General features: G+C 65.5%; 59 protein-coding genes (1 of these 59 cut by a window edge). 27 read left to right on the forward strand and 32 right to left on the reverse strand.

The genetic code is table 11. The features are described from left to right. Positions 1 to 67: 67 nt before the first annotated feature. From ACFVVI_RS26145 to ACFVVI_RS26155, 3 genes are all read right to left on the reverse strand, one after another. Entirely contained in the window at positions 68 to 334 is a 267-nt protein-coding gene (locus ACFVVI_RS26145; protein ID WP_378989817.1) for a hypothetical protein, read from the reverse strand. Between the two features lie 67 nt (positions 335 to 401). Further along, entirely contained in the window at positions 402 to 680 is a 279-nt protein-coding gene (locus ACFVVI_RS26150; RefSeq protein WP_387447287.1) for a hypothetical protein, read from the reverse strand. A 66-nt stretch (positions 681 to 746) separates the two neighbouring features. Further along, complete coding sequence (locus ACFVVI_RS26155) at positions 747 to 1988, reverse strand: oxygenase MpaB family protein (protein WP_378989820.1); 1242 nt, start codon at positions 1986 to 1988, stop codon at positions 747 to 749. An 805-nt stretch (positions 1989 to 2793) separates the two neighbouring features. On the opposite strand from ACFVVI_RS26155, the gene ACFVVI_RS26160 reads away from it, so the two are divergent. Further along, positions 2794 to 3537, forward strand: coding sequence for an SDR family NAD(P)-dependent oxidoreductase (locus tag ACFVVI_RS26160; protein WP_387447289.1), 744 nt, complete (start codon positions 2794 to 2796; stop codon positions 3535 to 3537). Between the two features lie 46 nt (positions 3538 to 3583). Beyond that, positions 3584 to 4216, forward strand: a complete 633-nt coding sequence (locus tag ACFVVI_RS26165) for a TetR/AcrR family transcriptional regulator (protein ID WP_387447291.1) — start codon at positions 3584 to 3586, stop codon at positions 4214 to 4216. Positions 4217 to 4302: 86 nt separating this feature from the next. On the opposite strand, the gene ACFVVI_RS26170 is transcribed toward ACFVVI_RS26165, so the two are convergent. Beyond that, entirely contained in the window at positions 4303 to 5160 is an 858-nt protein-coding gene (locus ACFVVI_RS26170) for an oxygenase MpaB family protein (protein ID WP_378989824.1), read from the reverse strand. Positions 5161 to 5347: 187 nt separating this feature from the next. Here ACFVVI_RS26170 and ACFVVI_RS26175 point away from each other — a divergent pair, with 187 nt between their 5' ends. Then, positions 5348 to 6994 (forward strand): acyl-CoA synthetase, encoded by a 1647-nt coding sequence (locus tag ACFVVI_RS26175; RefSeq protein WP_387447459.1) that lies wholly within the window; start codon positions 5348 to 5350, stop codon positions 6992 to 6994. A gap of 37 nt (positions 6995 to 7031) precedes the next feature. Here ACFVVI_RS26175 and ACFVVI_RS26180 read toward each other — a convergent pair whose 3' ends face one another. Next, a complete protein-coding gene (locus ACFVVI_RS26180; RefSeq protein WP_387447293.1) occupies positions 7032 to 7472 on the reverse strand; it encodes a group 1 truncated hemoglobin in 441 nt (146 codons plus the stop codon). Positions 7473 to 7856: 384 nt separating this feature from the next. Here ACFVVI_RS26180 and ACFVVI_RS26185 point away from each other — a divergent pair, with 384 nt between their 5' ends. Then, positions 7857 to 9062, forward strand: a complete 1206-nt coding sequence (locus ACFVVI_RS26185; RefSeq protein ID WP_378989827.1) for a PucR family transcriptional regulator — start codon at positions 7857 to 7859, stop codon at positions 9060 to 9062. Positions 9063 to 9436: 374 nt separating this feature from the next. Next, complete coding sequence (gene tatA / locus ACFVVI_RS26190; protein WP_387447460.1) at positions 9437 to 9700, forward strand: Sec-independent protein translocase subunit TatA; 264 nt, start codon at positions 9437 to 9439, stop codon at positions 9698 to 9700. A gap of 123 nt (positions 9701 to 9823) precedes the next feature. Here tatA and ACFVVI_RS26195 read toward each other — a convergent pair whose 3' ends face one another. Then, complete coding sequence (locus ACFVVI_RS26195) at positions 9824 to 10630, reverse strand: PucR family transcriptional regulator (RefSeq protein WP_387447295.1); 807 nt, start codon at positions 10628 to 10630, stop codon at positions 9824 to 9826. Here ACFVVI_RS26195 and ACFVVI_RS26200 point away from each other — a divergent pair. Further along, positions 10613 to 11110, forward strand: a complete 498-nt coding sequence (locus tag ACFVVI_RS26200) for a hypothetical protein (protein ID WP_387447296.1) — start codon at positions 10613 to 10615, stop codon at positions 11108 to 11110. The genes ACFVVI_RS26195 and ACFVVI_RS26200 overlap by 18 nt on opposite strands. A gap of 344 nt (positions 11111 to 11454) precedes the next feature. Here ACFVVI_RS26200 and fadD5 read toward each other — a convergent pair whose 3' ends face one another. The 3 genes from fadD5 to ACFVVI_RS26215 are packed head-to-tail and all read right to left on the reverse strand — an operon-like array spanning position 11455 to position 14850. Next, on the reverse strand, positions 11455 to 13032 hold the full coding sequence (gene fadD5 / locus ACFVVI_RS26205; RefSeq protein ID WP_378989829.1) for a fatty-acid--CoA ligase FadD5: 1578 nt from the start codon (positions 13030 to 13032) through the stop codon (positions 11455 to 11457). Positions 13033 to 13060: 28 nt separating this feature from the next. Next, entirely contained in the window at positions 13061 to 13867 is an 807-nt protein-coding gene (locus ACFVVI_RS26210; protein WP_378989830.1) for an enoyl-CoA hydratase-related protein, read from the reverse strand. Beyond that, positions 13864 to 14850, reverse strand: coding sequence for an NAD(P)H-dependent flavin oxidoreductase (locus tag ACFVVI_RS26215; protein WP_379316900.1), 987 nt, complete (start codon positions 14848 to 14850; stop codon positions 13864 to 13866). The genes ACFVVI_RS26210 and ACFVVI_RS26215 overlap by 4 nt, the downstream gene beginning before the upstream one ends. A gap of 232 nt (positions 14851 to 15082) precedes the next feature. On the opposite strand from ACFVVI_RS26215, the gene ACFVVI_RS26220 reads away from it, so the two are divergent. Both ACFVVI_RS26220 and ACFVVI_RS26225 read left to right on the forward strand, forming a co-directional pair. Then, complete coding sequence (locus ACFVVI_RS26220) at positions 15083 to 15337, forward strand: hypothetical protein (protein WP_387447297.1); 255 nt, start codon at positions 15083 to 15085, stop codon at positions 15335 to 15337. Between the two features lie 74 nt (positions 15338 to 15411). Next, positions 15412 to 16557: an acyl-CoA dehydrogenase family protein gene (locus ACFVVI_RS26225; protein WP_378989833.1), complete on the forward strand. Its 1146-nt coding sequence runs from the start codon at positions 15412 to 15414 to the stop codon at positions 16555 to 16557. Between the two features lie 74 nt (positions 16558 to 16631). Here ACFVVI_RS26225 and ACFVVI_RS26230 read toward each other — a convergent pair whose 3' ends face one another. The 12 genes from ACFVVI_RS26230 to ACFVVI_RS26285 are packed head-to-tail and all read right to left on the reverse strand — an operon-like array spanning position 16632 to position 27620. Beyond that, the gene (locus tag ACFVVI_RS26230) at positions 16632 to 17921 is read right to left on the reverse strand and encodes a TetR/AcrR family transcriptional regulator (RefSeq protein ID WP_378989834.1); all 1290 of its coding nucleotides are present in this window, start codon (positions 17919 to 17921) and stop codon (positions 16632 to 16634) included. A gap of 40 nt (positions 17922 to 17961) precedes the next feature. Continuing rightward, positions 17962 to 18561 carry a hypothetical protein gene (locus ACFVVI_RS26235; RefSeq protein ID WP_387447298.1) on the reverse strand — a complete coding sequence of 200 codons (600 nt, stop codon included), beginning with the start codon at positions 18559 to 18561 and terminating at the stop codon, positions 17962 to 17964. A gap of 15 nt (positions 18562 to 18576) precedes the next feature. Further along, the gene (locus tag ACFVVI_RS26240) at positions 18577 to 19761 is read right to left on the reverse strand and encodes an MCE family protein (protein WP_387447299.1); all 1185 of its coding nucleotides are present in this window, start codon (positions 19759 to 19761) and stop codon (positions 18577 to 18579) included. Further along, on the reverse strand, positions 19758 to 20870 hold the full coding sequence (locus tag ACFVVI_RS26245; protein WP_378989837.1) for an MCE family protein: 1113 nt from the start codon (positions 20868 to 20870) through the stop codon (positions 19758 to 19760). The genes ACFVVI_RS26240 and ACFVVI_RS26245 overlap by 4 nt, the downstream gene beginning before the upstream one ends. Continuing rightward, positions 20867 to 21967, reverse strand: a complete 1101-nt coding sequence (locus ACFVVI_RS26250) for an MCE family protein (RefSeq protein ID WP_387447300.1) — start codon at positions 21965 to 21967, stop codon at positions 20867 to 20869. Before ACFVVI_RS26250 ends, ACFVVI_RS26245 begins: the two co-directional genes overlap by 4 nt. Next, a complete protein-coding gene (locus ACFVVI_RS26255) occupies positions 21967 to 22980 on the reverse strand; it encodes an MlaD family protein (protein WP_387447301.1) in 1014 nt (337 codons plus the stop codon). Before ACFVVI_RS26255 ends, ACFVVI_RS26250 begins: the two co-directional genes overlap by 1 nt. Further along, complete coding sequence (locus tag ACFVVI_RS26260; RefSeq protein ID WP_387447302.1) at positions 22977 to 23999, reverse strand: MCE family protein; 1023 nt, start codon at positions 23997 to 23999, stop codon at positions 22977 to 22979. Before ACFVVI_RS26260 ends, ACFVVI_RS26255 begins: the two co-directional genes overlap by 4 nt. Beyond that, entirely contained in the window at positions 23996 to 25438 is a 1443-nt protein-coding gene (locus ACFVVI_RS26265) for an MCE family protein (RefSeq protein WP_387447303.1), read from the reverse strand. The genes ACFVVI_RS26260 and ACFVVI_RS26265 overlap by 4 nt, the downstream gene beginning before the upstream one ends. A gap of 9 nt (positions 25439 to 25447) precedes the next feature. After that, the gene (locus ACFVVI_RS26270; RefSeq protein ID WP_378989842.1) at positions 25448 to 26311 is read right to left on the reverse strand and encodes an ABC transporter permease; all 864 of its coding nucleotides are present in this window, start codon (positions 26309 to 26311) and stop codon (positions 25448 to 25450) included. Between the two features lies 1 nt (position 26312). Beyond that, positions 26313 to 27164 (reverse strand): MlaE family ABC transporter permease, encoded by an 852-nt coding sequence (locus tag ACFVVI_RS26275; RefSeq protein ID WP_378989843.1) that lies wholly within the window; start codon positions 27162 to 27164, stop codon positions 26313 to 26315. A 46-nt stretch (positions 27165 to 27210) separates the two neighbouring features. After that, complete coding sequence (locus ACFVVI_RS26280) at positions 27211 to 27396, reverse strand: hypothetical protein (protein WP_378630924.1); 186 nt, start codon at positions 27394 to 27396, stop codon at positions 27211 to 27213. Next, on the reverse strand, positions 27396 to 27620 hold the full coding sequence (locus ACFVVI_RS26285; protein WP_378989844.1) for a hypothetical protein: 225 nt from the start codon (positions 27618 to 27620) through the stop codon (positions 27396 to 27398). Before ACFVVI_RS26285 ends, ACFVVI_RS26280 begins: the two co-directional genes overlap by 1 nt. Positions 27621 to 28202: 582 nt before the next feature. Between ACFVVI_RS26285 and ACFVVI_RS26290 the strand changes: the two genes are divergently transcribed. Then, positions 28203 to 29366, forward strand: coding sequence for a thiolase family protein (locus tag ACFVVI_RS26290; protein WP_378989845.1), 1164 nt, complete (start codon positions 28203 to 28205; stop codon positions 29364 to 29366). A 508-nt stretch (positions 29367 to 29874) separates the two neighbouring features. Next, a complete protein-coding gene (locus tag ACFVVI_RS26295; protein ID WP_387447304.1) occupies positions 29875 to 30873 on the forward strand; it encodes an oxygenase MpaB family protein in 999 nt (332 codons plus the stop codon). A 27-nt stretch (positions 30874 to 30900) separates the two neighbouring features. Here the strand turns inward: ACFVVI_RS26295 and ACFVVI_RS26300 are convergent, their stop codons facing one another. Then, positions 30901 to 32184, reverse strand: a complete 1284-nt coding sequence (locus tag ACFVVI_RS26300; protein ID WP_387447305.1) for an MFS transporter — start codon at positions 32182 to 32184, stop codon at positions 30901 to 30903. 68 nt (positions 32185 to 32252) lie between these two features. Between ACFVVI_RS26300 and ACFVVI_RS26305 the strand changes: the two genes are divergently transcribed. The 4 genes from ACFVVI_RS26305 (at position 32253) to ACFVVI_RS26320 (ending at position 34384) form a co-directional block, all read left to right on the forward strand. Next, positions 32253 to 32660 (forward strand): winged helix-turn-helix transcriptional regulator, encoded by a 408-nt coding sequence (locus tag ACFVVI_RS26305; protein ID WP_387447306.1) that lies wholly within the window; start codon positions 32253 to 32255, stop codon positions 32658 to 32660. A gap of 172 nt (positions 32661 to 32832) precedes the next feature. Then, the gene (locus ACFVVI_RS26310) at positions 32833 to 33099 is read left to right on the forward strand and encodes a hypothetical protein (RefSeq protein WP_378989849.1); all 267 of its coding nucleotides are present in this window, start codon (positions 32833 to 32835) and stop codon (positions 33097 to 33099) included. A 233-nt stretch (positions 33100 to 33332) separates the two neighbouring features. Then, entirely contained in the window at positions 33333 to 33839 is a 507-nt protein-coding gene (locus ACFVVI_RS26315) for a hypothetical protein (RefSeq protein ID WP_378989850.1), read from the forward strand. Between the two features lie 56 nt (positions 33840 to 33895). Further along, on the forward strand, positions 33896 to 34384 hold the full coding sequence (locus ACFVVI_RS26320; RefSeq protein ID WP_387447307.1) for a hypothetical protein: 489 nt from the start codon (positions 33896 to 33898) through the stop codon (positions 34382 to 34384). Positions 34385 to 34414: 30 nt separating this feature from the next. On the opposite strand, the gene rox is transcribed toward ACFVVI_RS26320, so the two are convergent. Beyond that, complete coding sequence (rox, locus tag ACFVVI_RS26325; protein ID WP_387447308.1) at positions 34415 to 35854, reverse strand: rifampin monooxygenase; 1440 nt, start codon at positions 35852 to 35854, stop codon at positions 34415 to 34417. A 205-nt stretch (positions 35855 to 36059) separates the two neighbouring features. Further along, positions 36060 to 36452 (reverse strand): winged helix-turn-helix transcriptional regulator, encoded by a 393-nt coding sequence (locus tag ACFVVI_RS26330; RefSeq protein WP_378989854.1) that lies wholly within the window; start codon positions 36450 to 36452, stop codon positions 36060 to 36062. Positions 36453 to 36570: 118 nt separating this feature from the next. Here ACFVVI_RS26330 and ACFVVI_RS26335 point away from each other — a divergent pair, with 118 nt between their 5' ends. The 4 genes from ACFVVI_RS26335 to ACFVVI_RS26350 all read left to right on the forward strand — a co-directional run bounded on the left by ACFVVI_RS26335 (position 36571) and on the right by ACFVVI_RS26350 (position 40390). Continuing rightward, a complete protein-coding gene (locus ACFVVI_RS26335) occupies positions 36571 to 37443 on the forward strand; it encodes an alpha/beta fold hydrolase (protein WP_387447309.1) in 873 nt (290 codons plus the stop codon). A gap of 114 nt (positions 37444 to 37557) precedes the next feature. Beyond that, entirely contained in the window at positions 37558 to 38331 is a 774-nt protein-coding gene (locus ACFVVI_RS26340) for a MerR family transcriptional regulator (protein WP_387447310.1), read from the forward strand. 350 nt (positions 38332 to 38681) lie between these two features. Continuing rightward, positions 38682 to 39908 (forward strand): lipase family protein, encoded by a 1227-nt coding sequence (locus tag ACFVVI_RS26345; protein ID WP_387447311.1) that lies wholly within the window; start codon positions 38682 to 38684, stop codon positions 39906 to 39908. Between the two features lie 131 nt (positions 39909 to 40039). Beyond that, on the forward strand, positions 40040 to 40390 hold the full coding sequence (locus ACFVVI_RS26350) for an HNH endonuclease (RefSeq protein ID WP_387447312.1): 351 nt from the start codon (positions 40040 to 40042) through the stop codon (positions 40388 to 40390). A 33-nt stretch (positions 40391 to 40423) separates the two neighbouring features. Here the strand turns inward: ACFVVI_RS26350 and ACFVVI_RS26355 are convergent, their stop codons facing one another. Continuing rightward, a complete protein-coding gene (locus tag ACFVVI_RS26355; protein WP_387447313.1) occupies positions 40424 to 41404 on the reverse strand; it encodes a zinc-binding dehydrogenase in 981 nt (326 codons plus the stop codon). Between the two features lie 83 nt (positions 41405 to 41487). Here ACFVVI_RS26355 and ACFVVI_RS26360 point away from each other — a divergent pair, with 83 nt between their 5' ends. Continuing rightward, positions 41488 to 42147 carry a TetR/AcrR family transcriptional regulator gene (locus ACFVVI_RS26360; protein WP_387447314.1) on the forward strand — a complete coding sequence of 220 codons (660 nt, stop codon included), beginning with the start codon at positions 41488 to 41490 and terminating at the stop codon, positions 42145 to 42147. 96 nt (positions 42148 to 42243) lie between these two features. On the opposite strand, the gene ACFVVI_RS26365 is transcribed toward ACFVVI_RS26360, so the two are convergent. Both ACFVVI_RS26365 and ACFVVI_RS26370 read right to left on the reverse strand, forming a co-directional pair. After that, positions 42244 to 43296 (reverse strand): hypothetical protein, encoded by a 1053-nt coding sequence (locus ACFVVI_RS26365; RefSeq protein ID WP_387447315.1) that lies wholly within the window; start codon positions 43294 to 43296, stop codon positions 42244 to 42246. A gap of 116 nt (positions 43297 to 43412) precedes the next feature. Then, a complete protein-coding gene (locus ACFVVI_RS26370) occupies positions 43413 to 44351 on the reverse strand; it encodes an SDR family NAD(P)-dependent oxidoreductase (protein ID WP_387447316.1) in 939 nt (312 codons plus the stop codon). A 187-nt stretch (positions 44352 to 44538) separates the two neighbouring features. Here ACFVVI_RS26370 and arfB point away from each other — a divergent pair, with 187 nt between their 5' ends. The 3 genes from arfB (at position 44539) to ACFVVI_RS26385 (ending at position 46516) form a co-directional block, all read left to right on the forward strand. Continuing rightward, positions 44539 to 44967: an alternative ribosome rescue aminoacyl-tRNA hydrolase ArfB gene (gene arfB / locus ACFVVI_RS26375; RefSeq protein ID WP_378662109.1), complete on the forward strand. Its 429-nt coding sequence runs from the start codon at positions 44539 to 44541 to the stop codon at positions 44965 to 44967. A 173-nt stretch (positions 44968 to 45140) separates the two neighbouring features. Next, positions 45141 to 45839, forward strand: a complete 699-nt coding sequence (gene ribB, locus ACFVVI_RS26380) for a 3,4-dihydroxy-2-butanone-4-phosphate synthase (protein WP_379313893.1) — start codon at positions 45141 to 45143, stop codon at positions 45837 to 45839. Then, positions 45836 to 46516, forward strand: coding sequence for an HAD family hydrolase (locus tag ACFVVI_RS26385; protein ID WP_387447317.1), 681 nt, complete (start codon positions 45836 to 45838; stop codon positions 46514 to 46516). The genes ribB and ACFVVI_RS26385 overlap by 4 nt, the downstream gene beginning before the upstream one ends. A gap of 17 nt (positions 46517 to 46533) precedes the next feature. Here the strand turns inward: ACFVVI_RS26385 and pyrE are convergent, their stop codons facing one another. Further along, complete coding sequence (gene pyrE / locus ACFVVI_RS26390) at positions 46534 to 47085, reverse strand: orotate phosphoribosyltransferase (RefSeq protein ID WP_378989868.1); 552 nt, start codon at positions 47083 to 47085, stop codon at positions 46534 to 46536. Between the two features lie 127 nt (positions 47086 to 47212). After that, positions 47213 to 48052: a LysR family transcriptional regulator gene (locus ACFVVI_RS26395; RefSeq protein ID WP_387447318.1), complete on the reverse strand. Its 840-nt coding sequence runs from the start codon at positions 48050 to 48052 to the stop codon at positions 47213 to 47215. A gap of 105 nt (positions 48053 to 48157) precedes the next feature. On the opposite strand from ACFVVI_RS26395, the gene ACFVVI_RS26400 reads away from it, so the two are divergent. Continuing rightward, complete coding sequence (locus ACFVVI_RS26400) at positions 48158 to 48883, forward strand: SDR family NAD(P)-dependent oxidoreductase (RefSeq protein ID WP_387447319.1); 726 nt, start codon at positions 48158 to 48160, stop codon at positions 48881 to 48883. 96 nt (positions 48884 to 48979) lie between these two features. On the opposite strand, the gene ACFVVI_RS26405 is transcribed toward ACFVVI_RS26400, so the two are convergent. Continuing rightward, on the reverse strand, positions 48980 to 49645 hold the full coding sequence (locus tag ACFVVI_RS26405) for a maleylpyruvate isomerase family mycothiol-dependent enzyme (protein ID WP_387447320.1): 666 nt from the start codon (positions 49643 to 49645) through the stop codon (positions 48980 to 48982). Between the two features lie 258 nt (positions 49646 to 49903). Next, a complete protein-coding gene (locus ACFVVI_RS26410) occupies positions 49904 to 50122 on the reverse strand; it encodes a hypothetical protein (protein WP_387447321.1) in 219 nt (72 codons plus the stop codon). A 44-nt stretch (positions 50123 to 50166) separates the two neighbouring features. On the opposite strand from ACFVVI_RS26410, the gene ACFVVI_RS26415 reads away from it, so the two are divergent. The 4 genes from ACFVVI_RS26415 (at position 50167) to ACFVVI_RS26430 (ending at position 53650) form a co-directional block, all read left to right on the forward strand. Beyond that, a complete protein-coding gene (locus tag ACFVVI_RS26415; RefSeq protein WP_379313890.1) occupies positions 50167 to 50562 on the forward strand; it encodes a MerR family transcriptional regulator in 396 nt (131 codons plus the stop codon). A gap of 107 nt (positions 50563 to 50669) precedes the next feature. After that, positions 50670 to 51593, forward strand: coding sequence for an NADP-dependent oxidoreductase (locus ACFVVI_RS26420; RefSeq protein ID WP_387447322.1), 924 nt, complete (start codon positions 50670 to 50672; stop codon positions 51591 to 51593). Positions 51594 to 51798: 205 nt separating this feature from the next. Further along, complete coding sequence (locus ACFVVI_RS26425) at positions 51799 to 52914, forward strand: protein kinase family protein (RefSeq protein ID WP_387447323.1); 1116 nt, start codon at positions 51799 to 51801, stop codon at positions 52912 to 52914. A 418-nt stretch (positions 52915 to 53332) separates the two neighbouring features. Then, positions 53333 to 53650: a hypothetical protein gene (locus ACFVVI_RS26430; protein WP_387447324.1), complete on the forward strand. Its 318-nt coding sequence runs from the start codon at positions 53333 to 53335 to the stop codon at positions 53648 to 53650. A 138-nt stretch (positions 53651 to 53788) separates the two neighbouring features. On the opposite strand, the gene ACFVVI_RS26435 is transcribed toward ACFVVI_RS26430, so the two are convergent. Continuing rightward, positions 53789 to 54160: the 3' portion of a hypothetical protein gene (locus tag ACFVVI_RS26435; protein ID WP_387447325.1), read on the reverse strand. The gene runs 24 nt beyond the window's last position; only the last 372 of its 396 coding nucleotides appear in the window; its start codon lies off the right edge, out of view; it ends in the stop codon at positions 53789 to 53791.

A 54160-nucleotide genomic window follows, 5' to 3' on the forward strand; every position in this document is an offset into this window, starting at 1 on the left:
GCGCCCGGGGGCGCGGTGCTCGCGCCCGGTGCGCCGAACCTGTGTCTGCGCCATCATGGTGGTGTCGTCAGTCCGGCCGATCGAACCGGCGGCGGTCGGTCATCGTGGTCAGCGCGACCGGCCCGGTCCAACCACAGGGTGAGTCGCACATTCCGGTCACGATCGCGGTGGTCGATCCGTCGCTGTAATAGACGGTGTGCGTGCTGGCCCGCGCCGGATAGCCGCACGACGGGCACTTCCCGAAGTAATCGAGCACCTCGCGAATCCCGGACGCCGACACCGGTTTCGGCGTCCATGGCGGTGCTTCCGCGCGTTCGACTGAACTGTCTCGCATCGTCGGTTCGCTCCATCGTCGCGATGACGGTGGGTCCGTCATCGCGGCAATTCGAGACAAGAGCCTTTCAGTAGTGCTGGGCTCCGGGCGTGCACGGGCTCGCCGAACCCGTCAATGTCGCCACATCGCAGACTCCGCCGGTCAGGATCTGAAACGGAGTGACGCCGAGCAGGACGATCAACCCGATGATGTCGCCTTGCCCGGCCAGCACTGCCGCCGAGTTGGCCGCTGCCGAACCCGAGTCGGCTGCCGATGAGCCTGTTTCGGCTACCGCGGTGCCCGCCGCGGCTCCGACGAGACCGGCTACCGCGACCGACGCCGCGGCGATACGAAGAGTGTTGTGCATTGTGTGCTCCTTGCTGGGGAGTGGGAACTCCCTGGAAGTGGGTCGGTGCAGAATTACGGCGACAGATCAGCGCGGCGGCTTGCTCATATCGCGGTTCATCGTCGGGAGTTCGATGCTGATCGGCATGCGGAGTTCGGACAGATAGATCAGGGCGGCCTTGCGCAAGAACTCGTCGAGGAGCCAGTAGGGATCCTCGAGCGGCGGGACCACGCTGAGCGCGCCCTCGCGCACGGCGATGAATGGACCCCATGCAACCTGGAGCAGGGGATCCCAGACCGGTTCCCGCGGAATCGAGAGCCCGTCGGCGGTCTTGTCGCCGAGCAGGAAACGAGTGAACGCGCCGAGCACCGGCTTGCTCAGAATCGACAGATCGATGTTGGCGCCCAGGCTGAGGAGCCGATCGGCCAGCTTGGCGCCCTCCGGCGTCGGCGCGATGATGGGGTCGAGGATTTGTGCCGCTTGGGCATTGGCGTCGGGCCATGACTTGGGGATGTATTCGTCGCGTACGCCCAGCAGGTGCCCGGCGACCTGCCAGGAGTGCAGGAACGCGTCCGATTCGTGTGCCGGGATCGGCACTTTCCAGGAATTGAGGTGCTTCATCACGGTTGTCGGCAGGCTGTGCCAGGTGACCATGATGTCGTTCTGGCTGATCGGTTTGTCCTCTTCCGCGGAGTGCACCCAGTGCGGGGACTGCGGCAACAGGTGACGCACCGCCGCGTGCACCAGTCGGGTTTTGACGCAGGTGACGATCATTTCCCCGTCGGGGGCATAGGCATTCGCGCTACCGATGTCATAGCCGAGTTTCGCGGTTTTGGTGATGCGGTCTTTGAGATCGTGGCCGCCCTTGGAGTAATAGACCGCGCGCGCCTCTTTCGGGATGACGGTGCTCATCATGCCGCTGGCAAACCCGTAGAGGACACCGAGATACAGTCCGCGCTTCTTGTTGAACGCGATCGCGGTATCCAACTTGCCGGTGTCGGTCCACTGCGGCAGTCGGCGGGCGTACTCCATGAAGTCGCGTAACTCCGAGGGCAAGCCGGCAGGCAGCGCCTGACCGTTCTTGGTCCAGGTCCGCAACAGTTCGTTGATCTTGGGGACTTCGCCCCGGTCGACGAGTCCGGCGACGAGTTCGTCGGCTTCGGGATCCCAGACCGTCAACGGGTCGACGCCGGAACCGGATCCGGCCACCGATCCTTCCGGCGACCACGTCCACGGATCTGCCCGTGCGATCGCACCCAATCCGATGGTGCCGACAACGCCGAGCATTCCGCCGGCCTTCAGCGCATTGCGCCTATTGAGTCTATCCATGACATTACTCCTCATTGAGCACGTTCAGACTCCCAGGCCGCAGCGCGAGTACTCGATCCTCTTCACTGAATCAGCCTAGAATAGTGAGTAACTTAACAGGCGGTAGGCGCTGTGTCCACGTTATGCGGATTGACGCCGGATGGCGGTTCGGTCGCGGAGAGGGGGAGGTGGGGTTGAACCCTCAATAGAAGGCTGTGACCTGCACACTTTTTCATTCGGTAGGGCGTGTGCGCAGTTCGAGTGTGGTCACCGACTGATGGACTCAGAGTTGCGGGATGGTGAGTAACTTAGCTGGACAGCGCACTCGGGATCGAGATCGTCGGCTCCGGTTGTTGGGCTCCCGCTTCAGTTGCTCGCTGGCTGATGTAGAAGCGGTCAGCACTGTATAGGGGCGTGTACGTGCGGATGGTCGAGTCCTGAGTTGCTTCCCTGTACGGCCGATCTGTCGGAGAACGTCGATTGATCGCGTGAGCTGGCGGCGGAAATTATTGAGAATTATCAGTAACATAATGGCAAAGATCCGCTGCTTCGTCGCGCATCCCGGATCTTGAGCCTGTCCACCGCCTGTGCGAGAATCATGGCTAACTTATTGGACCTGTTGCCGACCGGTGGCGACAGCGCGTGAGGAGTCAAAGATGTCCGCTCTCGTCGTCGACGTACTTCGACCACCGTCTGGCTGGAGAACTCGCGGTGGGGGACCGTCACCGGTGGGCTGCGCTGCCCTGCTCGCCGATGTGTTCGGCGAGCCGGCCGATCCTTGCCGCTCGATGATCGTGGCGTCGGCTGACGCGGGATCGGCGCAGCGATGACCTATCGGCGTTGTGCCCTGATCACCGGCGGTTCGCGAGGAATCGGCGCGGAGGTCGCGCGGCGTCTGGCCGAACTCGGCTACGACCTCACGCTCGCTGCCCGCGATGGAGCGGTCCTGGACAGCACTGCTGAAGAGCTGCGCACCGACCACGGTGTCGACGTAGTGACGGTGATCGCGAACATGAACGATCCCGAACAGTTGCTGCGCCTGGCCGACACGCACGCCGACCGGTTCGGTCGCCTGGACGTCTTGGTGCACTGCGCCGGCACCGGTACCGCCGGTCCGGTAGCGACGATGAGCGCCGCCGGCTACCACCGCATGTTCGACATCAACGTTCGCGGCCCCCTGACCCTTGTCCAGCATTGCCTGCCATTGCTGCGCGAGACGGCGAAGGTCAACCCTGGCGCAGGTGCGAAAATCGTTGCGCTGGCCTCGATCACCGGTGTCGCGGGGGAGCCGGGCTTGGCCGCCTATGGGGCGTCGAAAGCCGCTCTGGTGTCGCTCTGCGAAACCATTTCGCTGGAGGAATCCGCGAACGGTGTCAGTGCGACAGCTATCTCACCTGGCTATGTCGATACCGATATGACCGCGTGGAAACGCGACGAACTCGACCGCGCGGCGATGCTGACGACCGGGGACATCGCTGAACTGGTGCTGGCCATCACTCGTCTGTCCGCCAACGCCGTGGTTCCCAATATCGTTGTCTCCCGGTCGGGGAGCCAGCTGTGGCGAGCATGATCTACCGCGCATCGCCTGCTGAGCCGGTGGGAACGAGTACGGCTCGATGACCGCGATACGCGGCGAAGTGAGGAATGCGCACATCCTCACCCGCGCGGACCGCGGCGCGACCCGTGCCCGTCGCCGAGAGGTCGTCATCCGCGCCGCGCGTGACGTCTTCGTCGATCGTGGTTTCCACGGCGCCAGCATGGAAGAGATCAGCGTCAGGGCCCAGGTGAGCAAACCGGTGCTCTACAACCACTTCACGGGCAAGGTTGACCTGTATTCCACTGTGCTGCAACGCTATCTGGACCACATGGTCGGTGGGCTGCGTGATGCGCTCCGGACGACCGCCGGGTACGAGAACAAGGTGCGGCGCACGGTCTCGGCCTATTTCGACTTCGTCGACGAGGACGACGGTGCGGGATACACGCTCGTCTTCGACACTCCGGTTCCGAGTGAGCCGAGCGTCGAGGGTCGGGTACGGATGGCGATGGCCGAATGTGCGGCACTGGTCGGTGTCGAACTCGACGCGGTGGGGATGGATCCCTACCGCGCCCGGGCCTGCGCATTCGGTCTTGTCGGCGCCAGCCACCTGGCGGCCCGCTACTGGTTCGACGCCGGTCGCCCGATTCCTAAGATCGACGCGGTCGACACCACCGTTGCGCTGTTCTGGACAGGACTGTCCGGAACAGGGTAGTGCGAATACCGGTGGGGTCGACGAAGTCGCCGCGGCGATACGGGAAGCGTCCGAGGACCTGGCCCCGATGCACCGTGTGTGTCTGCTCAGATCAGATTCTTGCCCTGAGATCTACGCTCACGCATGTCGTCCAGGTAGCGCTCGAAGGGCTGAGCTCGCCAAGTGTCCGGCAGCACCTCGAGCAGTCGGCCGAGCGTCCGCATCACGATTTCGAACACTCGTTGCTTGCGCGGGCTCCATGGCAGGCCCAACTCGTCGCGGAACTGCTGTGGCAGAAACCCGGTGGTGAAGAAGCGATTCGCCCGACCGAACGCGACGCGCACGCTTCGACGCCATGCCGCCAGCTCGACAACGTAGTTGAGCAAGTAGGTGCGGACTTCGTCGTCGAAGGACAGATCGCCGAGCATCGAGTCCCAGTACCGATCGAAGGCCGCGCGGTCGGCCGGCCACAGTTCGGCCGGCATCTGCAAGGTTGTTCCGAATCTGGCGGCATCGCGATACATCTCGTCGGCATCCTGCTCGTTCATCCCGCCGAAGAGCAGGTTCACCGTATCCAGGACTCCTCGGTACAGGCAGGCGGCTACCCACAGTTGCAGTTGAGGGTCGAAGGCGTTGTACCGAACAGGGCTGTGTGGTCCCGAGCGCACCTGCCGGTGCGCGGAGCCCACCGCGGCACGGTATGCCGCCTGATCTTCGTCGGTGCCGATCATCGCCACCGCGAGGTAGGTGAGCGTGGTACGACCGCGCTTGGCCGGTCGTGTCGCGTAACTGCCTGATTCGACAACACTTTCCACCACGCCGCGTCCCACCGGGGGCAGGCTCAGCTGCATGATCACGTTCGCCGGGCCGCCCAGCAGCGCGCCGGCGCCGTTGAGGTAGCGGTGTCTGCGCGCGATGTCGCCCGAGACATCCTGCGGCCGACCAGCTTTTGCTGAACGGGTCATGGCCGGCCTCCGAATCGAAAGGATGAGAGATTCATGCGCTCATGTTCTCACCGAGCCCGGGGCCTCCACAATGCTTTTCGGCGATTAAGTTACTAATGATTCCGGCGAGGTCTACGATCGCCATCGGCTGTCGGTGCGCAGATTCCGATCGCTGGTCCCCCAGTACCCGAACACTTCGGAGGTGTCCATGTCGGTGATCCCGAGCATGTCAGCGGCCCTGGTCGCAACGATGGCTGACGGCTTGGCTGCCGTCGGAGTGCTGCGCAGAAGCGGCGCGATCGAACTTCAGCACCCGCTGGAGCTGCTGCGTACCGCCAGGGATGCGACAGTGCTAGGTCCGGTCGTCACCGCGTTCGCGCACGCGGCTCGCCGCAACGGCGCCGCGACGGCCATCGTCGACGAGCTGGGGCCGCTGACGTTCGCGGAGCTCGATCGCAGGTCGAATGCGGTGGCCAACGGCCTTGCCGCGCGGGGGATCGCGAGTGGCACTGTGCTGGCCGCGCTGTGCCGGGATCATCGGGGGATGGTCTTGTCGCTGCTCGCCGCGGGCAAGCTGGGCGCGCGCATCGTGTTGCTCAATACGGGAATGGCGGGCCCGCAGTTGGTGTCGGTGACCGAACGCGAAAACGTGGGTGCGATCCTGCTCGACGCCGAGTTCCTTCACCGCTTCGAGGATCTTCCGAATAAGTTACCGACTATTCTGACCTTGGATGACGGTTGGGTGGACCACGGGCAGCCCACGCTGGACGATGTCCGAGCGGGCCAGCACACCCGACCGCCGGTGAGTCCCAAGCAGCCCGGCGGGATCGTGGTGCTGACCAGCGGCACGACCGGAACACCGAAAGGTGCGCCGCGAGGCAAGGTGTCGCCCTTGCAATCGGCGCAGTTCCTCGACCGGATCCCCTTGCCGACGGCGAGTACGACCGTGCTCGCGGCGCCGGCGTTCCACGGCACCGGTCTCTCGCAGCTGATTCTCGGTTGGGCGCTGGGAAGCGCGATCGTCTTGCAGCAGCGCAGATTCGACCCGCGACGCACGCTGGCCGATATCGAACACCATCGGGCGGGAACGTTGGTGCTGGTACCAACGATGTTGCAGCGCATCGTCGATCTGGGCGAGTCCGTGCTGGCCGAATACGACACCTCCTCGCTGAAGGTGATCTTCGCGGCCGGATCCGCCATCTCGCCCGACCTGAGCAGGCGCACGGCGCTGGCGTTCGGTGAGGTGCTCTACAACCTGTATGCCTCGACGGAGGTCGCGGTGGCAGCCGTCGCCACACCCAGCGATATGCGGGAAGCGCCCGGCACCGTGGGCCGTCCACCTGTGGGCTGCCGGGTCGCGATCTACGATGACGACCGCCGCCGGATCACCGAACCGGGCGTGGTCGGCACCATATTCGTCGCCAGCGCACTGAGTTTCGGCGGCTATACCGACGGCACAGGCAAGGAGATCGTCGACGGAATGCAGTCCAGTGGCGATGTCGGTCATTTCGATGCGGCGGGAAGACTGTTCATCGATGGTCGAGACGACGACATGATCGTCTCCGGCGGGGAGAACGTCTTTCCGCTCGAGGTCGAAAACCTGCTCGTAGAACGACCCGACATTCTCGAGGCTGCGGTCGTGGGGGTGGACGATCGCGACTTCGGAAAACGTCTGCGCGCGTTCGTCGTGCCCGCGCCGGGTGCGTCGTGCGACGCGCAACAGGTGAAGGATTACGTCAAAGCGAACCTCGCGCGACACAAAGTCCCTCGGGATGTGGTGTTCGTAGACGAGCTGCCACGCAATGCCACCGGCAAACTGCTTCGCCGTAAGCTCGAGAGCGCCGATCCACAATGAGATCCGGGTCGCGGCTTCTTCCGTGCGTCCGGTCTGGTCACGGCGGGGTGGGTGACTCCCGAGACGTGGCGATGTCACCCGCCAACGGTGCGACCGCGCCGATCACGTGGTCCGTGAGATCGCGATCGAGCCCGGCTGCGCTGAGCGCATCGGTGAGATGGCCTGCGACCAGGTTGAAATGGTCCACGGTGATGCCGCGGCCACGATGCACGGCTCGCATGGGAACGCCGACGTAGGGCACCGGTCCGCCGAGTAGTGCGGCGAAGAATTCGACCTGCCGGCCCTTCGTTCGAGTGAGGTTGGTGCCGGCGAAGAACGGCGACAACCGCTCATCGGCGAGGATGCGTCGGTAGAGATCGTCGACGACCGTCTCCAAGGCGCCGCGACCGCCGATCCGCTCGTAGAGCGGCACGTTGTTGTGCGATGCATCGGGATCGTTGTCCGGCGCAGGGGTGCTGCGTCGATCCGGTTCGTCCATGGTGGGAGTCCTCGTTTCGCGAACATCACCGATGGGGTGGCCGGTGACAGTGCCTGAGGTGTTCATCGTGCATGAATGGACAGTAACTTAGCTCTTCGGGGGTGGCCTGTCTCGGATTTGGCGCAGTCCGTTCGTGAAGTCCCGAGCGGCGGTTTGTCCGGCAGCGTCCGGTCTACATGCAGTTCAGATAACCGAGTTGGTGCCGCTACCAGCACGTCGTCGCTCGGGCTGATGCGGTCGAGGCGCCGTCACTCGACGAATTCGGCCCTGGATTGAGCTGGAATAGGCATTAACATAACCTTGTGTTGGCGTCTTCGGCGTGGGAGACTACTTGCCAGCCATCGCTGCCGTGAGGCGACGTTGAACGCAGTGAGGAAGTCAAAGATGACTACCGACTATTCACCCAGAATCGATTCCGCGCGGCCCCGTGCGGCCACGGCCGAGTCCTCCATCAGAGTGCGGGCGCTCGCCGACGAGTTGGTCTCCCGAATGCTGGAGAGCATGGCTGCGCGCCTCGGCGGCGTCGACGGCGGTGCCCTGGCCGCCATTGATGTGCTACCGGGGACTGCCCTGGCAACACTGCCGGCCCGTAGACGCGGCGATACCGTTCGACACCGCACCGCCGGGCCGCCGCGAGCGCGTACCGAGGTGCCCGGCGAAGTGATCGATCAGGCGATCGGTCAGGGTTTCACCACGAGTTTGGAGCTGATCGCCTCGAGTGTGGTCGGCACCGACGAGCAGAAGCTCTCGGTCGTGCGCCAACTGGCGACCGAAATGCTGGACAGCGTGACGGCCGCGATATCACTCGCGTACACCGACCAGCTCGAGGTCGAGGTCGTCGAGGATCAACGGGCCAGGAACTCCTTGGCGGTTGCGTTGCTCGCCGGGCAGGATACGTCGACGGTGACGCGGTGCAGTGGTTTCGAGGTCGCCGAGAGCTATTCCGTGCTGGCGGTGCATTTTCCGTCCGGTAGCGACGACAGGCCCGACACATTCGTTACACAGATGGATGTCCGGCGAATGATTCGAAATATCCGGGCGGCCCTTGATCGTCATGGGTCGGTGCGCGCGCTGTCGCGGCTCGATGTGCGCGGTGGCATCATTCTTGTTCCGTCAGCAGAGGTCAGGGACCTCGACACGCTGTTGACCGTGCTCTCCGCGGCGGCCGGCGTCGATATGACCGCAACCTGCGCGGAGGCATCGCCGGCGAAAATTCCGGAAACCGTTGATCAGCTGTGCGAACTCCTGGATCTCGCACAAAGAATGCAGCGCCCGCCCGGTCTGTTCCGTTTCGCTGATCTGGCAGTCGAATTCCAGCTCACCAGACCGTCTGCTGTACGACGGCATCTCGATGCGATACTGAACCCGCTCGACGACCATCCGATTCTGATGGAAACCTTGTGCACGCACCTCGACAACAATCTGAATCGTCGCCGAACCTCGCGACAGCTCAGTGTTCATATGAACACCATCGATTACCGGCTGAAAAGTATCCGCAAACTGACGGGCTTCGATCCTTCGTCGGCCGATGGGCTCTGGTATCTGCAGTCGGCGCTGGTCGTGCGTAAAGCGAACTATCAGGACAAATAGAGCCGGCCGCAGTGCCATCCGTGGGGCGGATATTTCGGAGGGTCGTGGTACTCGGGCACGGGTCGCCACGCGGCGGTGCCATGTGCGCGGAGTTGATCAGCCGCCTGCGCACTCGATACGTGCAGGCGTTGCCGGCCCCGGCATCGCCGATCATGGTCGCCGGCGGGAATGCTGCCAGGGGATGTATCGACGCGGCGGCCGTGGCGTGCCGGCTGATAGATCGCGGAACAATGGCCGAGCGTGTACGTGGCTTCGCCGGGTGTGGACAACACTTTCGGGACCACGCCATCGTCGGCGCGGCGCCTGCGAGCGATCGGGGTAGTCGGCGTTGTCGCATCGGTTCCGAGTCCACCATGTCGATACAGGAGGTAAAGATGGGTCAGTTCAGCGTCTGGCATTGGTTGATAGTCGCGGCTGTGTTCGTGCTGTTCTTCGGTGCGAAGCGTATGCCGGATGCCGCCCGCGGGCTGGGGCGGTCGCTACGGATCTTCAAGAGCGAGGTGAGTCGAATGCAGTCCGAGGACGTGGATTCGGCGAACGAGCGGTCGGCCCGAGCGAACGTAGGGCTGCCGGCACCGGAGCAGGCGTCGGCGACGCCTTCCGCCGAACCGGTGGCTCAGCCGACGAAAACGCTCTGAGCATTGTGTCGCAACCGAAGTGGGCGACTGTTTACTTCGGTACGCCGATGATGACGAGGGCCGCGATGACCAGAATGATCGTCTCGCTCCACCCGATGTTGCTGAACATCTACGGAGGCTCCGTCACTCTCTCGGGTTGTCGTCGCGGCAGTCCTGGGCGACCATCGCCGACCGCAACTGCCACAGATCCGATGCCCGCGCCGGGTTGAGTCCGGTGAGCCGGGCGATTCGGCGAAGTCGATAGTCAACGGTATTGGTGTGGATGTCCATGATCCGCGCGGTCTGCGCGCGATTCAAGTTGTTGGCGATGTGTACCCGCAGTGTCTTCCGCAATTCGGGATATGCCTCCAACGGCGCCAATAATTCACCGAGCAGGGAAAGACCGAGTCCTTGCCGCGAAAGCTGGTACTCCAGTGCGAGTTGGCCGAATCGATAGAGGCCGGGTGCGCATTCGAGTCGCTCGACGACATCGAGCATCTCGTGTGCCGTTTTCGCCGCAGACGCGACGTCGGCGGCGGGCGCGGCGACCACAGCTGCGACGAGTTCGACCTGCGCCGCCCCCGCGAGCGCCTCGACCAGTGAATCGAGTTCGTCCTCGGCCACCGCCTCGGTCGGGATGAGAACGGTCCCACCGTCGATCGACAGCCGGGCCAAACCCTGCCCGTCGCTGTGCTGGGCCAGGGCTTTCCGCACTCTGTGCAGGTAGTGCAAGGCAATTCCCGTGTCCGGGTTCGCGCGCATCGCGATGGCGAGCACCGAGTACGTGTCAGCGATAGGGATGCCGCATCTGCGGGCGGTGGCGGGTGTCCACTGTCCGGCCAGCAGGGCGGACGTGAGAGTCCGCTCGGCGTCCTGGCCGAACGTCGCTGCGCCGTGCTCGCCGAGGTACGCGTGGGTGACTGTCAGGCAGAGTTGATCGCTGATCGTCATGGCGATCTGGAATCCATCGATCACAGTCTCGCGAGTGCAATCCTGATATTGGGCGAACAACTGGCCGGCAACTATCCGTATGCCTTCATGGAAACCGCGCAGCACAAGGTCGATGGGTACGCTGTCGCACGCCAATCCGGCGGCGATTGTCGCGAGTTCTCCGAGTTCGTGCGTGATGTCGCATCCCTCCAGCATTCCTCGCGCGATCTCGAGGGCTATCCGGGTGATTGCTCCGATTGTCGATGCCATCGGCGTGCCGGGCGAAATATCGCACTGCGCCACATTGTCGATGAAATGGGAGACGAGTTGATCGGTCAGCGATGCCACATCGTGCAGCGATGGCCGCCGTTCGGCACTGTCGGATGGGATTGTCATCGTTGGTATCCCTTTCCACGCCGACCAGGCGCCGGGATGGGAACCGCTCTGCTCGTCGCATCGCCGTTCGGCTCAGTTGTAAGTAGTGCTGCAGCACGATACTGATGCCGGGCACGAAGTCGGCTGGATAGAGCGGGGCAATAGATGTAGCGGTGAGCAAATAGTCGGGCCGTATCAGGCAGGCGGGTCCGCACGAGCGAACCGGCTACGTCGGCGGTCGCTCGTGCGGGTGCATCATGTTCCGAACAAGCGATGCGGAATGAACAGTAACATCATTCAACGCGATGGCTCTATTGTGTGAATACACAGTGGAAATCCGACACTAATTCACGCAAATAATTGGAAATTCATTGTGGTCGAGTCGGCGACTGTCCGGGGGCTCATCGAGATCGGCGGTGGTCTCCTCGGAGGAGACCACCGCCGCAACCCGCAACGGAGTCGTAGCTACCTCAGCTGGTGACCACGGGTGTCAAGCCTGTCGAACCGTGCAGTTTGCGCAGCTCGTGCTTGACGACCTTGCCGCCCGCGTTGCGCGGCAGGGCGTCGACCACCACGAGGTCCTTCGGGTGCTTGTAGCGGGCGAGATGGGTGTTGAGATGCGGTTCCAGGTCGGCGAGACTGATGCCGCCGTCGTCCTCCACCGCCACGATCGCGACCGGGACCTCGCCCCATTTGTCGTCGACGCGGCCGATCACCGCCGCCTCTCTGATCCGTGGGTGCGCGAACAGCACGTTCTCCACCTCGGCGCAGTAGATGTTCTCGCCGCCGGAGATGATCATGTCCTTCTTGCGGTCGACGACGTAGACGAAGCCTTCCTCGTCGAGGCGCACGAGATCACCGGAGTGGAACCAGCCGCCCGCGAACGCGTCGGCGGTCGCGCGCGGGTTGTTCCAGTACTCGCGCATCAAAGTCGGTCCGCGATAGACGATTTCGCCGATCTCACCCTGGGCGACATCGTTCATCTCGTCGTCGACGACTCGGGTGGCGATGGTGGGAATCGGCTTGCCGACAGAGCCGAGCTTGCGGATCGCGTCCTCGCCGTCGAGGACGCAGGTGATCGGCGACATCTCGGTCTGCCCGAAGACCGCCACATTGAGCGCGTTCGGGAAGGTCTGCGCCATGGCCTGCAGCACGGTGTCGGAGGCCGGAGCTGCGCCCCAGCTGATCACTCGCAGCCGCAGATCACGCTGTGCGACAGTCGGATCGGCGCACACCACCTGCCACTGGGCGGGTACCAGGAACACGGAGGTCGCGCGCTCGCTCTCCCAGGCATCGAGCACCTCGGCCGCATCGAACGCCTTGAGCGGATGGATCACCGTCAACGCACCGAGTACGAAACACGATGCGATGCTGCCCAAGCCGGCGATGTGGAACAGCGGCGACGCGCAGAAGGCGATGTCGTCGGAGCTGTAGCGCATGGCGCGGATACAGGTGAGCGCCTGCGAGCTCATGTTCAGGTGGGTCAGGACCGCGCCCTTGGGGTTTCCGGTGGTGCCGGAGGTGTACATGATGAGAGCTGCGGTGTCCTCGGCGATGTCGCGCGGCTCGTGCGGTTCGCCGGTCTCGGCGATGAGGTCCTCGTAGCCGAGGACACCGTCGCCGGTCGGTGCGCCGACCACGATGTGAGTACGCAGATCGGGGGACTGGGCGCTCACCGCCGTGGCCAGCGGGGCGAGCACCGCGTCGGTGATGATCACCGCGGCGCCGCTGTCGGCGACCAGGAAGGCGATCTCGGGCGGAGTGAGCCGGAAATTCACCGGCACCGCGATAGCGCCCAGAGTGTTGATCGCGAATACCGATTCGAGGTACTCGATGTTGTTGAGCATCAAGATCATCACGCGGTCGCCGGCCTTGACGCCACGGCGATCGAGCGCGTCGGACAACCGTTCCACCCGCCAGTGCAGTTCACCCCAGCTGGTGGTCTTGCCGAGGTAGCGCAAGGCGGGAGCGTCCGGGATGGTAGTGGCATGGATCGCTATCTGGTTCATCCAGTGATTGCGGCGCGAGCGCAGGGGTTCTGTGGACATCGTCGTCTCCTCGAAGGCGCGGGAAGGGTTAGGCCGGTTCGGCGATCGGATGCACGGCGCCGGTGAAGTTCGGCGCGCGACGGGTCAGCATCGCGGTCATTCCTTCGAGGAAGTCCGCGGAGGTCAGCAGCTCGATCTGTCCGTCCTTCTCCCGCGTGAGCGCGGCGTCGAGTTCGGTCAGCGTCGCTGCGTTGATGGCAGCTTTCGTCAGTTGCAGCGCGCGGCGAGGACCCGCCACGAGTTGGGCGGCGACGGCGTCGATCTGAGCGTCGAGTTCGGCGGCGGGTACACACCGGGTGATCAAGCCCGCCGCAGCGGCGTCGGCGGCGGGCAATCGGGCGCCGAGCAGCGCCATTTCCGCGGCCCTGGCACGACCCATGGCCGCGGCGACGACCGCGGTTGCTCCGCCGTCGGGCATCAGTCCGATCGAGGTGAACGGCAGCAGCAGGTAGGCGCTGTCGGCCGCGTACACGAGATCGGCGGCCAGTGCGATCGACGCGCCGACGCCGGCGGCCGGCCCGTTGACCCGCGCGATGACGGGAAGCGGCGAGGCGATGATCGCGCGGATCAGCGCGTTGGCGGTGTCCATCACGACCTGCGGTGAGGCCTCGTTGCCGCCCGCGGCCGCGGCTGCGGCCAGGTCGGCGCCGGTGCAGAACGCCTTGCCCGCGCCGGTCAGCACGATCACTCGAACCGAAGGCCGAGCCGGGGCAGCGCTGACGAGATCGCCCAGTTCGGTCATCGCCTCGAGATCGATCGCGTTCAGCCGTGCTTGGCGGTCGATCGTCAGGCGCAGAACGCCGCCTTCTTCCTCGACCAGAATGCTCTCGCTCATCGGGCCACCGTTTCGACGATCGACTGTGCCAGACGTCCCGCGATGAGGGTCTCGGCCTCGCGCACGATCCGCGCCACCAGATCCGCGCAGGTGGGGATGTCGTGGATCAAGCCCTGGCACTGGCCGACGCTCCAGATGCCCGCGTCGAGGTCACCGTCCTCGTAGACCTTGCGGCCGCGCGCGCCCGCGACGAGTTCGCGGACATCGTCGAACGTGCCACCGCCGCGCTCGATCTCGACGACCTGGCGGCTGACGGCGTTGTCGGCGACCCGGGCGGTGTTGTTCAAGGTCCGGAAGATCAGCTTGGTGTCGAGTTCGGTGTTGGCGACGATCTGTTCCTTGACCACGTGCGCGATGGGCGATTCGACCGTGCACAGGAACCTGGTACCCATATTGACGCCGTCCGCGCCGAGCGCCATCGCGGCGACCAACCCGCGAGCATCGGCGATGCCGCCGGAGGCGATCATCGGGATCTCGATCTCGCGCGCGGCGGCGGGAATCAGGACCAAGCCCGGTGTGTCGTTCTCGCCGGGATGACCGGCGCATTCGAAGCCGTCGATACTCACCGCGTCGACGCCGACCTGCTGGGCCTTGAGCGCGTGCTTGACACTGGTGCACTTGTGCAGCACCTTGATGCCCGCGTCTTTGAGGTAGGGCAGGTGGGTCGCCGGGTTGCCGCCGGCGATCTCGACGATCGGGACGCCCCCATCGATGATCGCCTGGCGGTACTCCGCGTAGGGCGGCGGCGTGATCGAAGGCAGGATCGTCAGATTCACACCGAACGGTTTGTCGGTGAGATCCCTGGTCCGAGCGATTTCCTCGCGCAGTGCCTGCGGGGTCGGCTGGGTCAGGCCGGTGATGATGCCGAGTCCACCGGCCTCTGAGACCGCGGCCGCGAGTTCGGCACGGCCGACCCACATCATCCCGCCCTGCACGATGGGGTGCTCGACACCGAATGCCTCGGTGAATCGGGTGCGCAGCATTGAGCCTCTCTCCGCTCGGGAGTTCTGCGCCGGTTGCGGGGAACCCATGGCCTCTTTGCATCCGGCGAGAATCATGATTAACTTATTGAGAATGGGTGTTAACTTATCCGAGCTGGAGTGTTCCTGTCAACGAACTCGGCCCAAGCGCGAGAATCGCTGGGCCCACCCTGGCCGATCCGGTGGTCGGGGGTGTGTTGACGGGGCGATCCGATTCCTTCGAAAGAAGTCGCCGATGGCTGAATCCCTTGTCACAGAGGCTGTTGACAAGCAGTTTCTCGAGAGCCACCGTCCCGTTGCCAGTGCGGTTCGCGGCCGTCGGCCGGTCGGCGATGCCGCTGTGGCCGCCGTGGCCGCACCGGGCTGGGTGGGAATCGGCGCCGAGGGCGGAAAGGCCGCTGTGCGGCGATGGGCGAAACATCTGATCGTCAACATCGACGAATCCCGCGCAACGCGGGCGAGGCACCCCAGCGCGTGTTCTGCGGCCTGATGATGGCCGACCACGTGGCGTCAACGCGCCGGTAACTGATCCTCAATCCAACGAAACAAGGGAGAACAATCACTATGGGCGTCGAATTCAGCCCGGAACAGCAGGATTTCGCGGCAGCGGTCGCCGCGTTCGCCAAGCGTGAGGCGGGCACCCGGGAAAAGCGTGACGCGCTCACCGACCATGATGCCGAGCAGCACAACGCGGATGTCTACGGCAAGATGGCCGAACTGGGCTGGCTCGGCCTGACGGTGCCCGAGGAGTACGGCGGCTCCGACGCCACGATGGTCGACATGTGCATCCTGCTCGAGGAGAGCCTGCGCGGCATGCTGCCGATCGGTGCGATCGGGCCGACCCTCATCACCGGTGGTGCCTACGCGAAGTTCGGCACCGAGGCACAGAAGGACGTGGTCCTGCGCGGCATCGTTCGTGGTGCGTCGCAGTCGATTTCGATGTCGGAACCGGAGGCGGGCTCCGACGTCGGCAACATCACCGCCAAAGCGGAGAAGACCAACGACGGCTGGCTGATCAACGGTCAGAAGACCTGGTGCTCCAACGCGCACATCTCGGAGAACATCCTGCTGGTCGTGCGCACCGATCGCAGTGGCGGCAAGCACGAGGGACTCACCATGTTCCATGTGCCCGCCAACACGCCGGGGCTCAAGATCAGCCCGATCGAGCTGATGGGCAACCAGAAGGAGACCAACGACCTGTACTTCACCGATTGCCTGCTCCCCGAGGACGCGGTGGTCGGCGAGGTGGGCAACGGCTGGCGTCAGCTGATGACCGGGCTGAACTTCGAACGGCTCATTCTGGCCGCGATGAGCCTCGGTGCTGCCGAGCGTGCCTTCGAGGACACGCTGCAGTTCATCAGTGAGCGCAAGCAGTTCGGCAGGCCGATCGGTTCCTTCCAGGCGCTGCGGCACCGCGTGGCCGACCTCGCGACCGAGATCGAATGCACCAAACTGCTGGTCTACAGCGTGGCTGCCGCGGTCGACGCCAACCCGACCAAGACCTTCGCGCGCGAAGCATCGATGGCCAAGCTCAAGGCCACCGAGACGTCCAAGCAGGTCGCGCTGGCCGGGATGCAGATGATGGGTGGCTACGGCTACGCCCGGGAGTTCGACATGGAAAAGCATGTCCGTGGCGCCCTGGTCTCCACGATCTTCGGCGGTACGAGCGAGATCCAGCGCGACATCATCGGTAAGACGTTCGGTCTCTGACACGGAGGGGAAAGGGGCGTCCGACCGGTCACGGTCGGACGCCCCTGTCGATTGCGGCGCGAGTCGCTCGCTGCCTACCGTGGCAGGGGCTGACCGAGCAGAATGGTCTCCAGCAAACGGATCACCGTCTCCTGCGGACTGATTCCATGGTCACCGAAGGTGCGCCCGAGGTCGACCACGAGGCTGAAGGCCGCGTGCACGAGGATCCGGGCCTCGCCGATGGACAGGTCCGGCCTCGCTTCCACCACCAACTTCGCCCATTCGGTGATGATCAGCTGCTGGAGATGGCGCAGGGTCACCTGATCGGGTTGGTCTACATGGCTGAACTCGGCGTAGTAGACGAAGGTCAGCGCGCGCTCGGCGAACGAGCCGGAGACATAGAGCTCGATCAGTGTGCCGAGTGCTTCGGCCGGAGTGTCCGCGGCGGCTGTCGCTGGCGCGATCGCTCCCGATACCCGGTCGGCGGCACGCCGGAACGCGGCTACCAACAGGTCGCTCTTGCTGCGGTAGTAGCGGTACACCGCCGATGCGGCCGACAGATCCGCGGCGGCGGCGATATCTTCCATGCTGACATTCGGATAGCCGCGCTCGTGGAACAGCTCGACAGCCTTGCCCAGCAGCAGATCATGTTTGAACGGCTGCGGTTGCTCGCCCCTCGAACCGGCAGTCTTCGTGCTGTCGTGTCCGCTGAGATCAGCGTCGATCAACGTCCAGCTGGTCGCATGGAGCAGCCGGGCGAGGGCCTTCACCGGAATGGTGGCGTGGTGGTCGCCGATGCTGCTCGCCACGGCAAAGATCGAGACTGCGCGAACCGCCCGGTCTCGACCGTCCAACTCGGGTCGTACCTCGCCGATCAGCTTGCGCAGCGTGGCGATCGCCGCGGCGAATTGATCGGTGAACTCCTGAAGATCGGCCGGCTCGAGATAGCGGCGCTCCCAGCGAGCCAGCGCCACGGTCGGCCGATTGGCGATGGTCAAGCCGATGATGGCGTCGAGCACATGATCGACGCGTCGGCGCGGCTCCCAGTCGGCGGCCTCGGCGGGCAACTCGACCGCGCCGACAGCGATCCCGGACAATCGCAGAAGTTCCTCCCGGAACAGTGCGTATTTGCTCGGAAAGTGCCGATACAGCGCGGTGGAACTGATGTCGAGGCGTCGTGCGATGTCGTCCATGCTGACACCGTGGTATCCGTGCGCGCCGAAGGCGGCGGCCGATTCTGCCGCGATCTGGGCACGACGATTCTTCGGCCTGCGCCTGACTTGGCGAGTCGGCGCATCCGCGGGGGATTCGTCTGCCTGGCTGCTCGTCGTCTTACCCTTTGTTCCGCGCGGGGACAGTGAGTTCCCGATGATCTTGCCTGTCATGCTATCGCCTGGCGGCGTGAGGTCGATCCGCTGGACCGCGTCATGGGGCGGGAGGCGAGGTCAACGGGGAGTTCACCTTCTCGACGAGCCAGCGGCCGTCGTCATTGTGCAGGTTGAACACCATCGACAGCTGACTCGGCTTGGGCTTGTGCTCGGTACCCAGGCTCGAGATGGTCGTTCCGATCACCACGATCGCCTCAGCGGAGTTCTCGTCGCCGGAGCGCAGCGCGCACTGGGTATCGGTCACCTTCGAGATGACCTCACCCTGGGTGAGGGCGTCGCGCAGCTCGGTGCTGGTGGATTCGAACTGTTTCTTCCAGTCACCCGTCGCGCCCGCGAGGACAGCCTTGAAGTAGGTGTCGAGGCTCTTGCTGTCATAGTCGGCCAAGGCCGGCGCGTAGTGGCACGCGGCCTCGCGGGCCTGCTGTTGGGCCGCGAGGAGATCGGTGCTGTTCTTGTTCTCCACGAACAGGAACACCGAGGTCGCCACCGAGGCGCCGAGGACGATCGCGGTGGCACCGCGCAGGCCGAGAGTTCTGCGGTCCATCGCCCACCACTTGGCCTCGGCCGTCTTCGCATCGACTGTGTCCGCGAGCCCTTCCGATGGTGCTGTGCTGGTAGATGTTTCGTCGCTGGTCATTGCTTTTCGTGCTCCTTATCTTGGTGCGGGCACCGAGGGCTGGGACAGTTCGTCACCGGTCACACCGGGCGGCGGTCCCGCACCGTTGTCGGGGCCGGCGGGTCGTGGTGCGTTCGCCGACCCACGGACCTGCAGCGCGGGGTTGTCGGTGACGCAGTAGTTGTAGAGGCGCACCCTGGTATCGGCGGTGGCCTGTGTCGGCAGGATCGGAACAGTGTCGTAGTCGCAGGTCGGTCGCGGCCACGGATCGACGAGGGTGAAGAAGGCGTTGTCGTGGGCGGGGATCCCGACCGCCTCGGAGAAGCGGCTCAGGGTGGGAAACAGCAGCTCGATCGCGGGTTGGCGCAATTTGGCCGCCCGGGTGATCGCCACGAAGTTCGTCACCAGGTCCGTGATCGGGTCGTGGGTGCGGGAGATGAAGCCCCCGAGCGTCGCCAGCTGACCCGGCCCCTCTTGGAGCAGATGCCGCAATTCGGCGTCGGCGGCGGAGAACTGCTGGAACAGGGCGCTACCCGCGTTGGTGAGGGTGCCGAGGTCGGGTTGCGCGTGCGCGGTCGTCGCGGCGATGACTTCCAGATTGCGCAGCAGCTGCTCGGTCTGCGGAAGCAGATCGGTGAGCCCCGCCATCGCACGACTGATCCCGGAGATCATGTTGCGCAAGCCGTCCGGTCCGCCCGCGAGCGCTTTGTCGAGTTCGTTGACGATGACATTGAGGCGGTCGGGGTTCAATCCGCCGACCAGGCCCGTCATGTTCGCCAGAACCGACTGCACCTGCACGGGCACGGCGGTGTCCGCCCGGGCGATGACGGAACCGTCGCGCAGAAAGGGTCCGGTGTCGGTATCGGGGCGAAAATCCAGGTACTGCTCGCCCGCGGCCGACAATCGGGCGACGGCGACTGTGCCGCCGACCGGAATCCGGGTGCCCTCCTCGATCTCGGCTACCGCCGCGACGCCGTCGCCGGCGACCCGCACGTCATCGACCCGGCCGACCCGAACGCCACGGAATGTCACGTCGCTGCCCGCGGTGAGCCCACCCGAGATGGCCAGTTCGACGGTGACAACGTAGCGCGAACTCGTCGGGTCGATCCGCAGCACGGCGCCGCCCAGGTAGAGACTGCCCAGCACCAGGACGACGACCAGACCGGCATTGGCGACCGCGATGCGACGGCGAACCAGCCACTCCCACAACGGTGAATTCATCGGGGCCCCTCGTGGGTCGGCTGCTGCGGTGTGCTGGTGAGGCGGCCGGTCACCTTGGCGATCACGTCGGTGATGCTGCCGAGGAACGCCGGCACATCGGTGCCGTCGGGCCAGCGGCTGCCGGCCGGATCGGTGATCGCACCGATATCGAGGTAGGACAGGATCGCTCCGACGGCCAGGGTCGGCCCCTGCATGCTGTCCATCACCGAGGGGTAGACGCTGTGGAAGCCCTCGAGCGTGCCGGTGAGGTCATCGCCCATCTGCGCGAACCCGGACATCAGATTCTGGATGCTCTGGAACAGGCTGACGAACTGCGGCCCGTTCGTGGCGCTGAAGTCGCCGAGGGCGTCCATCGTCACGGCCACCTTGTTGATTAGCTCGACGATGGCCTGGTTGTTCTCGGCGAACAGTCCGATCAATTGCGGGAAGCTGTCGGCCGCGGCGCCGAGTTCGGCTTTGCGCCGCGCCAATTCGCCGGTCAGTACCGACAACCCGGCGAGTGTCGCGTCGAGGTCGCCGGTGCGTGCGTTGAGCGCGCTGATGACCGAGGTCATCTCCCCGATCAGGTGCTGCAATTGGGGCGCCTTGCCCGCGAAGATGGAATTGAGCTCGGAGGTGACCTTGGCCGCCTGATTGAGTCCGCCGCCGTTGATCAGCATCGACACCGACATCATCAACTGCTCGACCGAGGCGGCCGATGCGGTGTGCTCGGCGCCGATGGTCGCGCCCGCACGCAGCGGTGGCCCGGCGGCCTCGGCACTGGGCAGGGTCATGGCGACGAAGATGTCACCGAGGGGTGTCGCCTGGCGCAGCTCCACGGTGGTGCCCTGCGGCAGCTGGATGTCGGTGCGGATCAGCATCTCGACATCGGCGAGGAACGCGGTCGTCGAAATTCCGGTGACGACACCGATATCGGTGCCGCCGATCTTGACGTGGGCGCGATCGGGCAGATTGAGCGCGTCGCGGAATGTGGCGTGCAGGGTATAGCCGGGCCCGCCGATGCCCGGTTCGGGCATCGGCAGTTCGGCCACGGTCATCGAGCAGCCGCTGCTCGATGCGGCCACGGCGGCGGCGCAGAAGGCCGCGGCCAACGTGGTGCGCAGAGTCATTTCGTCAGTCCCAACAGCGCGGCGGTCAGCCCGAAGTCCGGGCCCATATCGGAAATCTTGCCGGTGCGGCAACCGTCCAGCCGCATCTGCACGCGCTCGCAGAACAGCGAGACCACCTCGCTGTCGAGCACGATCTTGTCGAGCAGACCGTGCAGGCGCAGCGCCTGGTGTTCCCGGCTGATCGCATTGTCGAAGTTCTGGAACATCAGCGGACCGACGTCGATGATCTCGGTCAGATTGCGGGCATTAGCCCGCATCTGGGCGGCGATCGCGACGAACTTGGTGAGCGCGCCCGCGAGCTGATCCTGATTCTGGCCGACCACCGAGGAGGTATTGGTGATGAAGTCGTCGAGCTGGGTCAGCACCGCCTGCAGACCGGGGGACTGCTGCCCGAACAACGCGACCAATTCGGTGATGCGACCGCTGAAATCGCGGACGGTCTGATCGTTGTCGGCGACGATCTGGGTGATCTCACCGAGTTCGATGATGGTGTTGGCGATCTGATCCTTGTTGGCGAAAGTCAGCTCGAAGGCCGCCGACAGTTGGTCGAGCGTTTCGCGCAGCCGGTCGCCGTTGCCGTCGAGCAGTGGGAAGAGCACCCGGCTCGCCATGGGCCCGCTCTGGCTGTCGCCCTTGAGCGCCTCGCCCAGCTGATCGAAGTTGGCCAGGATCCGGTCCAGCTCGACCGGTGTCCTGGTGCGCTCCAGCGGAAGATGCGCGCCGTCGGCCAGCTCGGGTCCTGCGCCGGTATAGGCCGGAGCGAGCTCGACATGGCGGTTGGTGATCAGCTGCGGCGACACCAGCGCCGCCATCGCTTCGGCGGGAATGCGCACGTCGCGGTCGACCGACATCACCACCTCGACGTAGCTGCCGCGCGGTGTCACCGAATCGACGACTCCGACCGGCACCCCGAGTACCGAGACCTCGTTGCCCGCATACAGTCCGGCCACGTTCTCGAAGTCGGCGCTGATGCGTTTCTGCTCGCCGAGCACCTGGTTACCCAGTCCGGTCAGGCTGTCGGGCAGCAGGGCGCAGCCCGAGGCGAGGGTCGCGGCCAAGCAGAGCGCCGCCAGCTTGCTCGTGCGTTCGGTCCTCATCAGTTGCACCCCTGTACGGCCTGTGCGAAGCACAGCCAGTTGTCCGGAAGGATCCACGGTGCCCAGATCTCGCCGTAGGGACCGTTGCCGAGCAGATTGTTGAACTGGCGCAACGTGACCGGGGCGTACTCGTAGATCCGGTCCAGGTTCTCCTTGTTCTTGGTCAGGCCGTCGGCCATCGTGTTGAGGTTGGCGATCAGCGGTCCGAGTTCACCGTTGTTCTCGATGCCCATGTCCTGCAGCAGCCTCGACATGTCGGCGACGTTGTCGAGCAGCTGGGTGAGCAGGGTCTGGCGCTTCTGCACCGCCGCCCCGATCGCTTCGCCCCTGGTGAGCAGCACCAACACACTGTTGCGGTTGTCCGAGACCAGCTGGGAGACCTGGTCCATGCTCTTCAGCAGTGTGTCGACCTCGTCGCGCCTGCTGTTGATCACCTGGGCGAGTGAGCCGATGCTGTCGAGGGCCTGCACCGCCATGGCGGGTGAATCGCCCAGCTGGGCGCTGAACACATCGAGCGCGGTGCGCAGTTTGTTCGGGTCGATCCGTTCGATCCGCTCGAACGAGGAGGTGTACTTCGGGTCCTGGATAACCTTGCTCAGGTTGTACGGCACCTCGGTGCTGTCGAGCCGGATCCGGTTGTCGGGGAGCTCTTTTCCGTCACCGGGCCGCAGCACGATGTGCAGCCTGCCGAGGATGGTCGACATCTTGATCGCCGCGTGGGCGTTGGCGCCGAGGCGGATGTCCTTGCGGATCCGCAGTGCCACCTCCACCCGATCGTTGACCAGTTTCACCGCCTGGACCTCACCGACCTCGATGCCGGAGACATCGACCGTCGCGCCGGGCCGAAGGCCCGCGGCCTGGGCGAACTCGGCGTGCACGGTCTTGTCGCCGAGCTGGACCTGGTTGAGCAGATTCGAACCGCCGAGCAACACCAGCACCGCGAGGGCCGCGATCAGGCCGAGCCGCAGGTGCCGGTTGTGCCGCAGAAATGCTGGAACGCGTGGTTTGATCATCGGCACACTTCCGATTGTGAGGTGCCGCCGACCTGGGAGAACAAGCCCTCGGGCAGGAGAACGCCCCACAGGGAGACGTCGAGGCGGCAGATGTAGGCATTGCCGTAGGTCCCGTATTGGGTGAACCTGGCGACGCCGTTGAGGAAGTCCGGGAATTCGACCGCAGCGCGATCGAGCGCGGCGCCGTTGTAGAGCAGCATCATCACGCCTGTGGTCGCGTTGCGTTGGGCGTCGGCCAAGCCGGGCTTGACCTGTTCGATGAGCGAGACCAACCCGTTCGTCGCTCCCGCCACCCGTTCGACCGAACTCTTCAACGATTCGCCCTCGGTGTAGAGCCCTTCCATCAAACTGCGAGTCTGGGTGATCAGGGTCTCCAGCTCATCGCTGCGGTTGGCCAGACCGGCCATCACCGAGCTGAGATTGCTCAGCACGTCGCCGATGATCTGATCGCGTTCACCGAACGTGCTGGCCAACTGGGCGGCCTGGGTGATCAGCGCGGCCAGCGACACCTCGTTGCCTTGCAGTGCCTGGATGAGGGTGTCCGACAGCGAATTGATCTGGTCGGGTTGCAGCACACTGAACAGCGGCTCGAATCCGGACAGCAGCGCCGAGACATCGAACGACGGCTCGGTCCGCTCGAGCGGGATCTGTGAACCGGCGGGGACAACGGTGCCCTCGCCGGTGCCCGGCGCCAGCGCCAGGTAGCGCTGACCGATCAGATTCTGGTATCGCACCAGGGCTTTGGTGGTGTCGGTCAGGTGCTGGCGCGACTCGATCTGGAAGTCGACCTTGGCGATGTAGTTATCGGTGAAGTCGATCTTGTCGATCCGGCCGACCCGTACACCCGCCATCCGGACGTCGTCGCCGATGCGCAATCCGAGGACATCGGTGAAGACCGCCGAGTAGCTCGTCGTATTGCCGGGGACACTGCGTTGCAGGGTCGACCAGATCGTGTAGGTGAGCAACGTCGCCAGTACGGCGAAGAAGCTGAACCCGAGGAGCGCTTTGGTGGATTTCACTGTTGGACACCACCTTCGGTGTCGGGGACGATGGGAATGTTGCCCAGGATCGACCCGAGCAGCAGCAGCTGGCTGAACGTCGGTGTACCGCCGACCAGCGCCGACACCGCGGCGATGCCGCTCAGCCGAGGCTGCGCCGCCGGGGTGGCGGCGGGCGCGGGATCGTGGGATGCGGCGGGCGCGGTGATCCCCGGGATGGCGGGCAGTCCCGGAATGGCGGGCAGACCCGGAATCGTCGGCAGGCCGGGCACCGTCGGCACGGTGATGCTCGGTAGCGCGGGCAGACCGGGAATCGGCAGTACCGGTGCCGGTCCGGCGGACTCGAGCCGCTTCGGCAGCATCTGTGCCGGATACTCCTGCGGCGGTGCGACTTCGGGCACAGACGGTCCGCCGCATCGGGGCCCGGCCATCGCACCGTAGTGCGGGCAGTCCTTCGCGGTGTATTGCTGGAAGGGTGTGAACGTCACGTCCATGCGCCAGGTCATCTGTTTGCGCGGGCCGAAGTTGAACACCTGCTGCAACCTGCGGAACGACGTGTTGAGGTTGGCCGCCGTCGACTGGAGCGCGCCGGGATCCTTGGCGATGCCACCGAGCAGCTGGTCCAGGCCGGAGACCAATTCCTTGCCCGAATCGGGATTCGCGGCGAACAGGGCGTTGACCGATTCGATGGTGGAATTGCCCTGGGTGAGCAGCTCCACCAACTGGGTGCGGTGCTCGTTGAGCGTGCGCGCAGAGGTCACCGAATCGGCCAGCACGCCGACCAGCTCCGGTGCCGACTGGCTCAGTGCCGTTGCCGCCTGACCGAAATTGCCGAGCAGGTGGCCGATTTCGGGGATCTGGTGGACTGTGGTGAGCCAGGTATCCAGGCGCTCCACCGTGGAACCCGGCACGCGGCTGCTCGGGTCGAGCGCGGCGGACAGGGTGGCCAGCACCCGGCCGAGCTTCTCGGGCTGGATGGTGGCGAGCACATCGCGCAGTGTGTTGAGTGTGGACTGCAGCGCAATCGTGGCGGCGCTGGTGTCCTCGCGGATGGTCGCGCCCTCGCGCAGCCCCTCGGCGGTCCCCCCGTTGTCCACGAGCTGGAGCGAGGAGACGCCGAAGATGTTGTCGGGTACGACGCGCACGGTGACCGTGTTCGGAATCGTCTGCGCGAGGCGCGGTTTCAGCTCCAGCGTGGCGTGCTGGCGTTCGCCCTTGGCGACCATCTCCACCGAGCCGACCGCGCCGACCAGCATGCCGCGGTACTTCACGTCGGCACGCTGGGGTAGCCCGTCGCCGGTGCTGGTGAGGTCGGCGCCGACCACCACCGTGTCCTCGAACTCGCCGTTGTAGCGCAGTGCGAGCAGATACAGAGCGACCGCGAACGCGGTGATCACCGCCAGTCCCGCGAGCGTGAGCTGCAGGGGTTTGGGGCCGCGGCCGCTGAGATCGAGAATCATTCGATCGACCTATCCCGAGATCCGGAATCCGGGGTCGATGCCCCAGATCGCAAGGGTGAGAAACAGATTGGTGAAGACCATGACGACGATGACCATCTTGATGGCCCGGCCCGCCGCGACCCCGACGCCTTCGGGGCCCCCGGAGGCGACAAAGCCGTAGTAGCACTGGATGAACGCCGCGATGAGGACGAACACCACTACTTTGAAGATCGAATAGAACACGTCCCCGCCCAGCAGGAACTGGAAGAAGTAGTGGTCGTAGGTGCCCGCGGTGGTACCGCCCAGGAACAGCACCGACAGTTTGGTCGCGATGTAGGCGACTGCGAGGCCGAGTGTGTAGAGGGGAATGATGGTGATCGTCGCCGCGATCATCCGGGTGGTCACCAGATAGGGCAGTGGCCGGATCGCGATGGACTCCAGGGCGTCGATCTCCTCGGAGATCCGCATCGAGCCGAGCTGCGCGGTGAATCGGCAGCCGGACTGGATGGCGAAGGCCAGCGTGCCCAGGATCGGCGCGATCTCACGGGTGGTGGCGAAGCCGGAGATGGCCCCGGTCAGCGGTCCCATGGTGAGCAGGTTCAACGCGGTGTAGGACTCGACTCCGACGGTGATGCCGCCGAACGCGCACAGCACGATGACCACGCCGACGGTGCCACCGCCGACGATGAGCGAGCCGTTGCCCCAGCCGACGTCGGCGACCAAGCGGGCTACTTCCTTGCGGTAGTGACGCAGGGTGAACGGGATGGCGATCAGGGCCTGGAAGAACACGATGGCCTGGTGGCCGAGGCGCTGATTGGCTTGGACAGGGATCTTGGCTGTCGCGCTGATCGCGCGGACCGGCCGCAGTGCGGGCGGGACGTACTCGGCGGCCATCTCACACCACCTTCGCGGGGAAGAAGCTGTTGTACAGCTGGGTAACGATGATGTTGGTGGCGAACAGCATCAGGGCGGAGGTGACCACCGCCGAGTTCACCGAGTTCGCGACACCACCGGGACCGCCCTTGGTGTGTAGTCCGATATCGCAGGCGATGATCGCGGTGAGCGCACCGAAGATCGCCGCCTTGAACAGCGCGACCATCAGGTCGTTCGCCACCGCGAACGAGGCGAACGAGCTGATGAACGATCCCGGCGTGCCCTGCTGGGCATAGACATTGAACAAGTAGGCGGTGGCGAAGCCGACGAACACGATGAACCCGCACAGCAGCATGCTCACCAGTACCGCGGCGGCCAGTCGCGGGGCGACCAGCCGGCGCACCGGGTCGACGCCCATCACCTTCATCGCGTCGATCTCCTCCCTGATCGTGCGGGAGCCCAGATCGGCGCAGATGGCCGAGCCGACCGCGCCCGCGATCATCAGGGAGGTGACCAGCGGTGCGCCCTGGCGGATGATGCCGAGTCCGGCGACCGCACCGATGAAGGTGGTGGCGCCGACTTGGTTGACCAGCGCGCCGACCTGGATCGAGACGACCACCGCGACCGGAATCGCGACGAACACGGTCGGCAACGCCGAGACGTTGGCCATGAAGGCGCACTGTTTGATGAACTCCTGGAACGGAAAGCGCCGTTGCACGAGAGAGAGAAACAACTGCGCGATCGTTGCCCGACCGAGGAGGACCTGCCTGCCGAGAGTCTCGAGCGACTGCTGAGGATGCCGTCGCCAGAGCCCGGTGGCGCTGTCGATGAGCCGTCCGATCTCGGACGGTTCGGTGGCCGGTTGCGGCGTCACGCTGCACCGATCCTTTCTTGCTGCGGGGGATTGTGTTCCCGGCTGCTCAGAGCGAGCTCAGCCAGTGTTCGAGGAGGACGACGAGTGCGCCGACGGCCGCCAGACACAAGGCGATGACGCAGAGCAGCGCGATCCACATGCCCACTCGGAGAACAGGATTGACCTGTGTCCGCCCGCCGAGGATCTTGACGATGATCACGATGATGTCGATGACCCATACCAGCGCCATCATCAGGTCATCGTCACATTCGCGAAGACGAGTACGGGCCAGCACACGATCGATCCGAGGAACGAGACGATCAGGTCGGCCCCATGGAGGTCACGCAGATGACTGGTGTGGGTGAGTGTCCAGATGACCCCGACCAGTCCGTACGGGATGCCGATGATGATGAGCGTGCCGAGAAATTCGGACACCTTCATCTCATAGCTGAGAAACCTGTCCAGCCGTCGCAACATGGTGGTACCGGTGTCCTTCCTCGGGACCTTGGACGACGTCAGGCCTGCCGGCCGCCGTCGTTGGCGGTGCGATGTTGTTGTCGAGCGTTCTTTGGGGGTGGACCCGAAGGGTGATCGCCGTCCCCTGAGTCATGCAAGAAGTGTGGAGGCTTCCAGAGCTCAGGAGGTCGATCACCGAAGATCAAGTTACTACCCATTCTCATCGCTGTGACGAGAATTACCGGTAACATATCTCATAGATTCGGGATTGCCTATAGGGCACCGAATCGAGTGCTGTCGCAGGTTGCGCCCGCGGCATCCTGCTCGCCGGTCGTCTACTGGCGGGTTGGCGCGGGTCCTTGCGAGCGGAGGGGGCATCGCATCGGCATCGGACGCCGCTGAGGGGTGCGTTCCGGTGCCGATGCGACCCGCGCATCATGCCCCCAACTCGTGATGCTGCGGAATGAAGAGTAACATAGATGTGCTACACAAAGGCTAACTCACTGGCTATATGGCTAGTCATCGATGGCCCATGGTAAGAATGGTAGTTAACTTACTTGATTGATGTCGTCGTGTGCTCGGCGACCGTGCAGGAGGTTCAAGATGTCAGCTGTCATCGTCGATGTGGTTCGTACGCCGTCGGGTCGAGGTAAGTCCGGCGGAGGACTGTCGTCGGTGCATCCGGCCACCCTGCTGGCCGGTGTGCTGGCAGAGTTGGTCGCGCGCACCGGGATCGATCCGGCCCTCGTCGACGACGTGATCGGCGGCTGTGTCACCCAGAGCGGTGAACAGGCCAACAACATCAGCAGGACCGCGGTGCTGGCGGCAGGCTTCCCGGAATCGGTGCCTGCCACCACGGTTGACCGACAGTGTGGTTCGAGTCAGCAAGCCGTGCATTTCGCCGCCCAGGGTGTGCTCGCCGGCGCGTACGACGTGGCGATCGCCTGTGGCGTCGAGTCGATGAGCCGCACGCCGATGTTCTCCAACACTCAGGGCAAGGACTCGCTGCGTGGCCCGCTCGCCGCTCGCTATCCGGCCGGCCTGATCGGGCAGGGGATCGCGGCCGAGATCATCGCGGCCCGTTGGAAACTGGACCGCGCGGTCCTCGACGAGTTCGCGGCCCGCTCGCATCGGCTGGCCGCCGCCACCGCGGCATCCGGCGGGTTCGATGCCGAGCTCGTTGCCGCTGGAGAACTCGTCGCCGACGAGACGATACGCACCGGGACGACTGTCGAAGGGTTGGCGGGTCTGCGCCCAGCCTTCACCGATCCCGCTCTCCTGGATCGGTTTCCGGAGATCAACTGGTCGGTGACCGCTGGCAACTCCTCGCCGCTCACCGACGGTGCGTCGGCGGCGCTCATCATGAGCGAGGCGATGGCGGCGAAGCTGGGGTTGACCCCCCGCGCCCGCTTCCACTCCTTCGCCGTTGTCGGCGACGATCCGACGCTCATGCTCACCGCTGTGGTTCCCGCGACGCGCAAGGCGCTCGACCGGGTCTCACTCACCGTGGACGACATTGATGCCTTCGAGGTGAACGAGGCGTTCGCACCGGTCCCGCTCGTGTGGCAACACGAACTCGGCGCCGACCCGGCCAGGGTCAATCCGCGTGGCGGCGCGATCGCGCTCGGGCACCCGCTCGGCGCTTCCGGGACCCGCTTGCTCGCGACGATGGTCAACCATCTCGAACAGACCGGCGGTCGCTACGGTCTCCAGACCATGTGCGAGGCAGGCGGATTGGCCAACGCTACGATCATCGAACGCCTCTGAGTCTGCGCGGTGAACGCCCCCGCTGGACGCGATGTGCGGTCGGCGGGGCGTCGAACTGATTGCCGGTACCGCCGCGGTTCGCGAGGTTCCGCGACTCGATGACGGGCGAGCGGTCGGTCGACGGCGTCGTGCGAAGGATGGGGCGCAAGACTCGCGGCAGTGGGGGCAAAGGGCCTGGACGTCCCACGCCGCGAGCCTTGCGCTCCGGGAGCGAACTCCCGGAATGCCACCTATCGGCGGCAGTCGTGTCCACCTGGCGCCGCAGTGCATGCCCGCTCCGTAGCGCTGGTGAATGCGCATCAACTTAGTTATACAAAGCTGCGGTGTCAATCCTTTGTAGGCCCTATTTTGGGTCCGCTTTCCTCTCTGTTCATTCGAGGAATAGTCGGTAACATAATGGGTGTGCCGAGGTATCCTTGGCGCCGAACCGCGTTCGCGAGGTGCGTCGGGCTGCTGTGCATCGCCTCGGCTACTCGGTCGCGCGGCACATCTCTGGGAAAGGATGACGATGAGCACGGCAACCAGGCCTGGCGACCCCGATTACGTCGACCCGCACAGTGATTCCTACGTCGACGAAGGGGCCGGACCCGCGTGGCGTCGGTCGGCCACCCCGGCGGTGGAACCCGCCGCGACGGAGCATGCGCTGACTCTCGACCGGGTTCGCCTCCATATTCCCGACACCCACCGGTCCCCACGCAAACGGCCCGCCCAGCTGGCCGATGCCTTGGACTTCTGGATGTTCGCGGGCGCGGCCGCGAACGTGGCGATGCAGTTCGCACACCAGGGGGTCGCGGCGGGTGTGATGGAGAGTCCGGTCGAATCCGGTGCGCTCATGGTGCATCCGTGGAAACGGTTGCGGACCACCTCCGCCTACCTCGCGGTGGCCGTTCTCGGCACCGACGAGGACAAGTCGGCCATGCGCGAAGCGGTCAATGTCGCGCACCGCCAGGTCAGATCGCGGCCGGATTCGAAGGTGAAGTACAACGCCTTCGACCGGAACCTGCAGATGTATGTGGCCGCGGCGATCTACATCGGCTTCGAGGACACGCACCAACTGCTGTGCGGCAAGATGACCGACGACGAACTCGAGGCGTTCTACCAGGGCGCCGACACCTTCGGCACCACGCTCCAGGTACACCCCGACATGTGGCCCAAGACGCGGACCGAGTTCGACGAGTACTGGCTCGAGGCGTGCAAGCAGGTGGTGTGCGATGACGAATTCCGCGCCTACATCGACGATCTGCTGCACCTGCGGATGATTCACTGGTCCATCCGGGTGCTGTTCGGCAGCCTCCTGCAATTCCTGACCGCGGGCTTTCTGCCGCCGCATTTCCGCGAGCAGATGGCGATCGAGTGGAGCGCCGCGGATCAGCGCAGATTCGAGCACCTATTCCAGTTCGTCGGCTTCGTCAACCGCTTCATCCCGAAGTTCATCAGGTTCGCCGGCACCAACGCGATGATGCGCGACGTGCGCAGCCGCATCAAACGGCAGAAGGCGCTCATCTGACCGAACGGAAGCGCGAAAGGTGCGGGCTCATCTGATTCGGGAGCCGGTGGTGCCGAGGGCGGCGGCGGTGAGACAGGCGAGGGCGGCGGTGATCCACAGGGGAGTGTAGGAGCCGTTGAGGTCGCGGATCAGGCCGCCCGTGAGGGCCATCGCGCCCGCGCCGAGTTGGTGGAAGACGCTGATCCAGCCGAACGTCAGGGCGCTGTCGGCACCGAAGTAGTGCCGGCACAGAGTCAGTGTCGGTGGCACCGTCGCGACGTCGAGGACGCCGAACGCCACAGCGAAGACGACGAGGTCGGGGGACCACCCGCTGGTGAACAGGATGGGGAGGAGAGCGAGGGACACACCACGACCGAGAAAGAATACGGCGAGAAGCAGTCGCGGTTCGATCCGGTCGGTGAGCCAGCCCGCGGAGACGGTGCCGAGGATGTTGGCGACGCCGATGATCGCCAGCAGGCCCGACGCGGCCGTGGCGGCCATGCCGTGATCGTGTGCGGCAGGGGTGAAGTGACTCCACATCAGGCCGTTCGTGGTCGCCCCGCACAGTGCGAACATCGAGGCCAGCACCCAGAACCGGGTGTCGTGCGAGGCGCGGAGCAGGGCGGTGATCGTGCGGGCGAACGGGTTGACGCGGCGATCGGTGTCGGCAGGCTCGGTGTCGGGGTTCGCCCCGTAGCGGACCGCGCCGATCGCGGCGGGGCTCTCGCGCAGGAAGAGCAGGACGCCGAGCAGGGCCGCCGTCGCGACAGCTCCGCAGGCGAGAACAGGCGCGCGCCAGTCGGCTCGCTCGAGCAACACAGACAGCAGGGGCAGCATCGCGAACTGACCGAATACGCCTGCCGCGGTAAGTAATCCGGTAGCAAGACCGATCTTGCGGTAGAACCAGCGATTCGCCACGGTCGCGGCGAACACCGTCGTGATCGACCCGGTCCCGACCCCGATGGCGAAACCGAACCACAGCACGAACCAGAAGACCGACGGAGTCCAGATCGCGGTGAGGACCGAACTCGCGATCAGCGCGAGCAGTGCGTACGACGTCACCCGGCGGATGCCGTAGCGGTCCATCATGGCCGCGGCGAACGGCCCGACCACCCCGTAGAGCACCATGTTCACCGCCACCGCGGCGCCGATTCCGGTGCGACTCCACCCCTTCGTCTCGACCAGCGGTTCGGTGATCAGCCCCGCGATCGTGGCGAAACTCCCCGCCGCGACGAGCGCGAGGGCCGCCACGGCCACGATCGTCCACGCGGGATGAAAACGGGGCGCCCGCCGGATCGCGCGCTGCTCGATATCGACTGCGGAAATGCCCACCGGAATCCTTCGCGTTGGCTCGACGTCCTTACTCTCGTTTCTAGCAACCAACGGTCAGGATCGACAGTATGCACAATCTTGTCCATATGGACGAAATGGATATCATCGAGCGTATGGCAACCACGGAGGAAGTCCGGGCGCCGATCGTCCGAGCGATGCGGAGCTGCCCCGTCGAGGTGAGCATCGCCGTCCTCGGCGGCGCCTGGAAGATGACCATCGTCAAGCACCTGCTCGACGAGCCCCTGCGCTACGGCGAATTACGCCGCAAGGTCGGCGAGGTAACCCCCCGCGTCCTCACCCGTCAGCTCCGCGAGCTGGAACAAGACGGCATCGTCAACAGACATTCTTTTGCCGAAGTCCCACCACGCGTGGAATATTCGCTCACCCCGACCGGGCAGGCACTGCGCGGTTTCGTGTCCGAGCTGAACCGCTGGGGTGCGGAATACGTCGAGAGTATTGCCCGTCCCGACCGGTGAGCACTGACGGGATGGCGCCTGCGGAAGGTCCCCGACCTGGCTGGCCATACGCCTGTATCCGAGTAGGTTGCAGACAAGAGCAGTAGTGGGAGATCTCTATTTCTGAGATCCTCAGCAACGCTTGACAACTGGTCCGCGCCGCGTTGTCCGAGCTGACCTGGAAGGAGGACGGATGAGTGTTTCCTGGAAGGACGTCCAGGCGTTCCGTGGTCGAGGTGAAGTCGCGAACGCGCTCGCCAGTCGTGCGCAGGACGTCGATCGCTGGGCGGAATCCGAAGGCTACGAGGTGCGCGATGATGGCTCCATCCGTGACGTGTGGCGCGCGACCGGCCGGGACATCGAGCTGACCGGAGCGGAGTCGGTGCGCCGATACAAGGTGGTGTTCGACCTGCGATCCGCCATCGATGCGGTCCTCTCGGATGCACAGCCGCACGAGTAGCGACGTTAGTACGGGCGAGGTCGTGCAGATTTGCGGCGGTCGCGGCGTCGTCTGCGTGTGTCCGAATACGGAGATCTTGCACGCGGCGGCCGGCACACGGGCTGGTCGCCACAGGTGGTGGGCACAGCGGGCTGCTGACTGATAGCGGGTCGTGAGGCAGAATGTGGACGTGAGCGTTAGAAGTAAGCCGAAGTTCGGGGCGGGTGTCGCGGCGCCTGTCTGCGGTTAGTTCGATGTCGGACCAGGAAACAGGGCCGGGGTTCGCGCGCGGACCCGGCAACAGTCGATTCGATGCGGTGGAGCGGCTGCGTCAGAAGTTGGCAGAGACGAGGGCTGCCGAGACGGGTCCGCGCCAGGGCGACGACGCGCCGTCGAACGTCGTGCGTCTGCCCAAGCCGCCGCGCCGACGTCAAGAGGATATCGGTGCGGCTCCGCGCTGGTCTCCGGTTCCCGATGGCGCCTACGATCCGGCGGCCACCCGCCCGGTGACTCGCGCGGAGTTGCAGCGCGAATCAGGATCGTTGCCGGTCAACGATGTGACGCAGGCCGGCGCCGAGTCGGGCGCGAATGCCGAGCGCGATGCGAATCTCATCGATTTCGACGCGTCGCGCCGTAAACGTGTCGGCGGGGAAAACCGCCCCGGCGGCGGTCGGCGGATGGTGCGGCCGCGCAGGATCGGCCCTACCCGCAGCGATGGCGGTGACGCCGGTCCGTCGCGCCCGGACGAACCTGGCCGCTGAGTCGTTTCGGCGCCACCTGCTCCACCCGTTCATCGCGGCCCCGGCATCATGGTGTGATGCGAATCAGCGTCACCGGGCACACGAACATCTCGGCCGAAACGGTCCCGCTCGTTCGTACGGCCATCGCCGACCTGATCGCCGACACACCGGGTCTGGTCGGCATCTCGTGCCTTGCCCGCGGCGCGGACAGCGTATTCGCGGAAGTGGTTCTCGACGCGGGCGGGCAGCTCGAGGTGGTGGTGCCGTCGCGCGACTACCGGGAGTCGAAAGTGAAGCCGGACCACCTGGCGCAGTTCGACGGGCTCATCGAGCGGGCCACGACGGTTCGGGTCATGGACTTCGGCAACGCGGGCCGCGAAGCGTATGAAGCCGCCAACGAGGTCCTGGTCAGCGAGGCCGATCGGATGATCGCGGTGTGGGACGGGAAGGCCGGCGAGCGTGCCGGTACCGGGACCGTGGTCGCGCTGGCGCGTGCGCGGGGCATTCCGGTCGATGTGGTGTGGCCGAACGGTGCCGTACGGGAACAGCCCGGTCCGAAGCAGTAGCCGGCTCCACTGGTGTGGATGGTGCGGACGTCATCGAGACGCATGTGCGGGCTTGCCGAACCAGTGGGAGAGACAGGCGTTCAGGTCCTGCTGGTGCTCGCCGATCCAGGCGACGTGGCCGTCGGGGCGTAGCAGCAGCGCTGGAACATCCAGTGCCGCAGTGGGATCCGCGATGATGTCGACCCGGTCGGACCAGCCGTCGACGGTCAGGCGTTCGGTGCGGTCCAAGACCAGACCGCGGCCCTGACGTAGTCGGTCGTAGAGGTGGCCCTGTTTCAGGTCGAGGTCGGGCAGGCGGCGGCCGAGCAGATCGGGGCCTGGGCCGAAGTCGTACCGGATGGCGGTCGCGGTGATCTTCTCGATCAGGTAGCGGTTCACCTCGTCGAAGCCCAGCAGTTCGGTCAGCAGCCTGCGGACGGCCTGTGGGCCCGGCTCGGTGGACGCCAGTTCGACCTGGGCACGGGTGTTGTCCAGCACGTCCGCGGCGACCGGATGACGTTCGGAATGATAAGTGTCCAGCAGGGTTTCCGGCGCCCAGCCGTGGATCTGCCCGGCCAATTTCCAGCCGAGGTTGACAGCGTCCTGAACGCCCAGATTCAGCCCCTGACCGCCGGCGGGTGGGTGGATGTGCGCCGCATCGCCCGCCAACAGCACCCGACCGACCCGATAGCGCTCGACCAATCGGGTGGCATCGCCGAAACGAGACAGCCAGCGCGGGGAGTGCACGCCGAAATCGGTTCCGGCGATCGCGCGCAACTGCTGTTGGAAATCCGCGAGCGTGGGCGGTTCCGTGCGATCCTCGCGCACCCCCGCGGCGGGAACAACGACGCTGTAGATGCCCTCCCCGAAGGGCCTGAGACTGAATACCGCATGGGTCGCGCGGATTTCGGTCACCTTGGCGACGATCTCTTCCTGCGAGGCACCCACTTCCATCTCGCCCATCAACGTCTCGGTCCGCGCGGGCTCACCGGGGAAATCGACACCGAGCAGTTTGCGCACCGTACTGCGCGCACCGTCACAGCCCACGAGATACCGCGACCGCACCTGCTCACCGTCGGCCAGCTCGACAGTTACGCCCTCGTCGTCCTGCTCGAAACCGGCCACCGCGCAACCACTTCGGACCTGCGCACCCAGCTCGATCGCATGGTCTTCGAGCAGGTGATCGATGATCGGCTGCGGAATGCCCAGCTGATAGGCGTACGCGGAATCCAGTCCCTCGGGCGTCGGTGTGGCGATGGCGGCGAAAACCCCGCCGACCGGACGCTGCCGTCCGCGTTCGAGAAGACGATCCAGCAGCCCGCGCATCGCCATCAGCTCCAGGCTGCGCACATGCAGACTGACCACCCGGACGAACGACGACACGGACTCGGGTTCCTTCTCCAGCACGAGAACCCGCACATCGTGCAACCGCAGCTCAGCGGCCAGCATCGCACCGGTCGGCCCACAGCCGGCAATGATCACATCGAACATGAACCACCCATTCGCCCGAATTCTCGCCGATCCCGTCGCCGCATCCCCGCCACCGCGCGTGCAGGCAGCGCGCTGATCCCGGATTTCCGCAGGTCCTGGCCTCGGCCGCCCATTGTGCGGTACCTCCAGCGCTCGCCGCAAGCGATATATGCCGAGCCCGAGGGTGTGTTGCCCGACCGATCTGCGAAGGCGCCTGCTGGGGAAGCTATTCGGTGGTCGGGTCGGCGTGTGCGTCATAGACGGCGCCGGCGCGGTCGATCTCGGCCATATGATCCTCTGCCCAAGTGCGCAGTGCCGCCAAGGGGACCTCCAGGGACGAGCCCAGTTCGGTGAGCCCATAGTGCACGCGTGGTGGCACCGTCGGTTCCACTCGGCGGGTAACGAGACCGTCCCGGGTCAGGTTGTGCAGGGTCACCGACAGCATCTTCTGGGATACACCGGGCATTCGCCGCCGCAGCTCGGCGAACCGCACTTCATCCGGGGCGGCCTGTGCGAGGACCTTGACCGCCATCGACGTCCATTTTGTGCCGATGCGGTCCAGCAACTGACGTGTCGGGCATTGCGCATCGAACAGATCGCCGCGATCCGGTGCCTTCACCTGCGCTGATCGAGTAGTCACCTGGACCTCACCACCTGTAGTCGACGTGCCGTCTAGGCAGCGTACCTGAGATTACCTATAGTTCCCTGATAACTAATAGTTACTGACCGGAGGTCCCATGTCCCGCACACCGCCGCTCCATGCCGCGCCTATCGAGCTGCGCCAGATCGAGACCAACGGCATCCGCGCCAATGTCGCCCTTGCGGGCTCCGGGCCCGCAGTCGTTCTGCTGCACGGCTTTCCGCACACCTGGCGATTGTGGAGCGAGATCATCGGCCCGTTGTCCGCGCAGTACCGGGTGGTTGCCCCGGACCTACGCGGGTTCGGCGCCACCAGCCGTGCGTCGGACGGCTACGACGCAGGCACGCTGGCCGCCGATATCGCCGGGATCCTCGATGCCCTCGGCGAACCCACCGCGGCCGTCGTCGCGATCGACGCCGGCACCCCGGTCGCAGTCCTGCTCGCCCTGCGATACCCCGACCGGGTTCGGCGGCTGGTGGTCATGGAAGCACTGCTGGGCAGGCTCCCCGGCGCCGAGGACTTCCTCGTCGCGGGTCCGCCGTGGTGGTTCGGATTCCATGCCGTCCCCGGTCTCGCCGAAACGGTCCTGCTCGGCCACGAGGCGCGGTATATCGAGTGGTTCCTCACCACCGGCACCCGAGGCCGGGGCGTGCGGGAAGATATCCGCGACGCGTTCGTCGATGCCTACACCGGAGATGACGCCCTGCGCTGCGCCTTCTCCTACTACCGCGCACTGCCGACCAGCGCTCGCCAGATCGATCACGCCGTGGCGACCGACCGGCTCACCGCACCCACCCTGGCGATCGGTGCCCACCCGGTCGGCGACGCGCTGGAGCGTCAGCTACGCCCCATCGCCACCGACCTCACCGGACACGTCATTCCGGATTGCGGTCACATCATCCCGCTGGACCGCCCACACGAACTGCTCAGCCTCATGACACCCTTCCTCGCCGCCGACCAACCCGCCTGACGACCACTCGGTCCACCGACCGAATTCAACCTCGGCCGCGGGTATTGAGGTTCACGTTGCGTGCATGTTTAGCGTCGAGGTGCCGGATCGGCCGGTGGAGTTCCAAGTAGGAGGATGGGTGTGTTCTGGTCTGTTGCCGAAATTGCCCGCATGTCTGGCGTGACGCCGCGCACGCTGCGGTACTACGACGAGATAGGGCTGCTGCCGCCCGCTGGTATTCGCAGCAATGGCTACCGCGTCTACGAGCAGGAGCAACTGCTGCGGTTGCAGCAGATTCTCGTGTTGCGGGAGTTGGATATGCCGCTCGATGCCATCGCGGCGATTCTCGACGGGCAGACCGATCACGTGCAGGCGCTGCGCGAGCAGCACGCGAAGGTGACCCACAAGCGTGATCGTCTCGCCCGGGTAGCACACACGCTTGCCCGCACCATCGAGGAACTCGAGATACAGAACGGAACAGTTGTTGTGACCGAAATCAACAGGCCGGAAAACATTTTCGAAGGTTTCGACCCGAACCGGTACGAAGCGGTACGAGGCGACGATTGGCCGGATCAGGAGCAGACCCGGCAGCGGTCGCAACAGTTCATCGACTCGCTCAGTACCGAGGACATCGAACGGATGCAGCGAGATACGACCGCAGCGATGATTCGGATGGCCGAATTCATGTCATCCGAGACGGCGGTGAGCGACCCGTCCGTACAGGCGGAGATCGAGACGGCATACCAGCTCATCCGCGCGACTTGGGACCCGGGCGCTGGCGCGTTCAAGGCGCTGGCTCGTACCTATGATGACCCGGGCCATGCCGAGAATTTCGACCGGATCGCTGTAGGGCTTGCGACGTACTACCGCGACGCAATGGTGGTCTTCGCCGACACCCGGCTCACCTGAGCTAGGCGGCAGCTGCCGCAGGGGCGAGTCGTGTCCGGGGGGGGCTTGTACGACGGCTCAACCAGCAACACGCGGTCACGCTTGTCGACAAACAAGGCCCCGCCCCCATTCGCTTGCCCGGCAGCCTCGAATATCTTCGGCTAGTCCAGAGCCCATGGGGTACAACGCTATCCAGCCTGAACACCAGATGTCGTGCCGCTGTTCGAGTAGGTGGCTTGTCGGATATTGCTATGCGGCATCCCCATCGACTACCCGGTCACCAGATCGCTGGTTCGGGTGTCAGGTCCTGTCGAATGCACTACTCTCGCGGGAACGCAAACCTAGAACAGGTTCTCGGGGCGGGGTATTCGATGCGGGCAGTGCAGATCGCGACATTGCGGGCGGCGGTTGGCGGTGTGGTCTTCGCGCTCGTAGCGGCGTGCGCGGGTTGGGCTACGGCAGTGCCGCTGCCGGAACAGGATTCGTTCTACGCCCAGCCTGCGGGTCTCGCCGACCTGGCCGATGGGACAGTGCTCGCGTCGCGGGTGATCGAAACGGAGTCGTTCTCGCAGCCGCTGCCGGCGGATGCCTGGCAGGTGCAGTACAAGACAATCGACAATCATGGGGCACCCCGGGCCTACATCGCGACAGTCCTTGTACCGCATCGAGAATGGATTGGCGACGGCCCGCGTCCGCTGCTGTCGTACCAGGTAGCCGAAGACGGCGTCGGCTCGAAATGCGCACCTTCGTATGCGCTGCGTGGTGGGATCGACGGCGTCCCCAGCGGCGCGTACGCCGAGACCGGCATGATTCGGTTTGCACTGCAACAGGGTTGGGCTCTGGTCGTACCGGACTATCAGGGTCCCGACTCCGATTTGTTCGGTGCCGACGGATATGTCCACGGCGTGCTGGACGGTATCCGCGCGGCCAGAGCGTTCGCGCCCGCGGCTGTCGACCCCGCGGCGCCGATCGGCATGTGGGGATACTCCGGCGGTGCACAGGCCACCGCTATCGCCGCGCAAGCGCACACCACCTACGCCCCGGAACTGCGATTGTCCGGTGTGGTGCTGGGCGGGGTCGTCGCGGACCTGGAAGCCACCATGTCCGGCTTCAGCGGTGGAATCGCCGGTGGTGCGGTTGTGGTCGGCCTGGTGGGGTTGGACCGGTCCTATCCCGAAGCTGATGTGGCTCAGTACCTCAACGAATCCGGCCGCAGGATGCTGGCCGCGAGCCGGGCCGATTGCGTGCCCGACGCCGCTCTGGCGTATCCGTTTCTCGATGCGGCAGCGCTGGAAGCTTGGCCTGGGTCGATCACGAACAACGCCGAACTGAGCACGGTGGTGCGGAAAGCCAGCCTCTTGTTCCGCCCGGGCGAACCTGCCGTGCCGGTGCTGCTCCATCACGCTGTCGCTGACGAGTTCGCGCCGATCGGTGCGGCCCGGGCGCTGGCCGGAAAATACTGCGCCGCTGGGATTCCGGTGCAGCTGGTGGAGAATTCCGTCGGCGAGCACGGTACCGAAGCCATGCTGGGAATGCCGACGGCTCTGACCTATCTGGCCGACCGATTCGCCGCGAAGCCGGCGGCAAGCACGTGCTGAGCTATATCAGCCCTCGACGGCCCAGGGGATAGGGGAACAGGCCCAGGCCCGGTATCCACGGTGCGGACTGTGCCGGAAATAGTGGCCCGGCCTCCGGCCAATTGATCATCGCAACGCGTAATGTGACCGTCGTGCCGACTGGGGGTAGCAAACAGGTCCGCGCCGCACGTAAGCGCAAGAAGCGGATGGCGGCCGTCGCCCACGACCTCACGGACGCGCAGTGGGACGCGCTCAAAACGTCCTGGGGTGGGTGCGCCTACTGCAAATCTCCTGTCACCGCACTACAGAAGGACTGCGTGCAGGCCCTCTCGCGCGGTGGCCGCTACACACTCGGCAACGTGGTGCCCGCGTGTGGGTCGTGCAACGCCAGCAAGTGCAACGCCGAGGTGACCGGCTGGCTGCGCCGCAAGAAGCTCGACGAACGCTCGTTCCTCGTGCGCCACTATGAGATCGCGACCGAGCTCACTACGAGGTTCGCCTAGCCGCGTACAGGATGTTCGGAGCAGCAAGCGATCTCACCGACGCTTGGTGACCGATGGAATGAGCACGACTCTGCCGAACACCTCGCCAGCGTCCATTTTCCGGTGCGCCAGCACAGCTTGCTCCAGGGAAAGTATCTCGTGCACAACTGCTTTCAGCTCGCCGCGAACCGCGGCCGCGAATAGTTCGGCGGTTGCTGCTCGTCGGTCGGATATGGGCACGGTATCGGCACTGAAGGTCGCGAACGACGTCGATCGCCGGAACGCCTTGATCATCTCCACGCCGAAGTCCGCGGGCGGCATGCCTGCCATAACACCGACGACCACCATCCGACCGTTGGGCTCGAGCTTGGTGAGGAACGACGGCAGATCCGCACCGGCGGCGATGTCGATGATGACGTCGTAGCCCGTGGGAGCGTTGTCCGCACCCCAGCCGGCGCGGTCCAGCACATGTGTCGCGCCGAGATCGCGCAGGCGATCGCCGCGCGCAGGCGAGGAAGTGGTAACCGCGACCGCACCCGCACCGCCACGAGCCGCGAGCTGGACTGCCACCACGCCGATTCCGCCCGCCGCGCCACGCACTAGTACCGACTCTCCGTGCGTGAAATGCGCATGGCGCAACGCGAAGTGGGCCACCATGGCCGAGCTGCCGAGGGTCACCGCGTCGACAGCCGACAGGGCCTCTGGAACGGGAACGAGCGTCTCGGCGGAAGCGATGGCGCGCTCGGCATAGCCGCCGCCCTCACCGGTGAACGCCCACACGCGCTGACCGATCCACCCTGTGTCGACGCCCTCGCCGACCGTGGTCACAGTGCCGACGACCTCTTGGCCCAGAGTATGACCTGGCGTGATCCCGAAGGCGGCCAGTGCGCCACTTCGGACAAGAGCGTCGACACCGCCGACACCGATCGCCTCGGTCGTGATCAACACCTCTCCGGCGGCCGGATTCGGGTGCGGGAGTTCGACCACCGCGAGGACCTCTGGACCTCCGAATGCCTGGACCACTACTGCCTTCATCGGCGTCTCCGTGTTCTGTTCGAGGGGAACTGACCAGTGGGACCGTAACGGACGCCCCCGTCCGTTTAGCTAAAGTGAGAGCGGTGACCACTGGTTTGCCTCACACCCTGCGTTCGGATGCCAGGGACAACCGCGAACGCATTCTCGATGCGGCCCGCGCGGTGTTCGTCATCGACGGCCTGGATGTGCCGATGCGCGAGATCGCCCGGCGCGCCCAGGTCGGCCCCGCCACCCTCTATCGCCATTTCCCGACCAAGGAGATGCTGGTTGCCGAGGCGTTCACCGATCAGATGCTCGCCTGCCGGACTCTCGTGGACGAAGGGCTCGCCGACCCTGATCCCTGGCACGGCTTCTGCCGCACCGTCGAGAAGCTCTGCGAGCTGCAAGCCCGCGACCATGGATTCGCCGCAGCCTTCATGTCCGCCTACCCGCACGCGCTGGACTTCGCCGCGATCCGCAACTCCTCGCTCACCGGCGCCGCCGAACTGATCCGCCGCGCCAAGAACACCGGCCACCTGCGCCCCGACATCGTGGCGGACGACCTCATCCTCATGATCATGGCCAACAACGGCATCCATGCGGGCACATCGGCAGCACGAATCGCGGCCTCGCGCCGCTTCGCTGCCCTCATGATCGAGGCGTTCCGGGCCTCACCGAGTTCTGTACCGCTACCGCCGGTGCCACGATTGATGCCCCCGATGCCCCGACGCAAGCCTGGCAGAAACGCGGATGCTCGGAGGTAGGGCTGTGCCGACCACGGGCAGTGGGCGGCCGAGTCGGTTCGTGCGGTGAGCGAGTGAGGTCCACCGACTGCGCCCGCTCGGGCTCGGGCGAGGCGGTCAGTAGTTGAAGTCGGGTGCGTCGATGGGAACGACTGGGGGCCAAGGGTTGTGGTGTAATTCGCCCTCGGGGATGCGGACGCCGTGGAACCAGCCGTGGGTGGGGTCGGTGCGGGAGGTTTCGCCGGCGTCGATGTAGTCCAAATGCAGCCAGGACCATTGTTCGTGCGCGGGGCAGGGGCCGGTTCGCGCCCCGGGATCGCTGACTACGTCGGATTGGACCAGAACGTCGAGGTGGTAGGCGGCGGAGAACCAGCGTGCGGTGTCGCGTGCGGCGGGGTCGGGGTCGCGGTGCCAAGTGGTGCTCAGCGCGCGCTCGTCACCGAGACCACCCGCGCCTATCGAGCGTGCGGCCAAACGTCGGACCATGGGCGCAGATTCGGTCAGGTCCGCGCATATACCCTGGGTGACAAGGGAATTGGCGTAGTGTCCCGGTCCGTTCACCGAGATCATCACCCCACCGGGGATCCGGCGGTCGTGATGACGGCGCAGATGGGCACCGGTATGGAACAGCTGCACACTGCCTTTGAACAGGCGCAGCACCCCGTCGCTACCGCGCAGCGGGATCGCCTCGGTATAGATCACGTCGGGCCGCACGGGTGCCAGTTCGGTGAGGTACAGCGATGCCAGTTCGGTGCACAGACGGGCGAATGCGGGGCCTGGCCGGGCGTGAGCCAGACACCGGCTGTTGAAGATCACCAGAAAGGCACTGCTCATTCCGCGCGCGGCCCGCTCCTTCCAGGTGCGTCGGTCTGCGGCGATGCGGGCTGAGATCGCGTGCGGCCCGGCCGCGAGCGTCTGTTCGCCGACCCAGCACAGATCCATCGCCAATCCTCGCGCTGGTGTGCCGGACTTGGTGGCCATCCGTCCGAAAACACATGGCTGGTGCCGGGCCGCCCAGTCCAGAAACGCCGCGCGTTTGGTCTGCTCATCGGCGGCGGACAGCAGAATCTCGTTGGCGGCGTCGATATCGGGGCCGAACGATGTTCCTGCTGGAAATCGGGGCAGTTCGGAGAGTGTGTCGAGCGAGATACCGGCCGGAATCGATGTCATCGTTGCCTCGGTGTCGGGGGCGATGAAGCTTCTGGACCGGCCAAGTCTGCCCTGCGGTCATCCCGATCGCACGCCGCCACTCCGTGTGGCGGAACGCGGTGCCGAACCGAAATGGGTCACTGCCGAGTCGGTGCGGAAGGACACACGAATGGATCGACGCCAGCGAGTGCCGCACTGGCGGCCCACAGTTCGGCAGCAGTGTCGTGGTCGGTCATGTGCGCGTGGGGCGTTTCGCGATGCGGTTGCCCTCGAAGACCGAACACCCTTGGCCCCCAGAGTTGCCCGCCGTCTATCTCGCTGTCGAGAACGGCTCGGACAATGGTGGCGGCCGCCGCGTGTTTACCGTGTAGCGCAACACCCGCGGGTAGTCCGCGCAGGCGCTGGGCGGTGGTGCGAACGAACAGCGGTGGCCGAGACGGCGTCAGTGAGTCCAAGGCACCGCCGGGGTGGACGACAATGCTGGCGATGTCGGCAGCATGCGCGCGCAGACGACGATCCAGTTCGAAACCGAACAGCATTTGGGCCAGCTTAGATCGCCCGTAGGTGCGCTTGGGCCGATAGTCGTGCTCGGATTGCAGATCACCGAGATCGAGTCGCTCCGACCGCGCGGCGAAGCTGCCCACCGTGATCACTCGGCTGTTCGCTGTCGCGGCCAATAGTGGTGCCAGATGTGCGACCAGTGCGAAGTGCCCGAGATGGTTTGTCGCGAACATCAATTCGTGTCCGTGAGCACTCATGCGACGATCGGGACCGGACAGCAGGATTCCCGCATTGAGCACGATCGCGTCCAGACTGTCGACATCGAGGGCGCCCACCGTCACCGACAGTGCGGACAGATCCGAGAGATCCAGACGCACGCAGCGCAGTCGAGCATCGGGAACCCGTGCCCGGATCGCGCGTACCGCGAGGTCGCCCTTGGTGGTGTCGCGGCAGCCCAGCACCACCGTGGCACCGTTGGCCGCGAGCTGCTCGGCGGTGAAGTATCCGATGCCCGCGTTGGCGCCGGTTACCAGAATGTTCTTTCCCTCGGCTCGTCGGCCGCTGTGCCACGTCATGTCATCGACTCTGACAGCGGACCCTTGCGCCGCCCTTGCACGCTACTGTCCTGGCGTGCGAAGGGACAGCCTGGTTGTTTCCCGCCGACAAGGTCATCGCTATCGTGAACGACACGGTCACTGTCCAGTCGGACCTGGGCCGACCCGGCCGAGGCGGCTGTTCGATCGGAGAGAGTGGCGTCGGATCATGGCAGAGGACCTGACCGTGACTCGGGGGCTGGTGATACCCGCGTCCGAGTTGCGCGAGCGGTTCTCACGGTCGTCCGGCCCGGGAGGGCAACACGTCAACACCACCGACAGCCGGGTAGAGCTGTCCTTCGACCTCGCCAACTCACCCTCGGTGCCGGAGTGGCTGCGCACCCGGATGCTCGACCGCCTGGCCACCCGCCTGGTCAACGGTGTCCTCACGATCGCCGCATCGGAGCAGCGCGCACAACTGCAGAACCGCGCGGCCGCCCGCGAACGCCTGGCCTCGCTACTCCGCGATGCCGCTGCCGCCCCGCCACCCGTTCGCCGCGCCACCAAGCCCTCGCGCGGAGCGAAGGAACGACGCATCTCCGCGAAGAAGCGGCGCGGTGTCACCAAACGCAACCGCCGCGCGTCCCCCGACGACTAGCCGACGGCATCCCTCGGCGGCGGCACAACAAACGAAATATTCCGCGAGGTCAGGCCCGGAACAGCAGTATGCGGCCGAGCGGATGCTTCGTGCGGTTGATGGGGGCTGCGTGCGCAAGCCCCGGGGCGTACGATCACAATGATCTTGGTTTTCTTTCTTGCCTGCTGTGTTGAGTGCGCGATTTCACTCCCATGACCTGGACAGGAAGGCCAATGATGACCGTTGCAGCGAGCACACACGACCGAGCGAATCTCTTCGATGAACTCGATGATGCGATCAGCGAAATCACCGCCGGCCGGCCAGTGATCGTGGTCGACGACGAGCACCGCGAGAACGAGGGCGACTTGATCATGGCCGCCGAACTGGCCACGCCTGAAACGCTCGGGTTCTTCATTCGCTACACCGGAGGAGTGGTGTGTGCGCCGATGTCGGTCGAGCGGGCCGAGCTGCTCGGGTTGCCGCCGATGACCGCAATGAATCAGGACTGCAAGCAGGCCGCGTTCACCGTGACCGTCGATGCGGTAGCGGGCGTGGTGTCCGGCATCTGCGCGGCCGACCGAGCCGCTACCCTGCGCGCACTGGCGGACCCGGCTACCCGGCCGGAAGATCTTCAACGGCCGGGCCACGTGTTCCCATTACGAGCACATCCTGACGGGCTCGCGGCGCGTCAAGGTCACACCGAAGCCGGAGTGGAATTGATGCGGCTGGCCGGCCTGTCCCCGGTGGCGGCGATCAGCGAGGTCTGTCACGACGACGGGGCGGTGATGCGGTTGCCCGCATTGCGTGCCTTCGCCGATTCCCATGAGCTGAAGCTGATTTCGATCGATCAGCTCATCGCCGCCACCGGAACCACGGCGCCCGTTCCCTCATGAGCGAGTACGTCGAGGCCGTCCTGTTCGATCTGGACGGGACTCTCGCCGCGACCATGGTGCCCTGGGACCGCTGCTGGGCGCAATACGCCGCCGGCCATGGCCATATCTGGACCGATGTCGACCGACACAGGACGCATGGCCACGGTGACTGGGCCCAGTATCTGGCCCGGGTGTGTGGTATCCATTCCGTCGATCAGGTCATCGCCGATTGCGTGAGGGCGATGATCGAGCAGCTCGAGGCCGGTCACATCGAGTTGCTCCCGGGGGTGGACGCGCTGCTGAGGGCGGTCACGAGCCGGGCGGTGACCGGTGTGGTGTCGGCTTCTCCACGCCGGTTTGTCGCTGCCACCCTCGATCATTTCGGGCTGCGCCGCTCCTTGCAGGTCGTGGTCGCTCGTGAGGACCAGGCGCAAACCAAGCCTCACCCGCAGCCCTGGTTGCATGCCGCGGCCCTGCTCGCAGTCGACCCGAATGCTTGTATAGCAGTGGAGGATTCGGTGGCAGGGATTCGGTCAGCGCATGCGGCAGGGATGCGGGTGCTGGCGATCCCGAGCTGGGCGCCCGACCTGTCTCCGAGCGAAGCGAAACTAGCCGAGCATCTGGCCCCTGACCACCGCGAAGCCCAGCAGTGGCTGAGCAGCATGCTCACCGAATCGGCCAGCACGATCACCCGCTGACGCGAATCAGGTTGCTCCTACTGCTGATGCACGGTGTCGAGAATTTGTTTGGTCAGTACGGGGCGCACGGCCACCTGCACCGATGGGAGCTGGTTGATATCCGGGTTCGAGCGGTCGATCGCACAGATGACCGTGTCGACGATCGCCCCCCGCGATCGCAACTGCTCGGTCGCGGCGACGACCGCTCCACCGGTAGTGATGACATCCTCGATCAGCACGATGCGGCGGTCCCGCACGTCGCCGCCTTCGGCAAGCTGTTGTGTGCCATAGGGTTTCGCTGCCTTTCGGATGAACAGCGAGGGCAGTCCGGTCAACTGGCTCAGCATGGTGACGAGTGGGATCCCGCCCAACTCGAGGCCACCGAGCATCTCAGTGTCTTCTGGGACCAGTGCGACCATCCGTTCGGTGATTCGTCGCAGCAGCTGAGGATCGGCCTCGAACAAGTACTTGTCGAAGTACTCATCGGCAACAATTCCCGATCGCAGCTCGAAGGACCCACTCAGCCGACAACGCTGATCGATGTCATGAGCGAGGTCGAAAAGAACCGGGTCGTTGCGAATGTCCAGCACGACATCATGTTCGCAGACTGTCTGCGACCCAACCACTCAGCCGTCAGTCGCCCAGCTCTTCGCGCTGCCATCGGCAGATGCGGACGTTCCTGACCGCGCGGTATGCGGCATTTGCGGATGCCATCGCCTAGAGGCTTGTCGCCGTGCGGACGAGGTCGGCGATGGCTTGTGATCTGCTGTGTGGTGGCCAGGCGATGACGGTGGTGACGGCCGGTGCGTCCGGCACCGCCACGATGGCGTGCTCGTGGCGTAGCTGGGTTCGGAGCGACTCGGGCATGACCGCGCAGGCCCGGCCGAGCGTGATCAGCTGGGTCAACTGGGTATGGTCGCGAACCTGTGGGCCGGGGCCGTCCGGATAGCTTCCATCGGGTCGAGGCCATCGCGGCAGGGGCAGGTCCGTCAGGGCGTTGACCTCGGCCATCGACAGGTGAGTTCGGTCGGCGAGGGGGTGCCCCGCGGGCAGGACCACGATCTGCTGTTCGGTGTGCAGGTCCTCGGTATCGAATCCGGTCGTCGTGTCGTAGGGCCGGTGGAGCAGAGCGACGTCGGCACTCCCGTTGCGTAGCAGGGCTTCCGGTTCGCCGGGCCCGCACAGCACCACCTCGACTGCGACAGCGCAGGGGTCGGCGGCGTAGGCGTCCAGCAGCTTCGACAACAGTTCGCTGGACGCTCCTGCCTTGGTCGCCAGCACCACACCGGGCCGGTCGGCAGCGGCGCGGCGAGTGCGGCGCTCGGCGGCTTCGACCGCTTCGATCGCCAGCCGGGCCTCCCGCAGCAGCACCGCCCCGGCTGGGGTCAACGTGATCGCGCGCGTAGTGCGATGCAGCAGAACGACTCCGAGCCGGCGTTCCAGTTGCTGGATCGCCCGCGACAGCGGTGGTTGCGCCATCGTGAGCCGTTGCGCCGCCCGCCCGAAGTGCAACTCCTCGGCGACGGCGACGAAGTATCGCAACTCCCGCGTCTCCACCGGGCCATCGTATCCGGCACTTACCACGGCCAATACCCGCGCGGTATCGACGCACACCCGATCGGTCTTGGACGTCCCACCCGTATCCGCAGCATTGTCAACGGTATGAGTGAACGGACAATCGCGCTGGTGACCGGCGCGAACAAAGGAATCGGATTCGAGATCGCGGCGGGCCTGGGCGCCCTCGACTGGCGAATCGGCGTGGGCGCGAGGGATCGACAACGCCGCGACACCGCGGTGGAGAAGCTGCGCGCGGTCGGAATCGAGGCGTTCGGCGTGCCGCTCGACGTGGACGACGACGCGAGTGTCGCCGCCGCGGCCGAGCTGATCGCCGACCATGCGGGAGGGCTCGACGTCCTGGTCAACAATGCCGCGATCACCGGCAGCGTGCCACAGACGCCCACCACGGTCGATCCCGCGACCGTGCGCGCTGTCGTGGAAACCAACGTGATCGGCGTCATCCGGGTCACCAACGCGATGCTGCCCATGCTGCGCCGCTCGGCAGCACCGCGAATCGTCAACATGTCCAGCAGCGTGGGCTCGCTCGCCCTGCAGACCGCTCCCGGCCTCGACACAGGCCCGGTTCCCACTGCCTACTCGGCGTCGAAGACCTTCCTCAACGCCGTCACCATCCAATACGTCAAGGAACTGGGCGACACCGACATCCTGATCAACTCCGGCTGCCCAGGTTTCACCGCCACCGATCTCAACGGTTTGCGAGGCGTCCGCACTCCGGCACAGGGGGCGGCGATCGCGATTCACCTCGCGACTTTGCCCGACGACGGACCGACCGGCGGATTCTTCGACGATGCCGGAACAGTGCCTTGGTGACAGGCCCACGGTGCGTCAGGGCGGTCCGGGCCCTTCCCCGGATCACTGTTCACCGCACGGTCTTGGCAGGTGCGGCCTCGGCAGAGGGGGACGGGATCATCCGCTGCGGGTGCCGGATCGAGCGGTCACCCGGTCGCGCAGTATCGGTACGCCGGGTCCGGCAAGGTCATCGCAGTACGTAGATCTGCCGGCCATCGCCATGGTCAGCGCGATCGTGGTCCCGCTGACGACAGGGCCGGACCCGGCCGCAAAAGGTCCGTCGGTCGCCTCCAATCGCAGGCCGTCGGTATTGCTGCGGCTGGTGACCGTGAAGTCACGTCCGGCGTAGAAACGCGCGACTTCGGTAGCGGCTTCCGTCGACGGTGTGCGCGGTAGTCCGAGGGGACGCCGGATGTCTTGTGCGTGGACAACGACTTCACCGAGCCAGGCCGTCGTGGGTCCGGGAGCCGCAAGGGTGCTGGTGACGACCGCCCGGAACCGTTCGAGGGTTTCGGCGGGAGTACTCCCACGGTGCTCGGCGAGACGCCGGTTGTTGTGCTTGTCGAAGTCGAACCGGGCACCCAGGACGCTGGACAGCCAGCGCAGCCGTCCGATGCTCGCCGCTGCGGTGAGGTGCGCGACGACCTCCTCGACCACCCAGTCCCCACACAGCGAGGGCCGTCCCCACTGCTGGTCGTCCAAGCCGGCGAGATCGTCGGCCAGGACGGCACGTTCGGCGTGGGCCATCGCCCACAGGGTGTCACGGGCCAGGGCATCCGACACGAGGTACCTCCAACACTCAGTCGCCTACGGGTGCGATGTGCACCTCACGGTGTGCGGCGAAACGGGCGCGCGGAGCCGCTTCGTCGTTCTGTAGTGCAGACGCCGCGATCTGCGCAGACTCATCGGTGCGTGCGTTGTGAATGTCATGTGGCCATGCCGAGGGTTTCGAGAATCCAGCGTATTGCGCGGCGAGTCCTTGTGCGATACCGGCTGCGGGTTCAGGTCCTGGACGTAGTGGTTGGTCACGCCGGGTTCGCGCTACTCGCAGACCATGAACGTCGCGTCGAAGCGCACACCGACCACGCCGACGCCACTGCCGAGATAGTCGCGATGCGCGTCACCGCCCGGATTCCTGCGGGTGACAGACTGAACCGCAGTCCTCGCACACGCGGGCTGCTCGCCGAACATGCCGAAACCGGCCGACTGCTGAACTTCCTTCTCGAATCGTCGCTTGGGCGCGGCCCCAGCTGACCACATCGGAGGCACTCCGGGCTGGGAGCACATCGGCGTAGCCTCTCAGGATGCGGATCGGCGAGCTGTCCAAGCGCACGGGCGTGAGTCCGCGCTCACTGCGGTACTACGAAGCGCAGGGTCTGCTGACCAGCTCACGCTCCGGCGCCGGGCAGCGCCACTATTCCGATGCCGAGGTCCAGCGTGTGTCGCTCATTCGGCAGCTGTTCGCCGCGGGTATGTCCAGCCGGGTGATCGCGACCGTGCTGCCGTGTGTGGACATTCCCGGTGACCTGGGTGTCGCCGAGGAGACGTTCGCGACGATGACGCGCGAGCGCGACCGGATCGACGCCGAGATCGCGCACCTGACCGAGAACCGAGATGCGCTCGACGCGCTGATCAGGGTCAACAGCCGGCACCGGGCGGAGCTGTCGGTGGCCGCCGAACCGGTGGCGCGGTCGGCCTGATGCTGTGACCTGCACCTCGATCGGTTGCCTCTTACATCGGTGTGAGGGGTGAGGATGGCTACAGAGCCCGGAATCACCTGGGCTGGTCATTCGAGAGGCGGCGGAAAATGGGGCAGGCGTGGGGTTTCGGCAGGTATGGCGGGCCCGAAGTACAGGAGTTCTTCGATCGTCTCGATCCCGTTCCCGGTCGCGGCGAGGTGCTGATCCGGGTCGACGTCGCCGGCGTGAATCCCCTTGACCACCTTGTGCGCTCGGGTCTGGTCCCTGGGCTCGACGGCGGACGTCCCTTTCCCCGCGTGCTGGGCATGGAGGCAGCCGGAATCGTTCTCGCCCGGGGCGAGGATGTCGAAGGGCTCGAGGTGGGTGATGCGGTCTTCGGCTTCGCACTCACCGGTGGTGGTACCTACGCCGAGACGACGGTGCTGTCCGCGCCGAACACCGCGCGCATCCCGGTGGGCCTGTCTGCGACCGTGGCGGCAACGCTGCCGGTGGCCGGGACGACCGCGGTGGATGCGCTCGACCAGCTCGACCTTCCGACCGGTGCCACGGTCCTGGTCAACGGCGTTGGCGGTGGGGTCGGCCTCGCCGTCGCCCGGCTGGCCATCGGGCGCGAGCTGCGTGTGATCGGCACCGGCAGTACTGCCAAGCGCGAGCACGCTGAAGCCATCGGAGTGCGGTTCATCGACTACGCCGCCGAGAACGTCGTCGCGGCGGCGCGCGAGCTGGTTCCACACGGCTTCGACGGGGTCGTCGATCTGGTCGGAGGTACCTCGCTACGGACGGTCGCGCCACTGGCCCGCAATCCTCGCAACGTCATCGCGGTGGGTGATATGTCTGTGCCCGACCTCGGTGGGCGTTTCATCGAGCGTCGCCTGGACCGAGAGAATCTGGAGCGCTCCGCCCAGCTGGCCCTCGACGGAGTCCTCGCACCCGTGATCACCGCGGTCCATCCGCTTTCCGACGCCCCGGCAGCCCTCGCCACCGTCGAGAACGGTCACATCTCGGGCAAAGTCGTCATCAAGGTGACATGAGAAGCGCCGGCTTTCCGACGCCAAGAGCGGGCCGCACCCAGGATCGCGGATCGGGCAACAGCGATACCACCCTGCTCAGAGTTCGACAGGTTGAGACCGCGATAGGCTGACTGTTGATTGCCGCGGAATCGCAAGTGCGGCTGGGGGAGGGGCGGACGTGGTGATACGTGGCCGAGAGTCCCGCGATGCTGCGGCGCCCCTTGACATGTCGCGCACGGAGCGCCTGCGCGTCCACGGCGCCGTCTCTACTGCGCTGGCACTGCACAGCGATCATGCGTTGGGCGAGCTCGTGGATGCGGCCGTGCCGATCGGTTCCGGTATCGGCGGGAAGTCAGCGCTGCTGGAGATCGCCGGAGCTCCGGTTTTCGTGAAGCGAGTGCCCCTCACCGATCTGGAACGGCAGCCGGAGCACGTCCGGTCGACGGCGAACCTGTTCGATGTGCCGCAGTTCTACCACTACGGTGTCGGCCTCATCGGTGGGGCGGGCTTCGGAGCTTGGCGCGAGCTCGCCGTGCACACCATGACGACGAACTGGGTGCTCGCTGCCGAACGCGAGGGGTTCCCGCTGATGTACCACTGGCGGGTGCTGCCGGACACGACGCCGCTGTCGGACGAGCTCGCCGACATCGATCGCGCCGTCGCCTACTGGGATGACCGACCCCGGATACGCCATCGGATCGAGGCCGTTCGGGACTCTTCGGCGAGTATCGCGCTGTTCCTGGAGTACATTCCGCAGACCCTGCACGAGTGGCTGAATGCCCAGATCGAGGCGGGCGATGAGGCCACCGACCGGGCCTGCGCCATGGTGGACCGCGAGTTGGCCGCCGCCACCGCCTTCATGAACGGTCGTGGGCTCCTGCACCTCGACGCGCACTTCCAGAACATCCTGACCGACGGTCGACACCTCTACTTCGCAGATTACGGCCTCGCGCTCTCCTCCGGGTTCGACCTCTCACCGCAGGAAGCCGCGTTCTTCGACCGGAACCAGAGCTATGACCGCGGCTTCACCGCAACCTATTTGGTGAACTGGCTACTCACCGCTCTGTACGGGCTCCGGCGGGACGACCGGGCCGAACGCATCGAGATGGTGCGCGCCATCGCGGCGGGCGCGCCGCCGGAGGGCATCCCCGAGGGGGCCGCCGCGGTTCTCATCCGGCAGGCGCCGGTCGCTGCGGCGATGTCCGCGTTCATGCTCGCGTTCCAGCAGACGAGCCGGAGCACCCCGTACCCGGACGATGAGATCCGCCGCCTGCTGGACGAGCAGACTTCTGTGTTCGTTCAGCCGCTCCTGTCGTCAGATCAGCTCGGGCGGAAGTGCTAACGCCGGGACAAGTGTTGCGAGGTCGACAATCGATGATCTGTCTCCGGATCGAACGGTCGCGACGGGTCATTTCCCGCTCCCAGCGAGGGCCGCTGGACGACTACCCCTCCGTCTTCCGAGGTGGCGGGTAGCACGCGCGCGATGACGGTCGCGTGAATGACGTCGTTGAGGCGCCCGACGTGTGCGCGTACCGCCAGCGCGGCATCGAGGAGGTCTTCGCTGAATCCGTACCTGGTGTCACCTCATGACTCGTTGCGGATCCAGCGCCCTGGAAATCAGCCTCCGCGGCGGCGAGGTGCGCTGTCAGATCGCTTCATCCCTTCCCGAGAGATTTCACCACCACGGGCCGGCAGGGCAACCGCGGGCACCGAATTGCGTCCTGAGTGGAGCGAACGATCTCATCGGTACGCTCGTAAGCATGGGTGGGGACTTGCTACTGCTGATCGCCACCATCGGTCCGGTGGCACTGTTGGGGTGGGCGGCTGTTCGGGCGAAGCACCGCGGCTTGGGAGGGTCGTTCGTCGGGCCATTTCAGGAGATGTTCGATCCCGGTGCGGCGCGAGCGCAGATCGTCATCGAGGAGATCGCGGAACTGCCGGATCCCGCGGACTCCGGCGACCCGGACAACGACGATGATTCGCCGAACACGGTGGTGTACAAGGGCATTCGGCTCTATATCAACCCTGATAGGGCTCGGCGGCGCGGAGGTGGTGGGACCGCCAGGCAAGCGGGATGAGCACCCGCCTGGCAAACCCGAACAGCCGTCCGACCATCACGCTCTCAGAATTCACCGTCTGATGGTTGCGAGGATTGACGAAGTGCACTCTCCTGGTCGACGTTTCGAGAGTTGTTCCTGCGATGACTCATTCCGAGGTCATCGAGACGTTGGAACAGGGGCGGCGATTGCGGCGTCGAGATTCTGGACAGCTTTGTCGTACTGATTGCGGTCGAACAGAAATGGGCCGAATGCGGCGCAGTCACGAGTGGTGCGATACGGCTGTTCGAAGTGGTCCCATACGACAAGGTCGCCGGTCGAGGTTATGCGCGTCAGCAGCGGCCAGCAGCCGAAATCCCCGCAACTGCAAGCAAGTACAGGAGTCTTCTGTCTCATGGTGAGGGGAGAGGAACCGTGAAAATGCTCCTCCGCTGACTCGAACCGGACGAACAGGGGGACGAGGCCACCGTAACGGCCGCCCACGGGCTCCAGGTCGGCGCTGATTTCGAAGGTGTCGATGAGATCGGTCAG

The sequence above is a fragment of the Nocardia sp. NPDC058114 genome, from assembly GCF_042884695.1.
Taxonomy (GTDB): Bacteria; Actinomycetota; Actinomycetes; order Mycobacteriales; family Mycobacteriaceae; genus Nocardia.

What these genes read in the sequence shown, in the direction of transcription:
- ACFVVI_RS26195 (WP_387447295.1), bottom strand. Translation starts at nt 10,630, where the DNA reads ATGACGATCAGCGATCAACTCTGCCTGACAGTCACCCACGCGTACCTC.
- ACFVVI_RS26230 (WP_378989834.1), bottom strand. Translation starts at nt 17,921, where the DNA reads ATGACAGGCAAGATCATCGGGAACTCACTGTCCCCGCGCGGAACAAAG.
- ACFVVI_RS26220 (WP_387447297.1), top strand. Translation starts at nt 15,083, where the DNA reads ATGGCTGAATCCCTTGTCACAGAGGCTGTTGACAAGCAGTTTCTCGAG.
- ACFVVI_RS26315 (WP_378989850.1), top strand. Translation starts at nt 33,333, where the DNA reads ATGTCGGACCAGGAAACAGGGCCGGGGTTCGCGCGCGGACCCGGCAAC.
- ACFVVI_RS26235 (WP_387447298.1), bottom strand. Translation starts at nt 18,561, where the DNA reads ATGACCAGCGACGAAACATCTACCAGCACAGCACCATCGGAAGGGCTC.
- ACFVVI_RS26355 (WP_387447313.1), bottom strand. Translation starts at nt 41,404, where the DNA reads ATGAAGGCAGTAGTGGTCCAGGCATTCGGAGGTCCAGAGGTCCTCGCG.
- ACFVVI_RS26365 (WP_387447315.1), bottom strand. Translation starts at nt 43,296, where the DNA reads ATGACATCGATTCCGGCCGGTATCTCGCTCGACACACTCTCCGAACTG.
- fadD5 (WP_378989829.1), bottom strand. Translation starts at nt 13,032, where the DNA reads ATGTCCACAGAACCCCTGCGCTCGCGCCGCAATCACTGGATGAACCAG.
- ACFVVI_RS26335 (WP_387447309.1), top strand. Translation starts at nt 36,571, where the DNA reads ATGTCCCGCACACCGCCGCTCCATGCCGCGCCTATCGAGCTGCGCCAG.
- ACFVVI_RS26170 (WP_378989824.1), bottom strand. Translation starts at nt 5,160, where the DNA reads ATGACCCGTTCAGCAAAAGCTGGTCGGCCGCAGGATGTCTCGGGCGAC.
- ACFVVI_RS26240 (WP_387447299.1), bottom strand. Translation starts at nt 19,761, where the DNA reads ATGAATTCACCGTTGTGGGAGTGGCTGGTTCGCCGTCGCATCGCGGTC.
- ACFVVI_RS26425 (WP_387447323.1), top strand. Translation starts at nt 51,799, where the DNA reads ATGTCGCGCACGGAGCGCCTGCGCGTCCACGGCGCCGTCTCTACTGCG.
- ACFVVI_RS26410 (WP_387447321.1), bottom strand. Translation starts at nt 50,122, where the DNA reads ATGTGGTCAGCTGGGGCCGCGCCCAAGCGACGATTCGAGAAGGAAGTT.
- ACFVVI_RS26340 (WP_387447310.1), top strand. Translation starts at nt 37,558, where the DNA reads ATGGGTGTGTTCTGGTCTGTTGCCGAAATTGCCCGCATGTCTGGCGTG.
- ACFVVI_RS26320 (WP_387447307.1), top strand. Translation starts at nt 33,896, where the DNA reads ATGCGAATCAGCGTCACCGGGCACACGAACATCTCGGCCGAAACGGTC.
- ACFVVI_RS26210 (WP_378989830.1), bottom strand. Translation starts at nt 13,867, where the DNA reads ATGAGCGAGAGCATTCTGGTCGAGGAAGAAGGCGGCGTTCTGCGCCTG.
- arfB (WP_378662109.1), top strand. Translation starts at nt 44,539, where the DNA reads ATGGCAGAGGACCTGACCGTGACTCGGGGGCTGGTGATACCCGCGTCC.
- ACFVVI_RS26225 (WP_378989833.1), top strand. Translation starts at nt 15,412, where the DNA reads ATGGGCGTCGAATTCAGCCCGGAACAGCAGGATTTCGCGGCAGCGGTC.
- ACFVVI_RS26255 (WP_387447301.1), bottom strand. Translation starts at nt 22,980, where the DNA reads ATGATCAAACCACGCGTTCCAGCATTTCTGCGGCACAACCGGCACCTG.
- ACFVVI_RS26270 (WP_378989842.1), bottom strand. Translation starts at nt 26,311, where the DNA reads ATGGCCGCCGAGTACGTCCCGCCCGCACTGCGGCCGGTCCGCGCGATC.
- ACFVVI_RS26185 (WP_378989827.1), top strand. Translation starts at nt 7,857, where the DNA reads ATGACTACCGACTATTCACCCAGAATCGATTCCGCGCGGCCCCGTGCG.
- ACFVVI_RS26285 (WP_378989844.1), bottom strand. Translation starts at nt 27,620, where the DNA reads ATGTTGCGACGGCTGGACAGGTTTCTCAGCTATGAGATGAAGGTGTCC.
- ACFVVI_RS26175 (WP_387447459.1), top strand. Translation starts at nt 5,348, where the DNA reads ATGTCGGTGATCCCGAGCATGTCAGCGGCCCTGGTCGCAACGATGGCT.
- ACFVVI_RS26430 (WP_387447324.1), top strand. Translation starts at nt 53,333, where the DNA reads ATGGGTGGGGACTTGCTACTGCTGATCGCCACCATCGGTCCGGTGGCA.
- ACFVVI_RS26180 (WP_387447293.1), bottom strand. Translation starts at nt 7,472, where the DNA reads ATGGACGAACCGGATCGACGCAGCACCCCTGCGCCGGACAACGATCCC.
- rox (WP_387447308.1), bottom strand. Translation starts at nt 35,854, where the DNA reads ATGTTCGATGTGATCATTGCCGGCTGTGGGCCGACCGGTGCGATGCTG.
- ACFVVI_RS26385 (WP_387447317.1), top strand. Translation starts at nt 45,836, where the DNA reads ATGAGCGAGTACGTCGAGGCCGTCCTGTTCGATCTGGACGGGACTCTC.
- ACFVVI_RS26415 (WP_379313890.1), top strand. Translation starts at nt 50,167, where the DNA reads ATGCGGATCGGCGAGCTGTCCAAGCGCACGGGCGTGAGTCCGCGCTCA.
- tatA (WP_387447460.1), top strand. Translation starts at nt 9,437, where the DNA reads ATGGGTCAGTTCAGCGTCTGGCATTGGTTGATAGTCGCGGCTGTGTTC.
- ACFVVI_RS26215 (WP_379316900.1), bottom strand. Translation starts at nt 14,850, where the DNA reads ATGCTGCGCACCCGATTCACCGAGGCATTCGGTGTCGAGCACCCCATC.
- ACFVVI_RS26165 (WP_387447291.1), top strand. Translation starts at nt 3,584, where the DNA reads ATGACCGCGATACGCGGCGAAGTGAGGAATGCGCACATCCTCACCCGC.
- ACFVVI_RS26370 (WP_387447316.1), bottom strand. Translation starts at nt 44,351, where the DNA reads ATGACGTGGCACAGCGGCCGACGAGCCGAGGGAAAGAACATTCTGGTA.
- ACFVVI_RS26420 (WP_387447322.1), top strand. Translation starts at nt 50,670, where the DNA reads ATGGGGCAGGCGTGGGGTTTCGGCAGGTATGGCGGGCCCGAAGTACAG.
- ACFVVI_RS26145 (WP_378989817.1), bottom strand. Translation starts at nt 334, where the DNA reads ATGCGAGACAGTTCAGTCGAACGCGCGGAAGCACCGCCATGGACGCCG.
- ACFVVI_RS26150 (WP_387447287.1), bottom strand. Translation starts at nt 680, where the DNA reads ATGCACAACACTCTTCGTATCGCCGCGGCGTCGGTCGCGGTAGCCGGT.
- ACFVVI_RS26310 (WP_378989849.1), top strand. Translation starts at nt 32,833, where the DNA reads ATGAGTGTTTCCTGGAAGGACGTCCAGGCGTTCCGTGGTCGAGGTGAA.
- ACFVVI_RS26245 (WP_378989837.1), bottom strand. Translation starts at nt 20,870, where the DNA reads ATGACTCTGCGCACCACGTTGGCCGCGGCCTTCTGCGCCGCCGCCGTG.
- ACFVVI_RS26265 (WP_387447303.1), bottom strand. Translation starts at nt 25,438, where the DNA reads ATGATTCTCGATCTCAGCGGCCGCGGCCCCAAACCCCTGCAGCTCACG.
- ACFVVI_RS26305 (WP_387447306.1), top strand. Translation starts at nt 32,253, where the DNA reads ATGCACAATCTTGTCCATATGGACGAAATGGATATCATCGAGCGTATG.
- ACFVVI_RS26155 (WP_378989820.1), bottom strand. Translation starts at nt 1,988, where the DNA reads ATGGATAGACTCAATAGGCGCAATGCGCTGAAGGCCGGCGGAATGCTC.
- ACFVVI_RS26290 (WP_378989845.1), top strand. Translation starts at nt 28,203, where the DNA reads ATGTCAGCTGTCATCGTCGATGTGGTTCGTACGCCGTCGGGTCGAGGT.
- ACFVVI_RS26345 (WP_387447311.1), top strand. Translation starts at nt 38,682, where the DNA reads ATGCGGGCAGTGCAGATCGCGACATTGCGGGCGGCGGTTGGCGGTGTG.
- ACFVVI_RS26295 (WP_387447304.1), top strand. Translation starts at nt 29,875, where the DNA reads ATGAGCACGGCAACCAGGCCTGGCGACCCCGATTACGTCGACCCGCAC.
- ACFVVI_RS26280 (WP_378630924.1), bottom strand. Translation starts at nt 27,396, where the DNA reads ATGATGGCGCTGGTATGGGTCATCGACATCATCGTGATCATCGTCAAG.
- ACFVVI_RS26250 (WP_387447300.1), bottom strand. Translation starts at nt 21,967, where the DNA reads ATGAGGACCGAACGCACGAGCAAGCTGGCGGCGCTCTGCTTGGCCGCG.
- ACFVVI_RS26400 (WP_387447319.1), top strand. Translation starts at nt 48,158, where the DNA reads ATGAGTGAACGGACAATCGCGCTGGTGACCGGCGCGAACAAAGGAATC.
- ACFVVI_RS26160 (WP_387447289.1), top strand. Translation starts at nt 2,794, where the DNA reads ATGACCTATCGGCGTTGTGCCCTGATCACCGGCGGTTCGCGAGGAATC.